This is a genomic window from Erwinia sorbitola, assembly GCF_009738185.1.
Taxonomy (GTDB): Bacteria; Pseudomonadota; Gammaproteobacteria; order Enterobacterales; family Enterobacteriaceae; genus Erwinia; species Erwinia sorbitola.
Genome location: NZ_CP046509.1, coordinates 4182756 through 4240426 on the forward strand (window position 1 = coordinate 4182756; position 57671 = coordinate 4240426).

Genomic DNA, 57671 nt, shown 5'->3' on the forward strand with positions numbered 1-57671 from the left:
AACACCGCGGATTATTTTCCCGTCTTCGGTCTCAATACGATAGGAAATATAAGGTTTAGGCTCACCATCTTCCTTATCCATCACCTGAAAACGACCGTTCATAGCATTATGGAATTCCGGTTCGCGAATAGTTGCAGGTTCAAGCGCTCGCTCTAATGCTGCACCACCTCCCCATTTTATATCCTCACTCTTCAACTCTATCTTTCCCGGCGCGCCGATTTCAATCGCGCCATCTTTAATTTTGATATAAGCACCACCGCTGGTCAGCGTTACTCCCTGAGCGGCATTAAGCACGATATCTTCGCTAACACTATTAATCTGCATACTCTTTTCTGATCGCAGCTGCATCATATCTGTCTGTGACTGAATATCAACCTTGCCGCATGCAGCATAGATTTTCATACCCATTTTTTGCGCAAACAGGCTGATGGCCTCACCGCTAGCTACCGTGAACCTTTGAAAGATTGTCATATCCACGTTTTTACCTGCCGTTACCGTCACCGTCTTTCCGGCAGAAAGCTGGATATTTTTGGGGGTTACAATACCGACTCCTGCCGGGGCAGTAGCCAGCAATCCCGCGCCCTTAAGCTGTTCGAGCATAGCGCTCAACTGCTGCTGCGAGGCTGTATCGGCATCCAGCACACCAGAAACACTGGCACTTTCAGCCAGTGATGCCACCAGCTTAAGGGCACTTTGGAGCTGTGCCACAGCTGCGTTCATTTCCAACATCAGACCCTGCGCTTTTGGCTGACTGTCTGCACTGATAAACACCCCTTTACCACCGCGCAGACTCAGCCAGTCATCCGTTCTCAGCTCCGCCCCTTCCCCCCTCAGCGCCCTGCCCGCATCCACGTTATGTCCCAGGTTAAGCTGCGTCTTGCCGCCGTATTCGGTACTGAGCTTGATATGCTCTTCACCACGCTTATCCTCCATACGCAGCTTGTTCAGCCCGGCTGTACGAATCACATTGCGCGTGTTGTTATCCGAGGTGACATGATCCGGGTGCCGCGAGTTGTGCAGCGCATGGGCAATATAGGGCCGATCCGGATCGCCCTCGTGGAAGGCGATTGCCACCTCAGTACCCTGAATAAGCGGAAAGTGCATCCCGTAGGTGTCGCCCCCGTAGGCCCGGGCCAGGCGTACCGGCATACTTTCATAGCCCTGCTCTTTATCATCACGGTCGGCGTCAAACTTCACCCAGTAGAGTCCGCTCTGATTAAGATGAGCGTAGCTGTCGTGGGCTTTGGCGCTGGTAACGCGCGCCATCAGTGTTCCGCTGATAACCGGCCGTGGTTTCGCCGCCGGCCGCCAGCAGCAGGTTTCACTGTAAGGTACCGCCTGCCAGGCGACCAGCAAGGCATCTTTGCGGCTGGCAGTGTAGTGTGCATGTACGATCACCATCCCGTCCTCCAGTGACGCAGGCAGGCTGCCACCGCTGATGGTCAGCACCTGTGCCGGGCTAAGAGTACTGTCCGAGCTTTTACCCCGGATGGCCGTCTGGGAGGACAGGTAGCGCTCGTGCTCCAGCCGCGCCCAAAAATTACCCGTCTCCGCAGCCGGGGATAATTTATCTCCCGCGCTCAGATGGCGTGCACGGTAGTGGTACACATCACCGTAGGTTGGCAACCCCTGATCGCCGTGGATTATACTGGCGGCAGGAGTCAGCAGAATTTTGTTAGCATCGCGGTGGTTATAGTCACCGGCAGTAACGGATGCAGGCACCACCTTATGTTCGACGTTAATATCCCACACCGAATCAGCGCCGTTATCACTGGTTCCGGACGGCTCCGTCAGCGGCAGGGTTTTATTAAACTGCCAGGCACTCTGTTCATCTGCCATATGCAGCACTTCGGTCTGGGTGTCTGGCTGAAGGGTGAAGAAGTAAAAAATCCCCACTTCGGCGAGCAGGCGCTGGATAAACGCCAGATCGCTTTCCTGGTACTGGTTTATCTGCTCGCGCTTAGGGTATTCCCCTTTCAGGATAAACTCATATTCCCAGTCTTTCAGGCCGTGTTCGCCAAGCACCTGTTTCACCACATCGGGTACCGACTTATTGATAAAGAAGCGATGAGAGCGAAACTGTTTACCGAGCAGTGACAAAAAGGGTTCCAGAGTTATCTGCCAGGTGTACTGGTCTCTTGATTTGCTGACCCGTCTGAAGTTCGTCACCACGCCATGCACCACTTTCAACCCGGTCAGACCGAACAGAGGCCCGGTTCCCATAGTCAGCGTCCCAGGATGGCCGATCATCTGTGCAGGGCTGATATCCTGATCCGGGCTGTTGAAAATAATGTCATAGCGGTACAGAGTGCTCATTCCTTCTGACCCGAAGAAATCCTCAACGTCTAGCGGGGAGCCGCAGGTAGGAATATCCAGGTAATAACGGTTCAGGGTGGTACCCCTGATTTCTGATACGAACTTTTGTAACTTTTCAGACAGGCTCATGTTCTTGCTCCTTAGCAACACTCATCGTTTCCATAACAATGTCGGACGGATATTTAATATGTAAACAAATGGCCTTTACCTCAGCGTCTCATTTTGGCCAGGCTTAAAATTATGAATCTCGTTGTCCGCCAGCTCTATACCTGCCACTACCCTATCGGGCCTGCTCTCATATTTTTTCGACGTGAGCACATAGCCCAAAATAAACAGCCCTTACTCAGGGAATGGATAAAATAGTTTTACACGAGAAATAATATATACCCAGTAAAACATTCCTTTTAAAAAACGGAAATACTAATATTAAAAATAGAATATAGTCATTACACTTCAGATTTAATTTATTCCCCCCCCTTAAGTAAAAATTTAACTTTCAGATTTTTTCGGTTCATAATAGAAAATTAAGCCGATACCAGAGAGAGTATTTACAGCACCATTTTATGCTCATTTCACGCATAACCTCCTGTATGGCGGGATGAACTCCGGCCATCTACCCAACAGCTTTCAACCCGCCGCCTGGGTTATTATGATATCAATCCGGCACACTTAATTTATCATGTTCCTGATCTGCCGCCCGTACCCTGGCCCGCAGCCGTTCAACCGCCCCGGTCTGGCGCAGATACAGGGCGTTATATTCCTCCAGCGGCTGATTGGCCAGCACGTACTGCCAGACATTCGCCGGGTTGTTCGCCGCGCTGACGCTGACCGGATCGTCCGGATCGACCCTGCACGCCTCCTCCACCTCTTCCGGCCAGCGCGGGATTTTGCTGCTGCGCATGGCGATAAAGCGGGCAACGCTGCCCAGCAGAAACAGCGGGAACGCCAGTGCCATAAGAGGCCACTGCAGACGCGACTCCATGCGCACCATATACTGCAGGCCGAACAGGTAGCTCTCCCTTTTCTCCGCCACCGGCGGGCACAGCACGATGATATCGGCCAGGTCATTCAGGCACTCATCCACCTCCATATAGCTGCGCACAAACGCCCAGTTATTCACCAGCTCACGGCGCGTGCAGGAAAAACCCAGGCTGAAGGTATCGGTAACCGTGATGCCGTCATCCGCAAGTATATGGCCGTCAATGCTCCACTCCGGCATTGCTCCCGGCCCGGAGCAGCCCCGGGTAAAGAATACGTCCCGCCAGGGAACGGAGAGAGTGGTTCCGTCCACTTTAAAGACGTGCACCATCCTGGTTTTACGGTTAAAACGTACCGGATAGTGGGTCCAGGTAAACCAGGATTTACGCAAAAATATAAAAGCATAAATAGCCATCGCCATAGACACTGGGATAAACATAAAAACAGATAATAAAATCATGGTTAGCGATGCTGAGTGACTAAAAATATCAATAATAAGCAAAATAATAACACATACTGCTACTGTGAATGGGATAAGCGACATTATAAAAACAAATAAATCAGGCATACCGCGGTCGCTGTAATACTTATCCACCAGTTCCAGATAGGTGGAGTTCATCTTTATAACGATCGTATCATCCAGCGCGAGGGAATCCGCGGTATCCATACCAGAAAAATCCTGCCGCAGCTGGTATTTAATATCATCTTCGCTCAGCGGGCGGTTGAGCTTAAATGGCGTGTAAAGTCCGGTATAGTTCATCTAGTATTCTCCAGATTCTAATGCTGTACTGAGTTCTTCAAGTTCAATTGCACTGGTGGGCCAGATTTCTGGAATCGCTCCGTCTCCAGGGGGTATTTTTCGCCACAGGCAGCTCATTAACCAAAGTTGAATATCATTTTTAATATTCAGAGCCAGATACAGTGCTGAACCGAGCATCAGCACAACTGCGATAATAATCAAAACAGGAACTAACGTTATTTTTAAAATAAAGGCAAAAAAGAGCCCCCCCGCGTAGGGCCGCGCCTGGCGTACCCACAGACTCTCAAAGCCGGAATTCCAGCCGTCGCGGTCAATATGCCCGTAGGGGTCGTTCACCCTGGTACTGGTCACCCGGGCAGGCAGCGTGCCTGACATGGCCGGCGGCGGCGACGGGTGATAAAGGTCAGGTCATCTTCGCCATACTGCATCACCTGTTCGCGGCGCGGGTAGTCGCCGTTCAGCGTAAAGAGGAAGTCCTGCCCGCGCATCCCGTGGCGCTCACGCAGGATTTTTCCACAATCTGCGGCACCGACATATCCTGATAAATGGCGTTCTGATGGCTGCGCCGTGCAGCCGCACACCGCCAGCAGATGGTGGCTGTGGTTAAAAAAAGGCTGAGGGTTGGTACTCATTTTTCACCTTCCTATGTGTTATCGAACTCCAGCACAATTCCTTCTTCCTGATCCCAGCCCAGCGTCAGCCGCTGCGGCTTCTGCCCCGCCGCTATCTGTTGCAGCAGCTGCTGGCTTAACACCGGCAGGATCTGCTGGTTCAGCAGGCTGTCGATATTTCGCGCTCCGCTGTCCGGCAGCAGGCAGGCGGCGGTCAGGGTATCGTAGAGCGCTTCATCAATGATGGTGTCCAGCCCGTAGTGGCGTTGCAGGCGTCTTGCCACCTGCCCCAGCTTCATGCTAACGATCATACGCATGGCCTCTTCTGCCAGCGGGCGGTAGATCACCGTCTGGAAACGCGCCAGCAGCGCGGGCTGGAAGTGATCGCGCAGAAGAGGACGTAGCAGCTCCTGCAAATCCCCTTCCGTGGCTGCCGGGTTCTCCTCCAGCAGCTGCATCAGATGATCGCTGCCAAGGTTGGAGGTCATCAGAATAACCGTGTTGCGGAAGTCGATTTCACGGCCTTCGCCATCGCGCATAAAGCCGCGATCAAATACCTGATAGAACAGGTTCAGCACGTCGCGATGGGCCTTTTCCACTTCATCGAGCAGCACAACACTATACGGACGTCTGCGTACAGCCTCAGTAAGAATGCCACCCTGGCCATAGCCGACGTAGCCGGGCGGTGAGCCTTTCAGCTGGGAAACGGTGTGTGCTTCCTGGTATTCAGAGAGGTTGATGGTGATAAGTGATTTTTCGCCGCCGTACAGCACCTCTGCCAGCGCCAGCGCACTTTCAGTTTTACCGGTACCGCTTGGCCCCACCAGCAGGAAGACGCCCTGTGGCCCGTTATCTGCGGTCAGCCCGGTTTTAGCCGCACGCAGGCGCCGGGCGATGGCATTTAGCGCGGCCGGCTGCCCCACCACGCGTGTTTCCATCTGCTGTTGCAGGGTAAGCAGCCCGGTCTGCTCATCTTTCAGCAGGCTGGAGAGTGGTACGCCTGTCCAGTCAGCCACCACCCCGGCGACCATCCGCACATCAACATCCAGCCCGGTCAGCGGATTACCCTGCTGAACGCTCAGGAGCTGATGGCGCAGATCGCCAATATTCTGCTCATTATCAGGGTTGCTGCGGCAGGCGAGCAGCATCTGCATAATCTCTTTTTCCTGCGCATACTGCGCTTCCAGCCGCTGTAATGCCGCGCCGATCTCAGCGCTCTGCTGTTCAATCTGCGCCAGACGATCGCCATGCGTTATACCCTCAAGGACGGCATCCTCAAGCAGCGCCTGCTGTTCCATCGCCAGCGATGCGGTCTGCGCCCGCAGGGATGTCAGGCTTTCAGGCAGGGTATCCAGACTCATGCGCACGCGGGCGCTGGCGGTATCCAGCAGATCTACTGCCTTATCAGGCAGCTGACGCCCGGTGAGGTAGCGGCGCGACAGAGTGACCGCTGCTTTTACTGCCGCGTCGGTAATATGTACGCCATGATGCAGCGCATAGCGCGACTTCAGGCCGCGCAACATCAGGCAGGCAGCTTCGTCGTCCGGTTCGTCAACTTTCACTATCTGAAAACGGCGCTCCAGCGCAGCATCCTTCTCAAAATACTGTTTGTATTCGCTCCAGGTGGTGGCTGCGATGGTGCGCAGTTCACCGCGTGCCAGTGCCGGTTTGAGCAGGTTGGCGGCATCCGCCCCGCCCGCCTGGTTGCCCGCGCCGATAATGGTGTGGGCTTCATCGATGAACAGCAGTACCGGTTCAGGCGACTGCTGAACCGCCTCAATGACGTTCTTCAGGCGTTGTTCAAACTCGCCTTTGACCCCGGCTCCCGCCTGCAACAGCCCCAGATCCAGGGTACGCACGCTGACGGTTTTCAGGCTATCCGGCACGTTGCCATCCGCAACGCGCAGCGCCAGCCCCTCCACCAGCGCGGTTTTACCCACGCCCGGCTCACCGACCAGAATCGGGTTGTTCTTACGACGGCGCGAGAGGATATCGACCATCTGGCGGATCTCATTATCACGGCCAAATACCGGGTCAATCTGCTGCGCACGCGCCCTGGCGGTGAGGTCGAGGGTGAACCTGTCCAGCGCCGCCAGTAAGCCGTCAGTCAGGTTGCGGCCCGTGGAAGTATCATCACTGGCCGGGGCGGCGGCCGTCGCGGTTTCGCCCGGCGCTGAAGACGTACGGTGCAGGTTCTCCTGCTGCTGTACTTCCGGGCGTTCGTCCGACTGTGCATCCAGCAGCGGGCGCAAGCGTTCAAGCTGTGTACGTCGGAGGCTCAACAGCGGCCACAGCCCATCGCAGACCACCAGAGACGGTTGCGCGATCAGCGCCGCCAGCAGGTGATGGCTGCGGATCTGCGCGTCGTCATCCTCAAGGGAAGCAATCAGCCACGCCTGCCTGATCAGATTCACCAGCGAGTCCGCCAGCGCGGGGCGGGTACGTACCGAGCACGGCAGATTATCGAGCCAGCCCAGCAGATCCTGCCAGATCCCATCCACGTCCCATTCGTAGCGACGCGCCAGCACGGTGATATCACCCTCGCCCTGCTCCAGCAACTTCAGCAGCCAGTGCTCAATGCAGATTTCACTATGAGCGCGGGTCTGGCACAGCGATGCGGCGGCCTCCAGCGCCCCGGCGCAGAACGGGTTAAGACGGCGTAACAGGACGGCTGACTGATGTTCCATATCTCTTTTCTCTATACGTAAGTGACTCAGATTCAGGCACGCTACCGCCCATCGCTGTAAACCAAAGCGCATCAGGTCTGGGTGATTAACGGCGTGTTTTTGTTTTCTCAGCGGCCACGTCAGTAGCGGCTCAGTAAACAAAAACAGCAGGCGGCGAACCGCCCACTGCGGGGTGTTACCCTGAATCATTCGCGCCCCTCATGGGGCCTGGTTTGGTGCAGTCAGGCGGCAGGCGGGCGACTCCCCGGAGCACGGCAAACGCGGTCTCCGGGATAAGCAAACCTCGCGAACCTGACTGCGGCGCGACACTGACGGATAACTTAGGCGGTAGTACGTTCGTTCCAGGAGTCGGAATGAATAATGTTGCCGTCTTTGTAGGTCCAGGTGATTTTTTCGTAGCGCAGTTCAATACGCTCAAGGTGGTTATGTTTCTCTTTCGAAACATCCTTGATGTCGTGCATCAGCGGGGCCACTTTCACCAGCTTGACGTTCTCCAGGGTGGTGTTGAAGTACTCCACCTCCTGGCCCGCGTCATTGATGCGATACCATTTGAACTCGGCGGATTTCAAGGTCTGACCGGTGGTCACCGCTTTGTAGAGGTAGGGGCTGGAGGAGTCGATCTCTTTGGTGAACAGGAACGGCGTATGGACGCGGGTGCCCGTCAGCTTACCGGTGTTGTTATCGGTCGGGATGTACAGGTTATGTTCCTGCGCTACCACTTCGATGCTGCCTTCACGGTCTTTTACGTCTACGGATCCTTTAATGTCCGCGCCGCCGTCATCTTTCAGCCAGAGGTATACTGGAATAGCCATGTTTTAATTCTCCTTACTTGGTGTGATCCCGGCATCAACTCCTGATGCCGGTAGTGTTTCTGCTGCCTGACAGGCGTCCGCCTGTGGCACCAGACTTATTTCGACACGACGGTTGAGCGCACGCCCCGCCGCCGTATCGTTAGTTGCGATGGGCCGCGACGCCCCGTGCCCCTGTACTGCGAAGCAGCTTTCCGAAACATCGCTGGTTGAAAGCATCCAGTCGCGCACCGCAGCGGCTCGCTGTATCGAAAGCGTTTGATTCAGCAAAGCATTCCCGGTGTTGTCGGTATGGCCGCTGACCACAATTAGCCAGCCTGGCTTCGCTTTAATGCCCACCAGGGCGTTTATCAGCACTTTTTCCGAACCTGATTTCAGCGCTGATTTTCCGGAGTCAAACAGCGACAGGCTGTCCAGTCGCAGCGTCGTTGGCCCCTGAACGATCTTATTGATAACCGGCACAGGCTGCGGCGGTGCCCAATCGTTAATTGATGCCCGCAGAGGCGCGATAAGCCGCATTCCCTGATATAAGCCGAGGGAATAACGTATCGGTACGCCATCTCGCTGCCAGCCATCCAGCAGCCCTGCATCACGTTGCAGCTGCTTTTGCGCCTGCACTTTCGGGCCAGCTGGCGTTCCGGTCAGGCGCTGGTAAATGGCAAGATGATCGCTGACGTTCTGAATAAGCCGCTGGTTATTAATCCAGGAAGCTAACATCGCCAGCAGTAAAAAAATTCCAATAAGCAGCCCTGCCAAACGCCAGGATTGCATTGCAACGCTGACACCATGGCGGTGAGGCAGATGGGCCAATAGCGCATCCGGTAAGGGCAGTGTGGGTACATTTTGGCTATCTGGACGCACAGGTAACGTGGTGACTGCGGCAATATGCTGCTGCCAAAGGTTATCTGCTACGGCACTGACTGGCGTGGTACAGATCGCCAGCATGCAGGGCCGCAGCGCAGGGGTATCGTGATTACGGATCGCCAGCACCTCCAGTACCCGGCTATTCAGCCAACTGAACAGCGCCTGCAACCAAAGTGAACTGCTCAGGCGGGGTAACTCTGTTTCTGCACCTCTTTGCTGGCACCAGGAAATATACGCCTGCGCTACTGCGGCGTTATCCTGCACCTGAAGGCTTTCATGGTTATGCGTCAGCGAATACCAACAGCAGCCATTTTCAGTTGGGTCTTGAATGGCATTCAGCCACACGCTGCACCATATCGGCGGTAATCCCGAAAAAGCCTGGCGGCTGTTTGCAATCGCCCGCTGCCATCTCAGGAGCTGCTGGTTAAAAGCATCAGCGTCCTGCCACTGCTCAGGGATCACCGCCAGAAGAATGGAAAGCCGGGCGATCAGCGCCGGGCGCGCGGCGGCAAAAGAATCTGCCAGCCGTTCTAATTCCTCAGGCTGGCTCACAGCGATATACCAACCCTGTCGCGTTTCACGAAAAGCCTGCCCGGCAGGGAACAATCTGTCGCTGGCACCACAAACCAGCACGACTGCGCCAGCAAATTGTTCCGGAGGAAGAGACTTTTCATCAATCGGCTGCTGCTCAGTCCGTGCTTCCCGCCTGTATCTCCAGCCCCAGGCGACGGCCAGTACCAGGCAAAACAGGCTAAGGAAAATGCGACTGTCGTTACCCAGCGGCAAAAATCCCCAAATCAGCCACAGTGCGAGTAATAACGTCAGCAAAACGAGAAACAGCTTAATCACCCGACGCATTTACCCACTCCCCATTATTGAGGAGACCATCTGCTGTAAGGATGTTGAAAGCAGGAACCAGACAACGCCCAGCATGACGATACCGCCCCCCCATGAGAGCCAGTAAAAACGGCGACCGCTGCGCAAACGCGTGGAACGGGTAATGACCGGAGCCTCTTCCGATAGAGAAAAAGGGGCTACCCGCTGGCTCAGTTTACGTACCACATCCTCACGGTGCTCATCCGCCTGCTGGCGATAGCGGCCAACAAAACCCAGCGTCAGAGCACGGGAGAAACAGGTCAGTACCGCAATATCGGGGGCTGGCTCCTGAAGTACCGTGCGGATGCGTTGCCACAGATCCTCACCCGCATTAAGGGTGTTGAAATATTTTGCCTGTAGCGGGTTTGCCAGCCAGGTGGTGTAACCATCATCCTGCTTTACCCGATTCATTACACTTTCATCAAACAGTGCACACAGGGTGTAAAGCATATGGTCTGCGCTGGTATGGCTAATGCCCCTCTCTTCAAGCTGCGTTCGCCAGCTGTCCAGCCATTCACAGGTACGCCGGTACAGTGCCTGGCCGTCAGTTATGCTCTGTCCGGCACGTAACTGACTGACCATCAGCCAGCCCGGATAAAACATCTGGTCGACAAACGCTGTAGGGTTATTTTTCATGTACGTAGCACCGCATAGAGTTCAAGTTTCACTTCACCCAGCGCTTCCGGAATGTAAAAGGCACAATTCCCCGCCTCCAGCATGGCCTGTGCCGCCCGGCCGTTAAGATCAAGAGCAAAGTACTGGTTTTCCAGGCGCAGCGGGATGGCCGCCGGCACATGTGCCAGGGGTTTCAGCCCGATACCATTCAGCGCCACGTTGACGACATCAGAGACATCCTCAAAGCTGCCCGCCTTACACAACAGCGGGAACTGCGTCTGTAACAGGTGATTAGGGATCGACGAGCGTACAGAAAGGTAGAAATCGGCCCCTTCACGCAGGCGCACATCGTGCAGCGCCCCCTTCCAGAACTGCCCGGTGTGGGTGAGATCGATACTGACCACCCGCGACGGCAGACTCGCTTCCAGCAGCGCATCCAGCAAGGTAAACAGCGCCGGGAATACATGTTCCGGTGCATCGTGACGATACTGAGGAATATCATCAGGGCTGTGAGTCAGCGAAAACGTCAGCAAACTGCCAGCCAGGCGAACCAGTTCACGGTAAAACAGTTCGGGATGGCGGGAAGGTGCCTGTAACAACTCGTTGAGAACCGGTTCGGCACTGTTAAACGCATTCAGTAACCAGAACAGTGAGACATCGGCCACTGCAAAATCGGCCATACGCTCATTACTCTCACGACGCATCTGCATCAGGCGCTTACGACGGGCTTGCAGACGGTGCAGTAGATCGCGAAGCCCTTGTATCAGCGGCTGGCTGGCAGAGAAAGCCAGTGCCGGGGGGATAAATGTATTGTCTGATACCCACTGTCCCTGCGCATTCTGTATCAGTCGGATAACCGGGCAGGTTAGCCAGCCGCTGTTTTCCTGATGCGCAAAACGTAACGAGACGGCATGGCGCATCACGGCGAGTTCGGTGCGTTCAGGCCCGGCAAGATCCTGAACCGTCACCCACTCCCGCAGCCAACGCTGCGGGCGCTCAATGCCTTTTCCATCGTCCAGATTCCCGCCGTTGGCCGACAGCAGAGGCAGTGCCAGCAATACCTCAATGCTGTCACGATCCTGAACGTCAGCAAGATCGCAGGCGGGCGGTAGATTATCCGCCAGTTCGGTATCAATCAGCGTACCGTCCTGAAAGCGCACCACCAGACGGGTTGCATTCAGCCGGGAGAGTGCCAGAACCGTAGTATCAAACTCTGCGCAGAGCACACCCCAGGTGTTGGCCAGGGACATGCCGGCTACGTTTTCTGCTGCATAAGCATCCCATCGGGCCTGCTGCTGGAACTGCTGCGGGGCCAGCATGGCCCCATCCGTCCATAACGGACGATAAATTTTCATCCCTGACCCGCCTTACGATTTCGCTTTAGGCATTTGGGAAACCAGAGAGAGGTTGATATCCATGCCCTCTACCTGGAAGTGCGGAATGGCGTAGAGTTTGACGCGGAAAAAGCCCGGGTTATCTTCGATATCTTCCACTACCACCTTCGCATCACGCAGCGGATGGGAAGCCTGGAGGGCATCGCCCGGATCGGTCATTTCCGTTACCAGGCCGCGCACCCAGGTGTTCAGCTCCAGCTCCAGCAGGCGGCGATCTTTAGTGGTGCCGATGTTTTCACGCTGGATCAGCTTCAGGTAGTGCGCAATGCGCGACAGCAGGAAGATATAGGGCAAACGGGCGTTGATGCGGCTATTCGCCGTGGCATCAGCGGTATCATAGAGCGCCGGTTTCTGCGTAGAGTTGGCAGAGAAGAAGCAGGAGTAGTCGCGGTTTTTGTAGTACGACAGCGGAATAAATCCGAGGTTGGCGAACTCAAACTCGCGGGTCTCCGGGATCATCACTTCGGATGGGATCTTCACCTGATTGCCGGTACCCAGATCGTAAAGATGAATAGGCAGATCCTGTACCGCACCGCCCGCCTGTGGACCACGGATTTGCACACACCAGCCGTTATTTATAAAGCTGCGCACCATATTGGCGGCAAAGGCAAATGAGGCATTAGTCCACAGGTATTTATCGTGCTCCGGCCCTTTGACTTCTTCCACGTAGTTAAAACTGCGCACCGGCACGGTGTCCGGGCCGTAAGGCAGGCGGCCGAGTACGCGCGGCATGGTCAGGCCGATATAGCGGGAATCGTCGGTATCGCGGAAGGATTTCCACTTGATGTATTCCGCGCGATCAAAATAGTTGCCAATATCTTTAATGGCAGCCACCTCTTCCATCGTCTCTTTCAGGAAGAATTTTGGCCCGACGGAGCCGATAAATGGCATATGCGCAGATGCCGCCACTTTCGAGATATTGCGCAGCAGCGCCACATCCTGGGCGGACGCATCGAATTCGTAAGAGGAGATCAGCGCGCCAATCGGCTCACCGCCCGGAGTGTCATATTCCGCAATATAGGTGTGCGCATAGAGGCCGCTCTGAATGATTTCCGGAGCATCTTCAAAGTCCTGTCGCAGATCATCCTTCGACAGATCAAGAATTTCAATTCTCACGTTTTGGCGGAAGTCGGTTTTATCCACCAGCGACTTCAGGCCGCGCCACAGTGACTCCACCTGCTGGAACTCTTCGTGATGCATAACCGCATCGAGCTGGCTGCTGATCTGCTCATCCAGGCGGGCGATATGGTGATCCAGCAGGGTTTTATCGAGCTTATCCACCTGGGATCCTGACTGGCTCAGGCACTCGACCAGCACTTTCATCGCGGCGGTCACGCGCTCGTCGATGCTGGCATCTGACATTGCCTGATTGTCCTGCCAGATATTCAGGTCGCTGAGATGAGTGACCGGGCTGAGATTAATTTTTTCAAACAGGGAAGCATATACACCGCCCGCAGCCGGGCGATCCAGCACGGTGGTATTACCGGCAGATGAAGTTTCTTTTTGAACAGACATAAGCATTCTCTCTAAATTATTCCATTAATTTCCCGTCACACTTCGATAATGAAGATGCGTCGGCGACTGACTGACAGCAGATATCCATAAGCACCTCGGGGTGTGCCCTTTTACCGTTATCCGGCAGGCTGAATAGCTCAGGGTTGCTACCGGTAATCAGGCGTTTTCAGGTGCCAGGGCAGACAGCTCACGACGAAGTTCTTCATTCAGTTCGGGGTTTTTCAGAATAGATTCGAGCTCTTTTCTGAAGGTGACGTTATCCAGCAGATTAGATTTGAGATCGCGCAGCAGATTGCGCATGGCAAGCATGGCTTTCAGCTGGGGAATTTGACGAGCAACCTGCTCGGGGGTGAAGTCTTTCATATTGCGGAAGGTCAGCCTGACGTTCTCCTCGCTTCCATCCTCGACCAGGGTATTTTCCACGCACAGGTTCACCGCCGGTGAGAACTCCGCCAGCACGCTGTCGAAGTTATTCTTATTAATGTTTATTTTTTCGCGCTCTGACAGCACACGCTGTTCCTGTCCGTGGCTGAAATCTCCCGTTACCAGTAATTTTAGCGGAAGCTCAACTTTTTTTTGAGCGCCACCGGTGTGAAGATCCAGCTTTATATTTACTCGCGCTTTTGGGATTTCATTCTGATAAGAGTTGCTCATATTTATTCCTGTAAAAATCGGAGCTGAAGACAGTATTACGCACACTTTCCTTATGTGTGCTGGCCGACTATATAGCAGGCTGTTGAGGATGAGCAACATACACAATTCAATCTTGTGAACTGATATTTATAGGAATTTACTTACAAAATCGCTTAAGCCATTGAATAAAACCATTAAATAACCTGAAAAATATCTATATCAACGGCAAGGGTTATGGTTAATTATCAGGCAATAAATCACTTTATTTTAACTGTTATCAGTCAAAATCATCCAATGAAGGATTATCATTATTTCTGTTATCGATAGTTTCCGGGAAATTAACCACTGTGACGTGCCAGCTATAGCAGCCGTGCATTATCTTTATTTTCTGGAATATACTGAATCGGGTGGTTTCAGAAATCAGTAATTAACAGGATAGGTTACCTCAGGCTATCTGCCGGTATATCGACTGACGTCTGCGGGAGCCAGGAGTGATACTGTACAGTACGCTCCCCATCAGATGTTGCTCACTTCTGCGCGCCAGCCCGCAGTTTCCCAGGCACTGCCTTAGCGCAAAATGCCTCAGTATCACCTTTTCCTGTAATAAACCTTCGGAAGTTATTGCATAGTTTTTGGTAATGATAATAATTGTCGTTATCTTAAACATTCTCATTGGCATCTGAAACTATGTTTAGCACCAAACCCCGAGTTCTCGCTATGCTGATCGCCAGCACCTGCGCCGCATTTGCTCACGCGGATACCGCTTCTGGCGAAGAAAAAACCATGGTCGTCAGCGCATCTGACGCCGGAAGCAGCGCCGATCTGCCGGCATATACCAACAGCGCAACCAAATCAGCAGTACCGGAAAGCAAAACGCCTCAGGTCATTAATACCGTCGGCAGCAGAGAGATCGCTGCGCGCCATGCCAACTCACTGAATGAGATCCTGCGCTATGCCCCGGGTGTTTCAACAGAAACCCGTGGTTCAACCTCATATATGAGCGAGTACAAAATTCGCGGTTTCACGGTGGATAACTCGTTTTATGATGGCTTACAGCTGCCGTACAACGTCACCGGTAATACCAAAGCCAGTATCGATCCGATTCTGATCGACCACGTCGATATTCTTAAAGGCCCTGCGTCGGTGCTTTATGGCAACGGTTCACCGGGTGGTCTGGTAAATATTCAGAGCAAAAAACCGCAGAAAGAGCAGAAAACCGGAGTCGGTTTTAACAGCGGCAGCCGTAAATTGCGTGAAGGCTATATCGACAGTACCGGAGCGATTGACGACAGCGACTGGAGCTACCGCTTTATCGGTAAGGCCAGCGCCGGAGACGATCAGCCGCACACCACTAAAACAGAAAACTACCTGGTGGCACCATCCCTGACCTGGCAGCCATCGGACAAAACCCGCCTGACGATTGACGCGCAGTATCAGGATATTCCCAGCCTGACGCCATCCGACACGATGCCGCTGGCCACGCTGAAGTCGTCTGACACCTCACGCCGCAGCTACGCCGGTGACCGCTGGAGCGGATTTAAACAGCGCCAGTGGATGCTGGGCTACAGCTTTGAACATCAGTTTGATAACGGCTGGGGCGTGGCGCAAAAAGCGCGTTACTTTGATGTGGATACTCACCAGCGCAGCATCTATGCAACTAACATCATCAATCCAGCGGTCAGCGACACGCAGCTGAACCGTTTTGCCTACACCACCGATGAAGACCTGAAAAGTTTCAATATCGACAACCAGGTGACTAAAGAGTGGGATCTGGGCGACTGGAAACATCATCTGCTGGCAGGCGTCGACTATCAGCGTCTGGATTCCCATTTCAACTACAAATATGCCAGTAACACCCCTGATATTGACCTGAGCAATCCGGACTATAACCAGGTTAATGAGTCGGCGCTGGGTCTTTATACCGCACAGCTCAACCGTCTGAGCTATAACCAGACCGGTTATTACTTCCAGGATCAGATTGAGTACGGCAACCTGAGCCTGATCGCCGGACTGCGCTATGACGACTACCGCTCCACCAATACCGATTATTTCGCCAATAATACGAAAACCTGGGTCGATCAGGATCGCGTGACGAAACGCCTGGGTGCGCTGTATACCTTCGATAACGGTATTGCACCGTTTATCAGCTATTCCGAAGGCTTTAAGCCGGTTTCACCAACAGGTAACCTGACCTCTGCCAAGCCAACCACCAGCCGTCAGCTGGAAGGCGGGGTAAAATATCTGCTGGCTGACTACGCCACCACCATGACCGCTTCGGTGTTTAATATCCGTCAGAAAAACGTGCTGACCTCCGATCTTAATTACCTGAGCTATCGACAGACCGGAGAAGTGGAGTCAAAAGGGGCAGAGCTGTCGGTGATAAGCCGTCCGACTGAGAATATTAATCTTATTGCCAACTATGCCTACACCCACGCGCTGAATACCGAAGATGATAAATACCAGGGCAAACGCCCGACTCAGGTGGCGGAGAATGCCTTCAATCTGTGGGGTGATTACACCTTCGACAACGGTGCCGTACGCGGGCTGACCATCGGTGCCGGAGCACGCTATATCGGCCCGATGGAGATTGCGCTGGCCAACGATCAGGGGAAACTCGGCGGCACCACGCTGTTTGATATGGCAGTGTCTTACAATATGGCGGCGGTATCTCCGCAGCTGGCCGGGGTCACGCTGAAAGCCAGCGCACAGAACCTGACTAACAAAGAGACCTTTACCTGCTACGACACCAATAACTGCTGGATCGGGCGTGACCGCACCTGGCAGGCAGGTATCAGCTACAGCTTCTGATCCCTGTTTTAATCGGGCACTCTCCCCGTGCGGGTGCCCGCATTTAGAATGTTAACGTGGCGGATGCTGGGTACCTGTCAGTACCGGCATCGCTTCACGCATCATCGCCAGAAACATCCGCAGGCGCGCAGGATAATAGCGGGCATGTGGATAAACCAGATAGACCGGCAGTGCAGCGGCCTGCCACTGCGGTGCCAGATGCAGCAACGCCCCGCGAGCAATATCCTCCTGCACCACCCATGATGACGCAATCCCTGCGCCCATCCCTGCCAGCACGGCATTACGCAGCGCATACAGACTGTCGGTCAGCAGCCGGGGCCGGATATCAAAACGCTGGCTTTCCCCGCTGGGAAGATGGCTCAGTGCAACGCTATGGCGGTAAAAGGTGCTGAGTGCCAGCCACGGCAGATCCTGTAACTGCTGCGGATGCTGCGGCAGCGTGTGCGCAGGCAGCAACGATGGCGCGCCAATCACAATACGCGGTACTTCCGCCACCAGCACCGCCACCACCGACGGTTCGGTAACCGGGCCAACATGCACCGCGCAGTCGATGCCTTCGGCAATAAAATCCGGGTGGCGGTCACTCAGCATCCACTCGACGGTCATCTGCGGATAGCGCTGCAAATAGTTCTGCAACGGCTGAATCATATGATCCTGTCCGAAGGCGTGCGGGGCCAGCACGCGCAGCACGCCCTGCGGCTCCTCGGTCACCCCGCGCAGGTCATCCTCAATTCCCTGCCAGCTCTCCAGCAGGGTTTTGGCGTGGGTATAGCAGCGTTCGCCATCTTCCGTCAGCTTCATAACGTGCGTGGTGCGCTGGAGCAGCTTCAGCCCCAGCAGTTTTTCCAGGGTTTGCAGGCGACGGCTGACGGTGGGCTGACTGGTACCCAGACGTGCGGCAGCGGCCGACAGATTGCCAGCTTCCACGATGCGCACAAATGTCTGCATCAGCTCTATACGGTCTACGCCAGGAAATTGAGAGGTGTTCATACGCCTATCGTATAACAGTTCTACCAGGCAGGCGACTACCGCCAGCTGTGGCGGCGATAAATAATAGCGGCAACTTCACTGACACACAGGTTTCTTACCATGTCGACTCACACTCCCTTTTCACCACAGCCGCTCTCCGGCCCTACCGTGTTGATGCTCGCCAGCGGCGCTGGTTTCAGCGTTGCCTCGATTTACTACAGTCAGCCGATGCTGGAAATTTTATCGCGCCAGCTTCATGCCAGTGTGACCACCAGCGGCCTGGTGCCTACGCTAACGCAGATGGGCTATGCGCTGGGCATTCTGCTGCTGGCACCGCTGGGGGATCGCCACGATCGCCGTACTATTATCACCCTCAAGGGGCTGCTGTTAACGCTGGCGCTTCTGCTTAGTGCTGCGGCCGGAAATATGGTGGTGCTACTGGCCGCCAGCCTGGCAATCGGCATTACCGCTACCATGGCGCAGGATATCGTTCCGGCTTCGGCAAGCCTGTCACCTGAGGCGCAGCGCGGAAAAACCGTCGGTACGGTAATGACCGGGCTGCTGCTGGGCATTCTGCTCTCCAGGGTGGTAAGCGGGCTGGTGGCACAGTATTTCGGCTGGCGGGTAATGTTTGTGCTGGCTGCCATGCTGGTGCTGATGATCACGCTGGTGCTCTGGCGTCGCCTGCCGCATATCGCTCCCAGCACCACGCTGGGCTACCCGGCGCTGCTGGCCTCGATGCGTCATCTGTGGCGCCAGCACGGTGAGCTGCGCCGTGCCGCGCTGGCTCAGGGGCTGCTCTCCGTCGGCTTCAGTGCCTTTTGGTCAACGCTGGCGGTGATGCTGCACAGCCGTTACGGCCTGGGCAGCGCCACGGCGGGAGCATTTGGTCTGGCAGGGGCTGCCGGAGCAATGGCGGCACCGCTGGCGGGTATGATGGCTGACCGTCGCGGCCCGGCGCTGGTGACACAGTTCAGTACCGCCCTGGCGACCCTGTCATTTGCCGCGCTGTTTTTACTGCCGCTGCTGTCCGTACCCGCACAGCTGGCGCTGATTGTGATTTCCGCTATTGGCTTTGATTTTGGCGTTCAGGCAACGCTGGTCTCTCATCAGACGCTGATCTTCGGCCTTGAGCCTGCCGCACGCAGTCGTCTGAATGCGCTGATGTTTACCGGCGTATTTATTGGCATGGCGGCTGGCTCGGCGCTGGGCAGCCTGATACTGGAAAAAGCGGGCTGGCCGGGTGTAGTGGCGCTGCTGACGCTGGCGGGAGCGGGGAGCTTCGCGGTGCGGATGAGTGCCCGCCGCATCCGGCTGGCACAGGCGTAATAAACGGCTGCGTTGTTTATCGTCTCCTGGGTTACAGGGGACGATAAACAGTCTGTCAGGCCAGTTTTTTCACGAAATCCTGCCACTGCTGGCGATACACTTCCAGCTGTTTCAGGGCACCATCAATCGACATTTGCGCTTTATTATCGACATTTGGCGTATTGTTGATCACATCTGCAAAGGCGCTGAATGCTGCCTCCATATTGTTTGCCTGCCTGGTTGCAGCCATCATCGTTGCCAGCTCAACCTGTGGCCGTGCCGTACCGCTTTTCACCTGATCGAGATAGTTACGCGCTTCTGTCTGCATCGCGCTGGTGCCGTACTGTTTAGCAATATCCAGCGTTGCCTGCGCTCCCAGCAGCGTTCTCTCCTCACGGAAGGCAATCTTCCCGGCAATCATATCGTCGACGATCCCGCTGGCCTGCTGCTGATTCTCCGGAGAGACATATTTCTCTACCAGCTTATGCAGTCTGGCCTGGGTCAGGGTCAGCGCCATCGCTTCAGAGGTGTCAGAATTATCGAACTGATTGCGCCCCACTTCCCCGTCTGCCAGTACATCATGCAGAGCGGCAGCAAACTGATCCATGCTGTCCTGAGTGTTGTCAGCCGTCATGCCCAGCAAGGGTCTGAAAGTGCTGGCATCCCGGCTGGTTTGCGCATCGTTAAACAGGTCATAGCCCAGGTTTATGACCGGGGCATGATTGGCAGATTTAAGGCTCAACAGGCCTTTGAGGTTTTCCGCCTGCTGTTCCGCCGGTACGGGTTCAGCGGAGGCCTGCGCCAGCCGCGCCCTCGCTTCCGGTGAGATCGCTACTGTGCTGGAAGGTAAACTTTTTCCGGTAATACTTTCGGTAACGCTGACTGTTGCTGCTTCCACTGCGGTGGTGGCGACGTACCCTCTTGCCACGCTGTCGGTCACTCCACTGATAACGCCCATAATGCCCTCTACGGTTTTTTCATCGGTAGAGCAATTAATCGGCAATATGTAAGGATTCTTTACCAGACCCCGTCAGAATCCTTACATTCCGTGAGGCTTATGACAGCGTCAGATTCCCGTAGGCCGCTGACCAGTCCTGGTCAAAACGCTGCAAGGCGCTGTCTACTGCCGGATCGAGCAGGAACAGCTCCGCCACGTCAGGATCGACAGTGATCGCCTGACACCCAGCCAGCATACAGTCCAGCACCTGGCGCGGGGTACGGAAGCTGGCCGCCAGTACTTTGCTCTGCGGGCAGTGGAGATCGAGCAGCGTTTGCAGCTCCCTGACCAGTGCAATACCGTCGCCGCCCTGGGCATCAACACGGTTCACGTAAGGTGCAATATAACTGGCCCCGGCCAGTGCGGCGTAAAAGCCCTGCCCGGCACCGTAGACCGCCGTGCCCAGCGTGGGGATTTTCTCGCGGGTCAGCGCTTTAATTGCCGTCAGCCCCTGATGGGTAACCGGCACTTTTATCACCAGCGCTGGAACCATTTCGCGCAGCAGCAATGCCTCTTCCACCATCGCTGCGGCATCGCGGGCCATCACCTGGGCAAACAGCGTACTGTTGGCAGGCAGAATCGACACCAGCTCCTGTAAAACGCTACTTAGCGGGCGTTTGCTGCGCGCCACAATGCTGGGATTAGTGGTAACACCTTTGACTGGCAGGACTGCCGCCAGGCGTTTCACCGCCGCCACATCGGCCGTGTCTAAATAGAATTCCATTACATCCTCCGAAAACAACACTGACAGGTTTCAATTGAAACTTTTTTTGCTTACGGAAGAAGATAGATGAAATATTGCTGATGAAATTTGAGCACTGTCACGCTTCTCCAGGGTGGGGAAACACAGCAAATAGTTGAATTATTTCAATGGAATAGCGGCATGACGTTACAAATAGTGAAAGCGGGCTTTCACCCACAGGGAAATATCACAACAAAACCGCGCTGATATGAAAGCCAGGCAGGCCGCGTCAGGCCTTCAGTACGGTCACTCCCTGTTGCAGCAGGGCCGTTTCAAAATTCAGCAGCAGACCGGCATCGGTGATCACCGTATCGATATCGCTGTGCTTCGCCACATTGTATGGAAACAGTTTGCCGAATTTACCCGACTCAGCGATAACAAAATTCTGCACCCGCTTCTCCATCGCCAGACGGATATTTTCAGCACGCATAATGTCGCGCCCGGTAAAGCCATAATCCGGGTTATACCCGTCAATGCCGATAAAGGCTTTATTGAAATTGATATTGTTAATACAGAGATGGGTCAGCGGCCCGACCAGGCACTCACTGCGTTTTTGCAGCACGCCGCCGATCAGCACCACATCCTGATGGCAGTTTTTCAGTTCGTTTGCCACATAAACACAGGGTGTGACCACGGTAACATCCAGGCCGGAGCGGCCAATCTCACGCGCAAAATGCGCATTGGTGCTGCCCGCCTCAATAAATAGCGTATCCCCTTCGGACAGCAGCAGCAGAGCCCGTTTTGCCAGCGTCTCTTTGGTGGAAAAATTGCTGCTGACACGTTCGGATAGATCGTTAAGCGAGATCGCGTAACCATGCGCACGACCAAGATAATGCAGGCTTTCCAGCTCGGTGAGATCTTTGCGGATCGTCACGCCAGAAACGCCGGTAATCTGCGCCAGCTCATGAATACTGACCTTACCTTTCTCTTCTACCCGATCGAGAATGCGCCGGTGTCGCTGTTTCATATTGACCTTATGCAGCCTGTAAACACTTTCATTAGTAAACGATAATTTTCATCTTATGTAAGCCACCCGCCGGGCACAATGTGATGAGGGTCGCAAATCACTGCCTCTTTTCCAGGTAGGTTTTTCCTCACAGACGTTTTTATAGCTCGCCGGGGCCTGCTTTGTTACTTTTTCGCCTCAGCAAGCCTTAAAAATGCCTCTCTGCTGATTTTTTCGCCAGAATAAGCGGAAAAAAGAGGAAGTCGTGGCAAAAATCAGCCTCTTTTTCTGTTCACTATTTCCATCGATGATAGAGAGAAATTTCTTACTTTCTTTTCTCAGGGGACATGATGATTAAAATGATTGCTGTTGATATGGACGGCACCTTCCTCGATGACAATAAAAGCTATAACAAAACGCGATTTTTAGAGCAGTTCCAACAGCTTAAACAAAAAAACATCAAATTTGTGGTCGCCAGCGGTAACCAGTATTACCAGCTCATCAGCTTCTTCCCTGAAATCCGCGATGAGATCGCCTTTGTTTCTGAGAACGGTGCCAATATTGTCGACTGTGGTAAGACGCTGTTCTGCGGTGAACTCAGTGAAGAGCATCTGGCAAAAGTGCTGGAAGTGCTGGCGGAACTGCCTTACGCGCACACCGTTGTTTGCGGGCCGCGCAGCGCCTATATGCTGAACAGCGCCCCCGATTCGCTGGTGGCGCTGATGTCAAAACACTATCACCGGCTGGAAATGCGTGACGATTTCAGCGCGCTAAACGACACTATTTTCAAATTCTCGCTGAATCTGGCGGATGAGAAGATCCCTGAGCTGATGGCGCATATTGGTCATAAGCTGGACGGTATCGTGACCCCGGTTTCCAGCGGCTTTGGCTTTGTGGATCTGATCATCCCCGGGGTACACAAAGCCCACGGGCTGGCGCTGCTGCAACGCCAGTGGCAGATTGCCGATAGCGAGGTGGTGGCCGTTGGCGACAGCGGTAACGATATTGAGATGGTGGCACACGCGGGTTATGGCTTTGCGATGGCAAACGCACAACCTGCGGTGAAGCAGGTGGCACGCTATCACACTGACAGCAACAATGAGGAAGGCGCGCTGAACGTGATCGATCGGGTGCTGACTCAGCGCGACCCTTTTAACCCTCGTTAAGCTTATAAACGGTCGATAGAGTCCTGCTGTAACTGCTGATACAGGGTGAACTCATCGATCACAGCGGCCCCCAGCGCCTGCTCAAATGCAGCCTGGCTGGGGTTTCCACTGCTGACACGCTGCGTATCGTTGCCGAGGTTAGACTGGAAAATTCCCGCCGCGCTGACCGGCAGAAAATCTTCATAGATGATTGGCTCTGCGGTCACTGCACCGCGGGCAATCTGCTGCTCCAGATCTTCCCCCGGCACCGCAGCCATCTGTGGGTTACGGCGGTAGCGATAAAATGCCAGCTGCTGCTGACGGAGCCGATCGGCATCATCCGGGAAAGCGGCAAATACCTCACTGAGGTGGCGCTGGTGGCTGGCGTTATCCGGGTGTTTTTCCGCTGAAGCCTCACGCAGCAGACGATCGTACAGCTCCCTTCCCTTGCGGGTCAGCGCCACGCCACGCTGCTCGATCTCGCCAAAGCGCGCCGTATGGGTGCCCTGTTTCCGATCGGTAAAATCGATCGCCTCATTCAGTGCTTTAAAGCTGGTCTGCCGCAGAAGAATCGGGCAGCGCCGCGCTGGCGGCCCTTCGATGGTCTCTTTTGGCGTAATGCCGTACTCCGGCATCAGCTGCTGTACGCGATCAATATCCAGGGTACGCGGGGTCAGATGGTTGATATGCGGGCCGCGAAAACACGCCACGTCGGCAATCAGGCGATGCTGTGCCAGCAGTGCGTCATAGGTAGCCAGATCGACGGAAGCCTGATGATGCCAGCGGAAGGTCTCCAGCGCCTGCTGCACAAATTCATCCGCCTGTGCACCGTCCAGACCGCCCTGTTGCTGCCAGAGATTCAGCAGTTCACGCAGCCGGGGCGTGAAGATATCGCGCCGCGCCAGAATATCACTCACCTGCTGGCGCAGCGCCGCATCTTCAATCAGCTCCAGGCGCAGCAGCGACGTGAACACGCGGAACGGATTGATCTGTAGTGCGGCCTCCGTCACCGGACGAAACGCAGTCGAGTGCACCGGTACCCCGGCCGCCGAGAGGTCATAATAGCCCACCGCCGACATCCCCATCACCGCAAACAGCTGCCGCAGCGTGGCCAGCTCCTGTGCGCTGCCGACGCGAATAGCCCCGTGGCGCTCCACGCTCAGGCGGTTCAGCTCCTCCGGGCGCTGTGCCACTTCAGGCACATCCGGGTTTTGCGCCATCACCTGCTGATTCACCTCGCGCACCAGCTGTAACAGCGTGCCATATTGAGGAACTTCCTTCTGATACATTCCCGACATCGCCTTTGAGAAGCGATCACGAATATGGTCTTCGCTGATAAATTGGTTGCTCATTGCGGCTCTCCTGAAAATGCCTGTAAACCTTCCCACCAGGAGAATAGCGGTGAGTTTCATGGCTAATTGTTAATTTCATCACAGATTATAAATAGAGAATAAAAATATTATTGCAGCCTGAGACGCAACTGATGGAAAATCTTGTTACCACGTAATTTTTCACCCTGACTTTCGTTAATCTAAACGATGGATTGTTACTGTTATCAAATTACCGGTAACAGGCAAAACCTGAAAGGTTTTTCTTCCTGCTGATAAAGCGGTAAGAAAAGTTTTTCAGGTTTTTTTTGCTTTCATAAAAGTGAATAAAACAGTTAAAGGAGAATGCCATTAACAAAAGAAAACTAATCAACTCTCTGATTTAAGGGTGTTACCTGCACCAGCATCCACTGCAAAAATTTTGGCCTGTAAGCTACGCGGCGGGCAGGGATTCCGCATGCTTTTTATTTATCATGCACCACATGGAAATCTAAAAAGTGAAAACGCACTCATTTAAAATAATAGCAGCTATTATTGCCTCTGCACTGTTTCCACATCATGTTTTAGCCGCCAAATTAACCATGGAACAACGGCTGGATATGCTGGAAAAAGAGTTACAGCAAACCAGAGCAGAATTTCTTGAGTACAAGGCGCAGCATGAACATCCCGCGACTGTAAAACATGTCGCCACGCTGCCTGCCCCGAAAGCCGAGGCTAAAATCGCAGCGAAAGCCGCGCCGAAGGCGGTTCCGGTCAGCGACAGTTCAACGATTGACGTTGCCAGCACCTCAGCCGGGAGCAAAACTCGCCAACCGGTCACGATTAAAGATCTGAGTCGGTATATTAAAGATGATATTGGCTTTACCTACACCGGCTATATACGTAGCGGCTGGGCCACCGGGAATCACGGATCCCCGCAGTCTTATGCCATCGGCTCACTTGGGCGTTTTGGTAACGAACATACCGGCTGGTTCGACTTACTTCTGAAACAACGCATGTATCATCAGAACGGGAAAAGCGCTGAAGCCGTGGTCAGGCTGGATGGTAATGTCACTCAGCAATACGGTAACGGCTGGTTTGGCGATAATGACGGCAATGAAAACCTGCTGCAATTCTCTGATATGTATCTGACTACGAATGGCTTCCTGCCATTTGCACCAGAAGCGGACTTATGGGTAGGTAAACATTACCTGCCGGTGTATGAACTCCAGATGCTCGACTGGAAAAGCATGCGTACCGATGCAGGTGGCGGCGTGGGTATCGAAAACATGATCGCCGGCCCTGGTAAGCTGGATCTGTCGCTCACGCGTGAAGATATGGATGTGTACTCACGGGATCTCGCCCATAAAACGCAGATGAACAGCAATGTTATCGAAGTGCGCTATAAAGACCTGCCACTCTGGGACAGAGCAAAACTGACTCTGGAAGGTAAGTATTCGATCGCCAATAAAACCCACGATCAGAAAAAAAATGAGGACAGTAACAGCTTCTATAAGCTGAAGGACGCCTGGCTGGCTACGGCGCTTGTGCATCAGCAGTTGCAGCACAAAGGCTTTAATGATTTCACCTTACAGGTGGCTAACAACTCCATCGCCAGCGGCTTTGCCAACTACAACAGCGCTAACCCCAACATCAGTAACAACGGCAAATATTATGGCGACCACACGAACGGTAAGGCGTTTCGCCTTATCTCTCAGGGTGAGATGTACCTGAGTGATAAGATTATTATGGCGAATACGCTGGTCTGGTCAGGCGGGCACGATGTATACAGCTACAATAGCGGCGCGCACAGTGATTTCCAGAGCCTGCGCACCGTGGTTCGTCCGGCCTGGATCTGGAGTAAATACAATCAGACAGGCGTGGAGTTGAGCTGGTTTACCCAGACCAATAAGAACAAAGCAGGAGAGCACCTGAAAGAGTCCGGCTATAAAACCACGCTGTATCACGCCTTCAAAGTTGATACCAGTATCCTGACTTCCCGCCCGGAGATCCGCTTCTACGGTACCTATCTGCATATACTGGATAATGAGCTTTCTAAGTTCAGCTTCCATGACGAAAAAAATGATCAGCTGAGTCTCGGCGTTCAGGCGGAAGTCTGGTGGTAATCCGCCCCCGGACGGCCCGGACAATGGGCCGTCCGCCAGGCTTAACGTCTGCGCAAACTCAGCAGTCCGGATATGACCAGCAGCAGGACTATCACCCCGCCTGCAATCAGCCAGTAGAGATAACGAAGCAGGAATGGCGGCTCCCCTCCGCTGCGGAGCATATGCACATCTGCTGCCGTCAGCGGGGTATCGATTCCGGCAAAATGAAGACGAATATAGCCACTGACCGCAGCGATCTGCGCATCGTTCATCTGGCTGGCAAAAGCGGGCATAAAGACCTCTGCATCGCTACCACGACGATGGACACCGTTGACCACCGCCATGACAACATTGCCCGGTGAAGCCGCCGACACGGCGCTGTTGCGGGTAAGAGAGGGATAGAAGCTATCAGCCGTTCCCATGCCTTGACGCCCATGACAGCTGGCACAGGCATTGCTGTATAACGCTGCACCATCGGTGGATGAACTGTCTGCCAGCGAAGCCTGATCGCCCTGGCCTTTGATAATCTGATTAATATCCTCGACCGGTGGCCGGATCCCACTCTTCGCCTGCCTGCCCGGGATCGCGGGTATCTGCCTGATCCAGGCCGCGATCGCGTGCAGATCATCATCCGGCAGATAGCGGAAACTCTGCTCGACGGCTTCGCCCATCGGCCCGGCCGCCTGCCCTTTTCCGGCAACATGACCTGTTTTCAGGTAGGTGACAATATCGCTCTGGCTCCAGTCAGCCAGCCCTGAAGGATCGGGAGTGATATTCGGCGCGTACCAGCCGCCAGGTAAGCCGCCAGAAAGGTAGCGACTCTGATCTTCAGCCATCAAGATATTGCGCGGCGTGTGGCAGGTGCTGCAATGCCCCAGCACATCCACCAGATAGCGACCGCGTTGCAGTTTTCCCGACAGCGCCTCCGGCCTCTGTATACTGCGGTGATGAAGATACAGCAGGTTCCAGCCCCACATCAGCTGACGAATGTTAAATGGAAAACTGAGGTGAGTTTTTGCCGCTGGCGCACGATCAACCGGTTTGACGCCGTACATAAAATAGAGATACAGCGCATGTACATCGTCATCGGTCATCCCCTGGAAAGCGGTATACGGCATTGCGGGATAGAGAAAATGGCCGTCGGCGGCACGCCCTTTGCGCAGTGCATCGGCAAACTGCCGTTCAGTATAGCCGCCAATACCGAACTGCTCTGAAGGGGTAATATTGCTGGCGATAATTGGCCCCATCGGTGAGTTGATCGCATAACCCCCGGCAAAGGGTGCGCCATTTTTAGCCGAGTCTCGGTGGCAGGCACCGCAATCCGCTGCGGTAGCAATCGCCTGACCACGCTGAATCAATGACTGGTCTGGCAGCATGTCCGCCGCAGCAACCTGCCACGATCCAACCAGCAGCAACAGGTACATCAAGGATTTCATGATCAGATCTCCCGCTCGATGATCTCGGCGGCACGGATACTTAATGCCACCCCGGTGAGGGTTGGATTAATGACGCCAGAGGCCGGGATCACCCCGGTTGTGGCGAGGAAGAGATTGCTGTGATCCCAGCAACGACATTCGTAATTGACCACGGAATCGTCGGGGCTGTCGCCCATGATTACCGTGCCCATCAGATGATCGCGATTTTGCCAGCCGGTATTATCCTGCACCACTTCGCCCCCCATCAGACTGACAAAACTGCGGTAATCGGCATCGACAATAGCCTTTGCGGATTTAACGTAATTATCCACTTCGTAATGCACCGTCAGCATCGGGATACCCAGCGCATCTTTACGCGTCGTACTGGGGAACACCCGGTTGGTTGCATGGGGTAAAATCTCAAACACGGTAGAGATATCCACCCAGCGGGCGGCCTGATGGCGAATCTGATCGTCCAGCGCTTTACCAATAACCCCCTGAGAAATCAGGCGCCGGGCAATGGCCATATTGGGTACATTGTTAGAAATGGCATGCTTGATCGCCGCGTGGCTTTTACGGAAATCCCCGTCGCGGTAGTTAAAAATCCCTCCCTGCTGAACGGCACCTCGACCGGGCCACAGCGGTTCATCGGCGAGAAACTGTAGCCCCATTCCGGTGTGATCCATTAAGTTACGCCCGACCTGATCGGAGCTGTTGGCAATATTCGAGATCAGCAGCAGTTTCGGTGTTTCCAGACCATGTGCTGCAACCACAAAATATTTAGCGGTGAGGCGCGTATCTCTGCCTGCCGAACTGCGTACATATACAGCAACTATTTTGCCATCGGCCCCTTTTTCCAGTTTCCAGGCCGTGGCATCCGTCATCAGTGTTGCCCCGGCCTCTTCCGCATGGCGGGCGTGGATATCGCCACTGTACATCGCACCGATCGGGCAGACAGGCATACAGTTGTTATTTCCACTGCATGCCGGGCGGCGATCGTAAGGACGGGTCGCCCGGCCATTCGGTTCATGAATAAAGTTGTAACCCGCCGGGCCCAGCCGGCTTTTCAAGCGCTGAAAAATATAGGTTTCCCCTTCCGGCTCCATCGGATAAGGTCGGGAGCGTGGCGGAAAAGCGTCACCGCCCTGACCGCTCTGATCGTCCGTATCACTGCCGCACACTCCAAGAGCTTCTTCCGCCTTCTGGTAGAAAGGTTCCAGGTCGTCATAATCCAGCGGCCAGTCGCGCCCGACGCCATAGCAGGATTTCAATTTCATATCGTTTGGCAGATAACGCCAGCAGGCAGCGGCCCAGTGCCAGGTGGTGCCGCCGACCAGCTTCAACATCCCGGGACGAAAATCGAAGGTGCCGGTGTTCTCAATATAATGCTCATCGTAAGAGTGTCTGGCCCAGGGTTCGTTGGGATACGGCGAGTTATAGTTGGCTTTTTTTGAAGAGTTTCGGAAGTTTTCAACAACCTTCCAGCGCGGAATTTTCTCACCGGCCTCCAGGATAATCACCGACTTTCCCTTACGGGCGAGGACAGTGGCGGCATTGCTGCCCAGCGCACCGGAACCGATGACAATGACATCGGCGTCATAGTGTTTGCTCATAGGTATGTGCTCACAGATAAGTGAAAGTTAGTCGTTTGCTATCGTGGCTGGCGGCTGAGTCCAGTAATTAGTGTGGCCGCGTGAATAGGTGGGTATGACGGTGGCATCAAGGGTGGGCGCGTACATCAGGGCGTCCGTGTAGGTGACAAAACGGGTGTTATCCACCGCCCGTAAAGAGATGGGCGTGCCGGTAAAACCAAGATACCAGGCAGAGATGATTTTTTTGATGGTTTCGCCGCTGCTGCCCTGCATAACCGGGTGTCCGTTTAGCTGGTCTGCATGAGTGACAGCGCCCGCCTGTAATGCCGCCCACAGCTGCTGCAATTGTGCGGGGAATTGCGCATCTTCTTCGCTCAGGCAGTGCAACGCACGCTGCGCTACCAGTGAACTCAACCGGGTACGACCGGTAAGCAACAGCGAAGTCTGATAAAATAAAACACTGTCACTGCCTGCGGCAGGTACCACAGTCCATGAAAAAGCAGGCCTCAGCACGGCGAACCCTAACAGGGTCGCGCTACTCCCCAAAAAACTCCTTCGCGTTAACATTTTGACTCTCCATTTAAAAATCAGGGTTATCATCACACCATTCAAATGACCCTGTAAACGCGCAGGAATGCTATGCATAGTTAAGTAAAAATGGACAGTCAGGAGATCTGCCATCTGTATATAAACCCACCATTCATCACGTAAAATAAGATCTGTTGAGGAGAGAAAATGGAACAGCCGCGTATAGGTGTCGGAGTTTTAATCTTCCGTGACGGTAAGCTGTTATTGGGGAAACGTAAGGGAAGTCATGGTGCTGGCGACTGGGCAACGCCCGGCGGACATCTTGAATTTGGTGAAACGCCGCAGCAGTGCGCGCAGCGCGAAGCGGCGGAAGAAACCGGGCTGCTGTTAGGAGAGTGTGTTCAGGGGCCCTACACCAATAACATTTTCTGTTCAGAGCAGAAACATTACGTGACGCTTTTTATGCTCGCCTTTGAGGCCAGCGGTACGCCACAGCGTTGCGAACCGGATAAGTGCGAAGGCTGGCAGTGGTTCGATCCAGCGGCACTTCCGCAGCCACTTTTTGCTCCGCTCAACTCACTGCGGGAGAGTGTGGATCTCGCGGCCCTCAGCAAACAACGTTAACTGGCTGCGCTATTTTTTCTGCCAGGTAACGGGGCCGCCTGCCGATTGCAATCCGGCTGAAAATTGCTAAAAATTTGTAGTAGAAGGCAGGACAGCATCGTACAGTGAATAACCTGTTTTTCTGCCGATGAGAACCTGATGAATCCACTTGCTGCCCTGCTTAACCTGAGCGCTCACCCGATCACCGATGCCGACTACACCGCCCGTTGCCAGCAGCAGCTGGCTGCCGGAGGTGCGCTGGTGCTGCGAGGTTTTTTGACCCCCAACGCGCTGGATGCCATCAAGCAGGAAGGGGAAGATAATCAGCATCTGGCTTTTTATGCCAGCAGCCAGCATAACGTCTATTTGCAGAAACCTGATGACGCTTTTGCCGCCGATCATCCGCGCAATCGCCAGGTGGTCTCCTCGAAGGGCTGCATCACCGACGAAGAGATCCCGGCCAGCTCGCCCCTGCGTACCCTGTATGACTCTGAAGCGTTCAAAACCTTCCTCTGCGGCGTGCTGGAAGAGCAGCAGCTGTTTCCCTACGCTGATCGCCTCTCCTCAATCAATCTGCACTACGCGCATACCGGGCAGGAGCTGGGCTGGCACTTTGATAACTCCTCCTTTGCCATCACTCTGCTGATCCAGAAACCGCAGGCGGGTGGCGTGTTTGAATACGTCAGCCATCTGCGCAATGCGGAAGCCGGCGAGATGAACTTTAGCGGGGTTGAAGCCGTGCTGAACGGCAAGCATCCGGTGGAGCAGCTGGCGATTGAGCCGGGTGATCTGGTGCTGTTCAGGGGGCGTAATGCTCTGCACCGCGTGACGCCAACGGAAGGGGAGACGACGCGTATGCTGGTGGTGCTGGCATACAATGCCCGGCCGGATATTGCGCTGTCAGAAAGCGCCCGCATGACCTTCTACGGGCGTCTGTAAAACTACTGCTGTAGAGCTTCCCAGCCGCGCTGAAAAATCTGGCGGGTGCGCAGTGCCACCAGCGCCCGCCAGTCCGGATCCGCCGGGTAGAACCCTTCAAATAACTGCCGTTTTACTGCGCGGCCCTGCTCGCTGTTCACATCACCGTAGAGATGCAGCCAGTGGTCATCGCGTACGCGGCGGTGCATATCTCGTCCATCGTAGGTTCCGCACTCCACCACCAGCTGTAACAGCTCGGTTTCCGGTAGCTGATCCAGCATAAACTGTGACAGATAGCCGGTCGCCGTCGCCGTTACGCCGGTATCGCTCTCCCCGTTTTCTCCGGTAATAATCACCGTCAACCACTCACCAAACAGACGTTTTGCCTCATTGAGCGCCGGGTATGGTCGCTGCGCGATCGCCAGCAGCATCGGGTGACCGTAGGCTCCGGCACCGGTATGCAGGTCGAAACTGATAATTCGGCGCGCCATTTGCAGATGATGAGTAATAATCTGCCGCAGGATCTGCTGTGACCAGCTGGCCTCGCTACCTCCATAGAAAATACCATCGGCATACTGATACTGCCCGGCTTCCACGATGCGCTTCACACCATTCCAGCCCATTTCGGCGCACTTCAACGCCATCTGTGCGTCGGCTGCCGCACGCTCATCCCCGTCCAGGTCGCGACAGGTATAGATGCCGTGTAGCGCGGAATAACCCGTATCAGGCGGAATATCATTCGCGAAGTCGATAAAATTACGGTTGAGGTCGGCGTTATCTTCATTGACTCGCCGCAGCCAGGCGGTGCCCCACGGGTTGATCAAATGCACCAGTACCAATGCCACATCTGGCGGTAGCTGGCTGCCGTCCAGCCCTTCCAGCCAGGCGATCTGACTGTCAGAACCATAGTAACCTTCCACGCCGTGAGTACCGGATATTATCAGCATCACCTGCGGGGCATCGGCACGGCCAATCACCGCAACATCGGTGGAGAGGATCTCGCCCTCAGGCCCGCGTAGCGGATGCGGATAGCGGGTGACAGCGCCCCCCAGCGCCCCCACCGCCATCAGGAAACGGGAGTGCTGCTGGCGAAAATCTGGCAAGCTGGTAACCGTCATGGTTTACTCCGGGCGGTGATAAACATCGAAGCTGAAGTACTGCTTCGCCAGGCGATCGTAGGTACCGTTTTTATGCAGTTCCGCCATCGCGGCGTTAATTTTGGCGATACGCGCACCGTCATCTTTGCGCAGGCCGATACCGACGCCTTCACCAAAGTATTTCGGGTCATACAGCGGTTTACCGGCAATATGATATTCCGCGCCCTGTGGCGTTTTCAGGAAACCGGACTCGGCCGCCGCTGCGCTGGTAAAGGTGGCATCAAGACGGCCTGACGCCAGATCGGGATAGATTTCCGACTGATTGGGATAGCTCACTACCTGAACGCCCTGACTGCCCCAGACGCTTTTAGCAAAACCTTCCTGCGTTGTGCCCTGCGCCACGCCAACGGTTTTGCCTTTCAGCGACGCCAGCTCCGGCAGCAGCTTGCTGTCTTTACGCGTCAGCAGCGCGCTCGGGGTGTTGTAGAGCATATCGGTAAATGCCACCTGCTCGCGACGTTTAGCGGTCATCGCCATTGCCGAGAGAATGGCATCAAATTTACGTGCATGCAGTGCCGGGATAATGCCGTCATAGCCGGTCTGCACCCAGACACATTTCACTTTCATCTGCTGGCAGATGGCGTTCCCCATATCAATATCAAATCCCTGCAACGATCCGTCAGCGGCTTTGGATTCAAATGGGGGGAAGGTTGGATCCACGCCAAAACGCAGCTCATCTGCCGCCAGGGCCGAAGCGCTAAACCCCGCCAGCAGAGCCAGCGTGGTCAGTGTCAATTTTTTCATCTCACATTCTCCGGAATCATCATGCGGGTTAATCTCAAGTAATAGCATGATTTTTCATGAAGAAATAAGGCTTTTGTCTTATGGCAGCCGGGGGATGATAAGCCAGTTTTATACTATGTAACTTACGGTAACTTACGGCAGGCCGTGGGGATTAAACGCGCGGGAAAGAGTGAGGTAAGTATTTATCACGCGCCAGGGGTAGCGCGTGACAAGGGCCGGTTCAGGGGGAACTTACTGCCCTGAACCAGCCTGAGCATGTCGCTGGGGCAAAGTTAGCGCTGCGGATACATCTCCAGCAGGCGGCGTGTTACCCCGTTTGTCCAGCCGAAGCCGTCCTGCAACGGGTATTCGCCGCCGCCGCCCAGCAGCGCGGCATCACCGCTGATATTGTACTTCTCAACCAGCTTGTGGTGCTGCTTCCAGGTACTGTCAACGGTGTTTAACCAGCGGGTGGCTATCTCCTGTGCCAGCTGTTCATCGCCGTAGCTGTTAAAGCCTTTTACCGCCAGCCACTGCATCGGTGCCCAGCCGTTCGGACTGTCCCACTGCTCTCCGGTCACTTCGGTGCTGCACAGCATCCCGCCCGGGGCCAGCAGCTGGTCACGCACCGCCTTCGCCGTGCGCGTTGCCTGCTCAAGGCTCGACATCCCCACATATACCGGCGTTACCGCTGCCGCTGAGAACGCGGCTTTCTCGCCGTCGCGCCAGTTGTAATCACGGTACAGGCCGCTCTCAGCTTCCCACAGATATTTATCCACCGCTTCACGGCGGCGTAAGGCCAGCTGCTGATAGCTGTCTGCGGTCTGCTGGTCGCCTTTACTGGCCGACAGGCGGGCAATCGTGGTTTCCAGCTTGTAGAGGAACGCGTTCAGGTCGATCGGCACAATGCTGGTGGTCTGGATGCTCTCCAGACGGCCAGGTTCAGCCAGCCAGCGCGAGGTGAAGTCCCAGCCGGATGCCGCACCCGCGCGCAGATCGCGGTACACTTCGCTGGACGGGCGTGACGAGTGACGCGCGGTTTCCACATCTTCAAAGTAAGACTCGTCGCGCGGCGTATCACGATCATCCCAGTAGCGGTTAAGCACTGAGCCATCAGGCAGCATCACCGCATGGCGATAGGCCTGATTTGGCAACAGCTGCTCCTGCCCGTCCATCCAGAATGCATACTCACTTTTCAACTGCGGCAGATAGTGCAGCGCTTCATGAATATCATTCTTTTCGAACAGTTCCACCATCATGGCAAACACTGGCGGCTGCGAGCGGCTGAGATAATAGGTACGGTTACCGTTAGGGATATGGCCGTATTTATCAATCATCCACGCAAAATTATCGGCCATATTGCGCATCAGGTCGCAACGTCCGGCGGCAGCAAAACCAAGCATGCTGAAGTAGGAATCCCAGTAGTAAGTCTCACCGAAGCGCCCGCCCGGCACGACATAAGGTTTCGGCAGCGGTAGCAGCGATGAAAACTCGCAGTGTTTTTCCGGCTGGCGGGTTAATACCGGCCACAGCGCATCAATATGTTCTTCTATGCTGTTGTCCGGATCCGCCACATAGCGGCTGTCATGGACGCGTGGCAGGTCGAAATTCTCCAGCACAAAGGCCAGCAGATTAAATTCATCCTGCTCACGTTCCAGATAATAACGGTAAAGAATGCGCTCAGGTTCGAACTTTGGCGCACAGTCAGCAAAGGTTTTACTGTCGGAGAAAATACGCGACATCTGTACGGCTTCAAACAGCTCCTGATAGCGGTCTGAAGGGGTGAGAATATCGGGCGCGGGCAGCCCACGTATCGGCTCCGGCTGCGGCTCGACCACGGATTCCGGGCCAGCCTCATAATCATGATACCAGGCTTCATTTTCAGTATGGTTATTGTCGATCATCGCTTCGTTTTGGTTGAAAGTGATAAAAACCTCCTGATGCCGAAATAATCTGGCAACGTCGTCTGGTGAATAAGATTATTATTATACTACTGCCGTCTCAGTGCGCAACCCGACCCAACCCTTGCCTCCATTACTCCCCATGAACAGATATTTCAAAAAATAAATAACCGGGCTTATAAGCCCATTTTATTGACATAAACAGATGAATATTCATTTTTATAAGAGATAAAGTAAGCTAACTTTCAGATGATTAACAACGGGTCATTACTCGCTAATTTACAGCAAGTTAACTGTCTTAATCAGCAACAACCCCTGATTGGGAATTATCTGGCACCATCAGTACTATTCTCCAGAACTTACAGGTAATTAGCGGTAATTTTGTCTGATTTTTGCCCACAATAAAGCTGCGATAGCCCCTGTCGCCTGGGCGGTGTGATGTTACAGGCTTGTAAAAGTTGATAATTTGGTCATTTTTTAATGAATTCAGACAATGCTCAGTGGTATTCCCGGAAGAAAGCCCCCTTTTCACTCTCTTTTCTCTGCGCCAACCCGTTCACCCGCTGGCTGTCAATGCATGAATATTTCCCCACTGTGATTTACTTCTCATTGCCGGGAAAATAAACTATTGCCCCATCGTCATTCGACGATCAGAACAGACCCGCCCGCCCTCAGGCTGAGGGGGTAACAAGAAAGGACTATGTCATGACGCTTCAACTCTGGCTGGCTTATACCGGTGTGATTGCCGCACTGATCGCCATTCCCGGCCCGTCGGCCCTGATCAGTATGACCCACGGCCTGCGCTACGGGCGTAAACAGGCACTGGCAACAGTAACTGGCGGCGTGCTGGCCGCAATGATGCTGATGACCGCTTCAGCACTCGGCCTGGGCGCAATTCTTGCCGCTTCTACCACCGCATTTACCGTGCTGAAAGTGGTGGGTGCCGCGTATCTGATCTGGCTGGGAATTGCAGCCTGGCGAGATAACAGCGAACCAACAGCGGTGAATGCCACCGAGATGGAAGAAGCTCCGGGCGCATTCCGCCTGTTCCGCAAAGGCTTTATGGTAGGCATCAGCAACCCGAAAGATCTGCTGTTCTTCGCCGCGCTGTTCCCGAACTTTATCGATGCCAGCCAGCCACACGCCATGCAGTTTGCCACGCTGGCTATCACCTGGGCGGTGCTGGATCTCAGTATTATGTTCAGCTATGCCTGTGCCGGACGCCGCCTGTCGGGCGTGTTCTCCAACGCACGACGTCTGCGTATCCTCAACCGTTCTACCGGCAGCCTGTTTGTCTTTGCTGGCGGTGCGCTGGCCATTTCAGCGAAATAATCCTGCCCATCCTACGGGCGAACCTGCTTTCAGGGTTCGCCCGCGGCTCGCAGCCAAATCAGCCTCGCCTCAACTGTCAGCAATAGCCTGCTCACTGCCCATTCGGCCACTGGCACGGGCATAGGCAAACAGACCGCCCGCATTGATAATATTCGCCAGCTCGCCCACCGGATCGATCGCTATCTGCTCACCGCTCTCCAGCCAGGTTACCGTCTGACTGGCGGTATCGATGCTCACCCGGTCGCCGGTTTTCAGCCGCAGATGCAGCGGTTCTGCCGCCGCAACCGGCAGCAGCTCCCCGGTTGCCACGCAGTTACGGAAAAAAATCCGCGCATATGAGCGGGCGATCACCGCCTGCACCCCCGCTGCGCCTAGCGCCATTACTGCGTGTTCGCGGGATGAGCCGCAGCCAAAATTCTTTCCGGCGACAATAATCGTATAAGCTGCGCGCCCACTCTGCGGGTCGATAAACGGCAGCGCCCCTTCCGGCAGCCCGCACATCGCCAGCCCGGCCAGCTGTGCGTAGCCCTCAGCAGTGGAAGGATTCACCTTGAGATATTCAGCCGTCAGGATCTGGTCGGTATCAATATTGTCACCCAGCACGTACACCGTGCCGCTAATTATTGCTGTCATATTTACACCCCAAGGTCTGCCGGATTGGTTATTTCGCCGGTGACCGCCGCCGCAGCTACCGCATAAGGAGATGCCAGATAGATAGTGGCGCGCTTATGCCCCATACGCCCGACAAAGTTACGGTTGGTGGTGGAGATCACTGACAGCGGTTGATTAACGCGGCCAAAAGTATCAGCCGGGCCACCGCAGCAGGCCGCACAGCCCGCTTCTGAAGAAAGCCGGACGCCCGCGTCAGTGAGGATCTGATACACCGACTGCCCGTCAATCTGCGTGGTAATCAGGCGATGAAACACCTCTTTGGTGGCCGGAACTGCAAAAGTGGGAATGATCACCTTACGCCCTTTAATGACCTGCGCGGCGGCCACAAAATCCGCCAGCTTGCCGCCGGTACAGGAACCAATATAGGCCTGGGAAATGGCAATATTTTTCAGCGTATCAATCGATACCACGTTATCCGGTGAGTGCGGTTTTGCCACCAGCGGCTGCATTGCCGTGACATCGAACTCAACCACGCGACTGTATTCAGCATCGCTATCGGCGGTGACTACGCTGAAGGGAATTTCGGTGCGCTGCGCCAGATAGTCGAGGGTCGCCGGGTTAGGCACCATAATGCCGTTCTTGGCACCGCACTCCACCACCATATTGCACATCGTCATACGCTCCTCGACGGACAGGGCATCCACCACGCTGCCGCCAAACTCAATGGCTTCATAGGTCGCCCCGTCCACCGTCAGCTCTGCAAGCAGCGCGAGGATCAGATCTTTAGCCTGCACATGATTTGGCAGCACCCCGTGATAGTTAACCCGCAGGGTCGTCGGCACTTTCAGCGGGATCTCCCCCGTGCCCAGCGCATAGGCCGCATCCGTTATCCCCAACCCGATAGCAAAACAGCCAAACGCCCCGGCGGTAACCGTATGGGAATCGGTGCCCAGTAATACCTCGCCGGGCCGGGTATGCCCGCCCTCTGCCAGACCAATATGGCAAACGCCTTTATACTGCGGGGTACCGACATCGTAGAAATATTTAATCTGCTGCTCTGTGGCAAATTCGCGCATAACGCGGATATTCTGATTCGCCTGCGGATCGGCGGAATAGACGAAGTGATCCGGAATCATAATAAAACGCTCTGCATCCCAGACCTTTGCCTGCACACCGAATTCTTTTTTAAATACGCTGGCAACGCCCGGCGTACAGGGATCGTGCGACATTAATATATCAACCTTCGCCCACACTATTTCTCCAGGCGTAACCGTTTCCCGCCCGCTGGCACGAGCAAGTATTTTCTGACTGATTGTCTGGCCCATTAAATAGATTCTCTGCGTAATAAAGTTACCGGTAGATGAATGAATCTCAATAACCATAGCGCTTTTCACTGCGCGGTAAACGCGGAATATGCTAGTATCCTCGATTGTTTCCCCCTAAAAACAATCCGGGATAATAATGAGCGATTTTGAAAACCTGCACGGAATGATTATTTTTGCCAAGGTGGTGGAGACATTAAGCTATACCGAAGCGGCGAAAGCGCTGGGGCTGGCAAAATCGTCGGTGAGTAAAGAGATTTCAGCGCTGGAAGTTCGCCTCGGGGCCAGGCTGCTGCAACGCACCACCCGGCGTATTCAGGTAACCGAAGTCGGTATGACCTATTACCACTATTGTTACCGGATCCTGCATGAAGTAAAAAGCGCCGATCTGTTTATCCGCCAGTTCCACGAAGAGCCAACCGGCAGTCTGCGCGTGGTGGCTCCGGTAACGTTTGGCTGCCAGTGTATTGTCCCGGCGCTCAATCATTTTGTCGCGAGTAATATTCACGTCAGCGTGGATCTCGACCTGACCGATCGCCCGGTTAATCTGGAAGATGATGGCTTTGATATCGCCATTGCTATCACCCGCGAGCTGCCGGAACATCGCCAGTATCGCCCGTTGATGGATATCGCCTGGGGGCTGTATGCCGCCCCTGACTATCTGAAAAACATCGGTACAATAGCCAGCCCGGACGATCTTCCTCGCCATGATTTCATTCTTTTTCGCGGCCCGGCCCACACCATTTCATTGCCGTTTCGTAAAGAGAAGCAGAAAAAAGATATTGAAGTCCGCAGCCGGTTTCGCGCCAATAACAGTATCGCGCTGCTCAACTCGGCAATGGCACAAACCGGAATTGCCTATCTGCCAAACTATATTACCCAGGAAGCGGTAGCACGCGGCGACCTGGTGCAGATATTACCTGAATGGGAGATGGATATTTATAAATCATATGTACTGGTGAAGAGTGATAACTTTATTTCACCACGCGTAAGATTGTTTATCGAGGATTTGCAGAAGGCGTTAAAATAAACTGGCCGGGCATGCCCGGCCACTACACAGATCGAGAGTGAATTTATCTGATTAATTTTGATTAGAGATAATATAACAAAAATTCACTCTACAGCATTTACCCTAAATAACTGGCGTTACAGCAAGGCGGCAAGTGTATAAATCCCCGGGAGCTTACATCGGTAAGTGACCGGGGTGAATACATGCAGCCAACGCAGCTGTAGCGTCAGGGATGACGGGTAAAGGTTAGTAGTAGTTGCCGTGACGATAATCCCAGGTAGTAAAGATATCTGACATGATCGACATAATCTTATCCACATCCAGGCCTTTACGGATCAGTACCGGGCATGGCGTGATACTGCGTTCGCCTTTCTGCTCTGGGATCAGTTTGCCGTTTTCGTCGACCATTGCGACCATCACACCCTGCTCATAACGGGTCTTTTCTGACTCATTTGGCTGGATTGATTTCACGTAGTCATTGGCGGCGATAATCAGGTCGGCGTGCTGCTCGATGCGGTCACCAATGCCTTCTACCAGGCCACGGTTGCCTTTGCCTGACGGGTTAGCAGAGCTGGCGAAGGAGAATTTACCGTGGTTTTCCCACAGCTCTTTCGCCAGAATTTCCCCTGGTACGCCGAACTTGATAACGAAGCAGCTGGTCTGACGGCGATCCATCATCAGCTCTTTAGAGCCGTCTTCAGGGATACGCGCTACTGCTTCTTCTTTCCACGGCAGGATGCAGCCTAACAAAATGTCTTTGTCCCAGTGCTGCTGATACAGCTCTTCGATTTCCGGGTTCATCTGCGCCAGCTCTTTCAGCTGCTCCAGAGAACCACACAGCACCACGCCCGGCTTATTACGGTTACGTTGCTTGGCGTCAAACTTGCGCTCCAGACCTTTGGCATCCGAAGTCATGATGATATAGCCCACTTTGGTCGGGCAGACGATCATGCCGCCGTTAGCAGACAGGGTCTTCACGGCTTCCGGCTGTAAGCCACCATTCCAGTTAACAACTTTATCGTTCATAGCAGTACCTTTCGTTCGGATTCGGTTCAAATTGAGTGGGTGATTACCCGTTGAAACCATCCTGCCACAGCCAGTTTTTAGCGCAACAATAAACATCAATAAGCCGGGATTGTTTCCCACAGGAAACAACCGTTGATTTTTAGCGCGGGATCAGTTTTGCCGCTTTCAGCCGGTCGAACAGCTCAAAGAACGCTTCCCGGGTGGGCTGGTAGCCGGTAAATCCGGCCTTGCGGCTTTTGCTGACGTCGGTAAAGACTTCCATCGGGCGGCCGAGATCTGCATCCGTGTGCCACCAGGAAGCCAGCTTAGTGATATCGCTCTCTTTCAGGCCGTACTGCTGTGCTATGCCCTGCCACTGCTGTGCAGCATTGTTCATACGCCCTTCCAGCGGCTGCTCTTCATCCGGGAATGGCGCAGCTTCAAGACCAAAGTATGCGGCGATCTCGCCCCACATCCACTGCCAGCGGAACACGTCGCCGTTAACCACATTGTAGTCCTGGTTTTGCGCTGACGGCGTGGTAGCGGCCCAGATCAGCTGATCCGCCAGCAGGCGGGCATCGGTCATATCGCTCACCCCCTGCCACTGTGCTTTTGAGCCAGGAAAAACAAACGGCTGGCCGCTCTCTTTACACAGCGATGCATACACTGCCAGCGTCTGGCCCATATTCATGGCATTCCCTACGGCAAAGCCAATCACCGTGTGCGGGCGATGTACGCTCCAGGTACAGCCGTATTTCTCTGCGGCGGCAAACACTTCATCTTCCTGCGCGTAATAGAAATTTTCCACCGGCTGGCGTCCCTGCTCCTCGCGGAACGGCGTAACGGGCACGCTGCCTTTACCGTAGGCATCAAACGGACCGAGGTAGTGCTTCAACCCGGTGATCAGCGCCACATGGCCGCCTTTAAGGGTGTCACCCAGCGCATCCAGCACGTTACGCACCATCGCGCCGTTAACACGGATATTCTCTTTTTCATTCTCCTGACGCGCCCAGGCGCTGAAGAAGACTTTATCGACTACCACCTCGTTTAGCGCCGCCTGAACGGACTGATCATCGGTCAGGTCTGCCGTCAGCGATATCACGCCGTCAGCCACCGGCGTACGGCCACGTGACAGGCCATAAACCTGCCAACCCTGCGCCAGCAGGCGCTCCGCCAGTGCACTACCGGTGACGCCGCTGACGCCTACAATCAAAGCTCGTTGTTGCATAAATCTCTCCTGTTCAGTGAATACCTTTAGCTTAATAGAGAATTTTATTCTCATCTCAGGTATAAATTCACAGCATTAATGAACAGGAGGAACGAATGTCCGTATCTGAAGATCGTCTTAAAGGGATTACCGGCTTCGTTGCCACGGTGGAGTGCGGTAATTTTACCGCCGCCGCTGAACGGCTGCATCTGACCAGTTCTGCCGTCAGTAAAAGCGTGGCCCGGCTGGAGGCGCGCCTGGGTTCGCGGCTGTTTGAACGCACCACCCGCAGCCTGACGCTGACCGATGCCGGACAGGCCTACTACGATACCTGCACCCGCGTGTTGAGCGAACTGGCGGAGGCCGAGTCAGTGCTGGCCGCCCAGCGTACCATTCCCGTAGGTCGCCTGCGTGTGGCGGTGCCGCATACCTTTGGCCGCCTGCATGTGATGCCGCTGCTTAATCATTTCTGCCAGCAGCACCCGGATATGCAGCTAAACCTGTCGTTCTCTGACCGCTTTGTCGATCTGTTTGAGGAGGGTGTGGATGTGGCCGTACGCATTGGCGGGCCGGGCAATTATCCCCCCTCGCTGGCGGTGCGCTATCTCGGCTGTGAACGGCTGATTTTCTGCGCCTCTCCGGATTACCTGGCGCAGCACGGTACGCCGCAGTCGTTAGAGGAGCTGGAGCAGCACCGGGCGATTGTATACGACCGTATCGATGGCAGCACCAGCCCCTGGCATGTCACCTCGCCGGATGGCCGGGTTACCACACGCACCGTGCCCCATCGAATGGCGCTGGGTGATGGTGAAGCGCAACGTGCAGCGGTTATGGCAGGGCTGGGTGTGGCACAGATGGCGACATGGCTGATGGAAGAACAGCTGACGCGCGGTGAACTGGTGCCATTTTTGCCTGAGCTGACGGTGCCGGGGCTGCCGCTGTATGTGGTGTGGCCGCGCAGAAAGCAGCTGACGCCGAAAGTTGACGCACTGCTGGGTGCACTGGATGCGCTGAGAATTGAATAAGCAGAAGAGATAAAAACAGGAGAGTAACGGGCTGGCGGATGAAAGCGGGCGCGGCACCAGCGATTAAGCCAGCACCACGCCTCTCTTATTACGGCGTCAACTTCTCCACATCAACATTACCCTGCTGATGTACCACCGCTTCATCCTTACGGATTTTGGCCACGTCGCTGGCTGACACCTCAGAGGTTGCCGTATTGCCCCAGCTGGTGCGGATAAAGTTCACCACATCGGCCACCTGCTGGTCATTCAGCCGCCAGCCAAAAGCAGGCATGGTAATGGCAGAAGGCGCGCCTTTCATGCCCGGCAGCTGTGCGCCGCTCAGAACAATATGGATCAGCGATGTCGGATCGGAGGCGAGTACCACCGGGTTGCCGCGCAGTTCCGGGAAGAAACGCTGATAGCCGCTGCCGTCGGTTTTATGACAGGCCGCGCAGCTATCCACATATACCGACGCTCCGGTTTTGCTGTCATCACCTTTCCACAGCGCTTTTGCCACCGTATCATCCGGCGTAAAGCCAACCTGATTCGGATCTTTAGCACCAAGCGACTTGAGATAACGCGCGATGGCCGTAGCATCTTCTGCCGTCAGATGTTGCAGGCTGTGCTGCACCACGTCGGTCATGCCACCGAATACCGCCGTATGATCGTTGCGTCCCATACGCAGGAACTGCACCAGATCATCTTCGCTCCAGCGGCCCAGGCCATCACGCCCGTCGCCACGCAGATTGCTGGCAGTCCAGCCGTCAATCGGCGCACTGCTGCCGGAAAGGAAGTCACTGCCCTCATCGTTATTAAGCGCTTTTTCCTGCATGGTAATGCTGCGAGGGGTATGGCAGGCACCGCAGTGGCCCAGCCCCTCCACCAGATACTGACCGCGTGCCAGCACCGCATCCTGCCCTTTAACCGGCTGGAAGGCTTTGACGTCCGGCGCAAAAATGCCGCGCCAGATTGCCAGCGGCCAGCGCATCGACAGAGGCCAGGGAATATCGCTCTCCTGATTCGCCTGATCGACCGGCTTCACACCGTGCATAAAGTAAGCGTACAGCGCCTGCATATCCTCATCGCTGACGACCGCATAAGAGGGATACGGCATTGCCGGATAGAGCGTATCGCCGTTTTTTGCCACGCCGTGGCGCACCGCTTTCTGGAAGTCGTCATAGCTGTAGCCGCCAATGCCGCTCTGCTTATCCGGAGTGATATTGGTGGAGTAGATAGTGCCAATTGGTGTTGCCATCGGCAGGCCGCCCGCAAACGGCTCACCGCCCGCTTTGGTGTGGCAGGCCACACAGTCACCGGCACGTGCCAGGTACTCACCGCGCTTAACCTGCGGGTCAGCACTCTCTTCTGCGGCAGCGTTAAACGCCACCATGCCCAGTAACAGGGCAGGAAGAATGATCTTGTTCATCTGCTTATCCTTATGCCTGCACCAGTGGACCCGGGTTTTTCAGGTACTGTTCACGAATCGCTTTCGCTGACCAGTAAGTCAGCGCCGCTACCATGCCGGTTGGGTTATAACCCAGCCCCTGCGGGAAAGCAGATGCTCCGGGAACAAACACGTTAGGCACATCCCAGCTCTGCAAATAGCGGTTAATGGCGCTGGTTTTAGGATCTTCGCCCATGATCGCCCCACCGTTCATATGAGTGGTCTGGTACACGGTGGTATCAAAGTGGGTACCCGCAGTTTTTGGCGAACCGCTGATCAGCTTAGGATTCATCGCTTCGGCAATTTTATGCATGCGGCCATGCATAAACTGCGACATCTTGATGTCGTTATCCTGCCAGTCAAAGGTCATACGCAGCAGCGGCTGGCCGTGGATATCCTTGTAGTTCGGATCAAGATCGAGGTAGTTATTGCGATAAGACTGGTGTGCGCCGTGAGCATCCATCGATACATGGTGGGTGTAGTGATCCGCCACCGCCGCCTTCCACTTGCTGCCCCAGTTCGGGGTGCCCGGAGGCGTTGGCAGGCCAGAAATCGGCTTCACGCCCGCCTGGTTAACCCACATCGGCGAACCGCCAACAAAACCATATTTGGCATGGTCGAAATTATCAGCGTTGAAGTCATCGACCCCCACACCGGCCCCACCCGCACCAATAAAGTTGTTGGTGAACACATCCTTATCGAAGAAGGCTTTGATGGTAGAGATATTCTGGTAGGCAAAGTTACGCCCGACGGTACCTTCGTTGGTCACCGGATCGTACGGCTTACCAATGCCGGAAAGCAGCATCAGGTGCACATTATGGAACTGGAAGGCCGAGAGGATCACCAGATCCGCAGGCTGTACGTGCTCACGACCCAGCGCATCCACATAGGTCACACCAGTGGCGCGTTTCTTATCGTCGGTGAGGTTAACGCGCAGCACGCAGGCGTTATTTCGCAGTTCAAACTTCGCTTCCTGGCGCAGCGCAGGCAGAATATTCACGTTCGGCGAGGCTTTGGAGTACATATAGCAGGCATAACCGCTGCAATAACCGCAGAAATTGCACGGCCCCATCTGCGCGCCGTAGGTATTAGTATACGGGCCTGAGGTATTGGCGGATGGCAGATCGTAAGGGTGATAGCCGATACTTTCCGCCGCCTGGGCAAACAGCTGCGCCGAATAAGTACGCTTTTGCGCGGGCAGCGGGAAATCGCCGGAGCGATCCGGGGCAAACGGATTACCTTTACCGCCCTGTCCCACCACTTTGCCTTTGACGCTCCAGGCGGAACCAGAGGTGCCGAACACGCGCTCGGCCTGGTCGAAGAACGGCTCCAGCTCATCGTAGGTGACGCCGAAATCCTGGATGGTCATGCCGTCCGGGATAAAGTTTTTACCGTAGCGCTCTTCGTAGTGGCTGCGCATACGCAGTTCGATCGGGTCTACGCGGAAGTGCACGCCAGACCAGTGCAGGCCAGCGCCGCCGGTACCGGTACCGGGCAGGAATGCCGCCAGCTGACGGTAAGGCTGCGCGGTCTGCGCGGCGTTATGACGGATGGTCACGGTGCTTTTGGAGAGATCCTGGAACAGCTTTTTACGGATGTTATAGGTCAGCTCATCAATTACCTGCGGATAAGCACCGTCCGGGTAAGTATCACGATGCGGCCCGCGCTCCAGCGCCACCACATTCAGACCCGCTTCGGTCAGCTCTTTCGCCATAATCGCTCCGGCCCAGCCGAAACCAACGATTACCGCATCCACTTTTTTCTGTTCGTTTGCCATGGTTATGCTCTTTCCCCGCGAATTGATACCGGCGGCAGCGTGTACTGTTCGCCGCGCTCTACCCAGTCCATAAAGTCGGCGCGTGCGCCAGGGAAGTTGATCAGCTGCCAGCCCACCATCCCCTGATTACCGCCGTGGATGGGGTCGCTGAAGAAGCCTTCGCGGGTATTCTGTAACAGGAAGGAGAAGAATGTTTTCGCCGGGAGCTGAGGCAGTTCGACGCTGCCAGCTTCCAGAGCCTGGAGCAGCGCGTCCTGCTGTTCGCCGCTCAACTGCGCGAACACCTTGCCATGCTGCTGTTTTGCCAGCGCATCGGCATCGGCAAGGCCAAGGCGGTAGATCTCACGCGGGGTGAGCGGCAGCTGATAGCCCAGCGCTTTATCCGCATCCGGATGGAACGGCCCCTGCATATACCAGTTGCTGCCGGTGGCGTACGGGGTGTTCATCTGGCGATCGATATACTCCGGCACACCCGCTTCCAGTGCACCCGGGCCGCGTTCATCAGCGGGGATCAGCCGCGCTGCTGCCGCCTGAAGGAAGGCGTACTCTTCCGGGGTAAACCAGGTGGGCTGATAGTCGCGCGCCTTCTGCGGGCCTGCGGGAGCGGTGTCTTTCGTCGCAGCGGAAGCGGATGCCGTCAACGATCCCAGCCCGGCGGAGCCAAGAGCCATCGCCGGGGCGAGAGTGATAGTTTTCAGCAGAAAATCCCTGCGTGTACTGCCTGTTTTTTGCTCTGACATGACATTGCCTTCTCAAACGTTCGCGAGCGCGATCGTAAAAATGGGGGGTCGGATGAGTTTTTAGTCATATTTATTGTAGGGGTAATTTATTGTTCCGGCGGATGATGGTTATTATTGTTACCGGTAACAGCGATGCATACTGTAACAGTAATACGCACAGCATGTGAGGGGATAGAAACAAAAAGGCACAATTTCATTAACAATTTACGTAACAGGCAGGGATGCGCAGGCGGCAGGGGTCGGGCATACCCGACCCGGTAAGGCTAAAACTGTTGTAAACGGCTCTCCGACGGCTGCGGGCGACCAAAGAAGTAACCCTGGAAAAGAGTACAACCCTCCGCTTTCAGCTGCTCGAACTGCTCGTTGCTCTCGACTCCTTCGGCGGTGATCTGAATATCCAGACTGCGGCTCATCCCGGTGATGGCGCGGATAATCGCCATCGCTTCGCGGCTGTCATGCATATCATTAATGAACGATCTGTCGATTTTGATTTTATCGAAGGGGAATGAGCGCAGGTAACTGAGCGACGAGTAACCCGTACCGAAATCATCCAGCGCGATACGTACGCCTAATGCCTTAAGATTTTTCAGAATATGGATGTTCACCAGCGTGTTATCCAGCAGGACGGATTCGGTGATCTCCACCTCCAGCCGGTGCGGTGCCAGGCCGGAATCCTTCAGCGCAGCTTCCACCACCGATACCAGAGCGCTGTTTTTAAACTGCAAGGGCGACAGGTTGACCGCCACACTCTGATCCCCCGCCCAGGACGCGGCCTCACGGCAGGCTTCATACAGCGCAAAGGCACCAAGGCTGTGGATCAGTCCGGTCTCTTCAGCGATAGGAATAAATTCCAACGGCATAATCAGGCCTTTTTCCGGATGATGCCAGCGCATCAACGCCTCATAGCCGATAATCTCACGGTGCAGATTATTGGTGATTGGCTGGTAATAGAGCTTCAGCTGACGACAGGTGATCGCATCACGCAGATCCCTTTCAATTATGCGGCGCTTCTGTGCCATATCGCCCATCGCATCGGTAAAGTATTCGAAGCGGTTGCGCCCGTTGCGTTTGGCTTCGTACAAAGCCATATCGGCACGACGCAGCAGTTCGTCCGGCGTGGTCATTCCGCTGTCGGCCATCGCAATACCAATACTCAGCCCGACAGAGAGGTTGTGGCCATCCACGCTGAACGGCGGGCGAATGGTCTCAATCAAACGGCTGGCGACCACTTCCGCCTCCTGTTGATGGCTCAGGCCGGGCAGCACAATTGAGAACTCATCGCCACCGCTGCGGGCCAGCGTGTCGTGATCGCGCAGTACGGTACGCAGACGCACCGCCACCGAACGCAGCAGCTCATCCCCCACCTGGTGGCCCAGCGCATCGTTAACGTTTTTGAAATTATCCAGGTCAAGGCCCAGGGTTGCCGTTTTGCGTCGTGCATCGCGATCCTCGCGCAGTGCCTGGGTCAGGCGCTGACTGAACAGCGCCCGGTTTGGCAGGCTGGTGAGATTATCGTGGTGTGCCATATGGTGGATACGCGCATCGGCAGCACGCTGATCGGTAACATCATCGGCAATCAGCAGCACATAGTTGTGGTGTTCGTCATTGCCGCGAATAATCGACGCGCTGGCGTTGATAATGCGCTCACCGCCCGGAGTAACCAGCAGCCGCTCGTTACGCTGCATCCCCTCTTTACGCTGCGCGCTATCTGAGAGCTGCATAAAATACTCGCCCATCTCTGCCGTCATACATTCGGGCGCACGTTTGCCAATAAAATCGCGCTGCGTGCCGCCCAGCAGCTGTTCTGCTTTATTGTTAATCAGCAGGATTTCGCGGGAAACCACGTCTTCAACGATCACGCAGGAAGGGATATTGGCAATAATGGTATCGAGAAATTTCGACAGCGAGGCCATTTTTTCGCTGTTCTGTTCGGCCAGATCTTTAGACAGCAGGATCTGCTGCTCATACTCCCGCAGTTCGGTACAGTCGCGAGTGATCTTGGCAAACCCGATCAGCTCACCGCGATCGTTATGGATCGCATCGATCACCACATGCGCCCAAAAGGCGCTGCCATCTTTGCGATAGCGCCAGCCGTAATCCTCAAAACGCCCGGTAGTGCTGGCAATGGCCAGGTTGGTCTCCGGCAGCTGTACCAGACGATCCTGTGCACTGTAAAAGCAGGAGAAGTGCTTACCGACAATCTCTTCAGCGGTATAGCCTTTGGCACGGCGGGCACCGGTGTTCCAGTTCACCACCTTGCCGTGCGGATCAAGCATATAGATGGCGTAATCTTTTACCCCCTCGACCAGTACGCGGAATGTCTGCTCACGCTCGTGCTTTTCGCGCTGCATACGTCGCTGTTCGGTGCAGTCGCGGGTAATTTTGGCATAGCCGAGCAGCTTACCGTTATCATCATGGACGGCGTCAATCACCACATGCGCCCAGAAAGCGCTGCCGTCTTTACGGTAACGCCAGTTTTGCTCTTCGAAGCGCCCGGTACGACAGGCTGTTTTCAGGTTGTGTTCAGGTCGCTTGTTTAAACGATCCTGTGGACTGTAGAAACAGCCGAAGTGCTTACCCACTATCTCTTCTGGTTGATATCCTTTGGCACGCTGCGCGCCCGGATTCCAGTTAGCGACAGTTCCTTCAGGCGTCAGCATATAGATTGCGTAATCAGCTACGCTTTGTACCAGCAGCCGGTACATAACATCAGAGTTTTCTTTCATTATTATTTTCGCCTGAGCGCCAGCGGTCATTTTCCTATAAAGGCAATGACTGTCAGCGCCGCAAAACGCCAATAGCTGGCGTATAATATACCGCTCCCGGTGTACCGTGGGCAGCGGGATCCTGTCTTTCTGTGTGCTAAAACCACACGGGTATAAACCGAAAACATTAATCAATTCAAGCAATTTAAAACAATCTACTGCTGTTCATTGATCATTATCGGCTTTGGTTAAAAAACATTCATCACTAATTTTTATCAGACCACGCTATATAACATAAATTTAAAGCTAAATTTGTCATTTCACATGCAGAAAATAAAGATTTCAGCCCAATTAACCGCAGCATATACGTTAAAAAATAACCCGGACATTAATAGATACAACCGTAATGAGATTCCTCACAGTCGATCGCGGTATAAACACCAGACATTGACAGCGGAGTACCTATGTTTAAATCTTTCTTCCCCAGGCCCGGGCTGTTCTTCAGCAGCGTGGCGATCTGGAGCCTGTTAGCGGTGGTATTCTGGTTTGGCTATGCCGATAGCAGATTAGCTCATCTGATGATCCATTTATCATGGCTGCCTCCCGGCGCGTTGCCGAACAATGCACTGCGTTTTATTTCACCCGCTGAACTGGGGTTCTACAGCTATTATCTGCTGGCGACGCTGCTGTTTGCCGGGTTTTGGTTTTTCTTAAGCCCGCATCCCTGGCAGCGCTGGTCAATACTTGGCAGTGCGCTGATTATCTTTGTTACCTGGTTTTCGGTGCAGGTGGGCGTGGCGATCAACAGCTGGTATGAGCCGTTCTATGACCTGATACAGAAAGCGATGGCGCACCCGAATACAATTCAGATTTCAGCTTTTTATAGCCAGATAAAGGGGTTTCTCAGCATTGCATTAATTGCCGTGGTGATTGACGTACTGAATCTGTTTTTTATCAGCCACTATGTATTTCGCTGGCGTACGGCGATGAACGGCTACTATATGGCGTACTGGTCGCGTCTGCGCCATATTGAGGGGGCTGCGCAGCGTGTGCAGGAAGACACCATGCGCTTCGCCTCCACGCTGGAGGATATGGGCGTCAGGCTGATTGATGCGGTAATGACGCTAATCGCCTTTTTACCGGTGCTGGTGGCGCTCTCTGTACATGTGAAAACCGTACCAATCCTCGGCGAAATTCCTTATGCGCTGGTGATTGCGGCGGTGGCATGGTCGCTGCTGGGTACCGGTCTGCTGGCGGTGGTCGGCATTAAACTACCTGGATTGTCGTTTCGCAATCAGCGGGTGGAAGCGGCCTATCGTAAAGAGCTGGTCTACGGCGAGGATGATGCGCAGCGTGCCAGTCCGCCGCTGGTGCGTGACCTGTTCAGCCGGGTGCGAAAGAACTATTTCCGCCTCTACTTTCACTATCTCTACTTCAATATTGCGCGCATTTTCTATCTGCAACTGGACGCGGTATTCAGTATTTTTGTGCTGTTCCCCTCGATTATTACCGGGGCGATTACCCTCGGCCTGCTGACCCAGATAACCAATGTCTTCGACCAGGTGCGCGGGGCTTTTCAGTATCTGATCAATGCATGGACCACGCTGGTGGAGCTGATGTCGATCTACAAACGTCTGCGCAGCTTTGAACAGGCGCTGGACGATCACCAGCAGCCAGAAACGGAAGTGATTGTGTAAAGCGGGATGAGCGCGGAGATCCCGCGCTCATTCTGGTATTTAACGCCCGGCGAGTGCGGCAAAGACCTTTTCTACCGCGCAGGCACCGGGATCTTTGACCCCGTCCAGGCTATCCTGGTTGAGATAGGAAGATCGTCCGGCACCGGCGCTGCGCATGGTGCTGGTGCTGTCGGCCCCCTGCCTGGCCGCAGCGGCAACCGCCGTAAGATCGTCACCGTTCAGCAGCGCGGCAAATGCTGGCTGCAAGGCATCAATCATTGTCCGGTCACCCACCTTCGCTCCACCATAATGCTGCATGCGCTCCAGCCCGGCGGTCAGCGCCTGTGCCAGCGAAACTCCCTGCGCCAGCTGCTGCCCGGCGGTGGTGAACATAATCGACATCAGCACCCCGCTGGACCCGCCCATAATAGTTGCCAGCTTATCGCCCACGACCGTCAGCAGCGCCTCTGGCTGATTCAGCGGCAGCTGATGTGCTTCGCTCGCCTCCAGTACGCTACGTGCACCCGCCGCAAAGGTGGAGCCGGTATCGCCATCACCAACCTTAGCATCAAGCTGATTCAGCTCACTCTCCAGTCCGATAAGCGTCTGACAGACGGTAGCAATAATGGCAGCCGCCTGCGCATTGTCAGAAGGGGCGTAAGACTCCAGCTGCTGCGCGGTTTTAGCCGGGATCTCCGTCAAGGTTGCAGGCGCAATGGCCGGACACCAGCCGCTGACCTCCACCGGTGCCAGCAGCGCTGTTTCCAGCTCTGGATCCAGCTGCATAACGGAGAGCGAGAAGCCTTTCATATCCAGCGCGCTGACCAGCGTCGCCGGGCCAACCAGCAGCTTCACCTGCTGACCCAGCGCCGAATGCAGGGTTTCACGCACCAGCACCGCCATCTCCAGCGCTGAGAAGCCGCCCAGGTTATTGACCATCAGCGCCACGGGCTGCTGGTTACCTTTCGCGGTAAGTTGCTTTACCAGCTCTGCCACGCTCTCACGGCTGTTTTGCGTTTTCAGCGTCGATGCGCCCGGCTCACCGTGAATACCCATACCCAATTCGCTGCACCCTTCCGGCACGCGATGATCATCGCGCGTTTCGCCGGGTACATGACAGGTGGTAAAGGCCAGACCAATGGAGGAGGTCGCATCAATGGCCTGCTGGGCCAGTGCGGCTACCTGCGCCAGAGAGTGCCCCTGTTCCGCAGCGTAGCCAGCCACTTTATGCACCAGCGCTGTGCCGGCAATTCCTCGCGGCTGCGGGTTGTCCGGCAGGGCGATATCATCGCGCACCATCACCATTTCCACCTGATAGCCAAGGCCACGGGCTTTTTCTGCCGCCAGGCCGAAGTTCAGACGGTCGCCGGTGTAGTTTTTCACGATCAGCAGGCAGCCCGCTTCTCCGGTGACATTGATAATCGCGTGCAGTACCGCATCTACGCTGGGTGATGCAAAGATATCGCCGCACACTGCTGCGGTGAGCATACCTTTACCAACAAAACCAATATGGGCAGGTTCATGGCCGGAGCCGCCGCCGGAAATCAGCGCAACACGCGATTTATCCCAGTCATTGCGCACCACAACGCGCATCTGCGCTCCCAGCGCCAGACGACCAAGATTATGATGGGGAGTACTGAGAAGGGCGCCTTCTATCGCTTCGTTTACCACATGCTGCTTCTGATTCATAAAAAACTGACTCATTGTGCCTTCCTTGTTATTAACGAATGTAGTTACTCGTTCGAGTAATAAATGATAGCTGACATCAGCGTGCTTACCTGGTGATATTTAAAATTAGTCCTGTTCAGTAGAATCTCAAAAGCTCAGAGAAGTTTAGCTTTATGAGGAAAATCGTAAAAACAATAAAGCAAGCTATTGAAATACAATGATTTTAATATTATGTTAACTTTTATATACTAATTAATACTTTTACCTAAGATTAAAATGAAATTGCCGTATCAATCACGTTTTTTATTAAAAAAGGTGTTTTATGGGCAAAAGCATAAAAAGTACATCGACAATACGCTCAACAATAATATAATCATCAATCTTTGATTTATTAAGCCAAACGAGTTGTTAAAATCCGACTCTCTCATACTATTTTTTTGGCAGAAATTACTGCCTGATTGACACTCAGTTATCACGCCAACACCAGGGCGTCGAAAGGAGCAGTTTTCATCCTCTGCTCCTTTTTTTTCTTCTTTTTTTGTCACTTTTCCAGTGGTTGTTGTCAGTTTTGCGCCAGCCACACGGCGCTTTCGTATCGCAGAATAGGGCTTCATCTTCCAGGGAGCCTGACCCATGTTGCAACAACCAGCTAATAAGTATCACCCCTTTCCCCCCGTTTCACTGAGCGATCGCCAGTGGCCTGCTCGCACGCTGACTTCGGCTCCACGCTGGCTATCTACCGATCTGCGCGACGGTAACCAGTCACTGGCCGAACCGATGGATGCAGCACGTAAAAAAATATTCTGGCAGCTGCTGGTACAGTGTGGCTTTAAAGAAATTGAGGTGGCGTTTCCATCAGCGTCACAGACCGATTTCAATTTTGTGCGTGAACTGATTGAAGAGGGGATGATCCCTGATGATGTGACGATTCAGGTGCTGACTCAGGCAAGGGCCGATCTGATCGATCGCACATTTGCTGCCCTTGAGGGAGCAAAGCAGGCCTGCATACATCTCTATAACGCCACCGCGCCGGTGTTTCGCCGTCTGGTGTTTCGTCAGAGCCGCGAGCAGATCATTGAACTGGCGGTGAACGCCACCAGGCTGATACGCCAGCGCTGCGAAGAGCAGCCGCAAACGCTCTGGACATTTGAATACTCACCAGAAACCTTCTGCTTTACCGAAGCGGACTTTGCGCTGGAAATCTGTGAAGCAGTGGCTGCGGTATGGCAGCCCTGCGCGCAGCGGCCGATGATTATCAACCTGCCTGCTACAGTGGAAGTGAGCACACCTAACGTCTATGCCGACCAGATCGAATACTTCTGCCGTCACTTTTCTCAGCGCCCGCAGGTGTGTATCAGCGTGCATCCGCATAATGATCGTGGCACCGGGATTGCCGCCGCCGAACTGGCACTGCTGGCCGGAGCAGATCGCGTTGAAGGCTGCCTGTTTGGTAACGGCGAACGCACCGGCAATGTCGATCTGGTGACGATGGCGCTCAACTTTTATACCCAGGGCATCCATCCGCAGCTCGATTTCAGCCAGATGAAGCAGGTGGTCGACGTGGTGGAACAGTGCAATCAGCTGCCGGTGCATCCGCGCCATCCCTATGCCGGAGAGCTGGTATTTACCGCTTTTTCCGGCTCCCACCAGGATGCGATTAAAAAAGGTTTTGCCGCGCGTCAGCAGCAGCAGGATCAACGCTGGGAAGTGCCTTATCTGCCTCTCGATCCGGCGGATATTGGCTGTAGCTACGAAGCGGTGATCCGTGTTAACAGTCAGTCAGGCAAGAGCGGTGCCGCCTGGATGATTGAACAGAATCATGGCCTCAGCCTGCCGCGCGCCCTGCAACAGGATTTCAGCCAGCAGGTGCAGCAGGTTGCTGACAGGGAAAACCGTGAGATGACCCAGACCGCCATCTGGCAGCTGTTCCGCCGGGTGTATGGCATTGAAGCCCCGCATCTCCAGCTGGGAGAGTACCGCAGCGAAAGCGACAGCCGGGGAGAGCTGCGCTTTGACGCAGGTATTGAACAGGGCGATAAGCACTACAGCATCAGCGGACGCGGAAATGGCCTGCTGTCGGCGGCGGCAGATGCGCTGCGTAAGACGCTGGATCTCTCTTTTACCATTCAGGATTATCACGAACACACCCTCGGCCAGCGCAGCGACAGCCGTTCTGTCACCTATTTGCGCTGTATTTTCGCCGGTAACCGTAGCGCATGGGGAGTGGGCATCGACAGCGATGTGTCGCGCGCTTCATTGCAGGCATTGTTAAACGCCGTTGCTCAGGGGCGATCGGAGGGAAAATAGTCGCTGGGGGCCACGCCGAGGATGCGGCGGAACATGGCGCTAAAGGCGCTCTGGCTCTCATAACCCAGCTCCAGTGACACCGTCAGCACTGAGTCCCCCCGCGCCAGGCGCGTCAGGGCTTCCATCAGCCTGGCGCGCCGCACCCAGTCGCTGAATTGCAGGCCCGTTTCCTGATAAAAATGACGGGCCAGCGTGCGGCTGCTGACGTTGATACGCCGGGCGCTGTTTTCCAGCGTCCAGCTCTCCCCGGGTGCTGAACGCAGCGCCTGACACAGCCCCACCAGCGCATCACTCTGAGGCTCCGGCAGGCTGAATGGCAGCTCGGCCATCACCCGGATCTCATCCAGGATGAGTTCATAGATACGTTCAGCACGGCTGGCAGGGGCATAGCTTTCCGGCAGGTCGAGGGCGTTAACGATCAGCTCACGCAGCAGCGGTGAAACCTGCACCACCTGACAGCTGGCGGGCAGGTCGGCGCGTGCCAGCGGATCGATAAATAGCGTGCGTGCCGCCACGGCTCCGGTCATCTGCAAAGCATGTTTCACCCCGGCAGGCAGCCAGACACCGCGCCCCGGCGGTACAATCCAGTGTCCCAGCGGCGTCTCTACCCGTACCACCCCGGTCAGCGTATGCACCAGCTGCGCACAGTTGTGGTGATGCAGCGGTTCGACGTCACCATGGCGGTAATCATGGGAAAAAGGCACCAGCGGACGGTGAGCAAAACAGAAGTCGAGGATGGCTGACATAGGATTCTCACAGAGTGAAGAATCCGCAGCATATCAAAGGAGCGAGGGGGAAAACCATCAGCATAAGCGCCCTGCATGAGCGCCCCTGCCGATGGGGGGAAGGACTCAACGAAACACGCTAATCGCCTCAACCAGACGGATAGCCTGGCGCGTCATACGCCCGGAAGCCTGCGCGCCCTCTTCAACCTTCGCAGCGTTCTGATGGGTGATGTTATCCAGATCTTCTACCGCAAGGCTGATTTCGCTGATGGCGATCGCCTGCTCCGCTGTGGCCGCGCTGATCTGCGCGATTAGCGAGGTGACGTTTTGTACCTGAGAGACGATGCTCTCGATAGTTTGACCCGCTTCATTAACGTGCAGCGTACCGGATTTCACCTTGTCGGTACTGCTCTCTACCAGCATTTTAATCTCGCTGGCGGCCTTGGCGCTGCGCTGGGCCAGGCTACGTACTTCCCCTGCCACTACGGCAAATCCTTTCCCCTGCTCTCCGGCGCGGGCCGCTTCCACTGCGGCATTCAGCGCCAGGATATTGGTCTGGAAAGCGATACCGTCAATCACGCTGGTGATATTGGCAATTTTTTTCGAGCTGTCGGTAATCTCCGCCATCATCTTGACCATATCGTTCATCGCTTCGCCGCCCTGCTCTGCTGCACTGCTGGTACTGATCGACAGGCTTTTCACTTCTGCTGCGGACTGCGTATTACTCTTCACCGTGGCCGTCAATTCGTTCATGGTCGCGGCAGTTTGCTGGACGTTAGCAGCGGCCTGTTCAGTGCGGCGGCTCAGTTCACTGTTGCCCTGTGCAATCGAGTCACTGGCGCTGAGAACATTAATTGCCTGGCCGCTGACATCATCCACCAGCCAGCGGAACATCAGCCCCAGCTGACCAATAGCGCGCAGCGTGGTACCGACTTCATCCACACGATCAATCTGCTCAACTTTATGATCGGCCCCGGTCGCCACGCGCAGCGCCTGCTGGCAAACTCGCTCAATCGGCCGTGAAATCTGCATCTCCAGCCAGGCAGAGGCCAGCAGCAGCAGCAGCGCCATCCCCGCAGCAAACATTCCCAGCGCCCCATAACTCAGCCCCAGCGCCCAAACGCCGAGCGTGGCCAGCGGCAGCAGTGCAATCAGAGCGCTGCGGATACGCCAGCGCAGCGGCAGTGTTTTAAACACCGACTTCCAGGCCATCAGTCCGGTGCGCAGAATCAGCCCTTTATGGAATCGTTTACCTTTTGCCCGGCCTTCGCTGAAATCTTTATACAGACGCTCGGCAGCCTGGATCTCCTGCTGATCCGGCTTGGTTCGTACCGACATATAACCCTGCACATTGCCATCACGTATTACCGGAATAGCATTGGCACGCACCCAGTAATGGTCACCATCTTTACGGCGGTTTTTGACCAGTGCCGTCCAGGGTTCTCCTTTTCCCAGCGTCGCCCACATATCAGCAAAAGCTTCGGGCGGCATATCAGGATGGCGCACAATATTATGCGGCTGACCGTTGATTTCATCGGGGGTAAAGCCGCTGACTTCTATAAAAGCATCGTTGGCATAGGTGATATGGCCGATGGTATCGGTGGTAGACATCAGGGTGGCATTATCGTCAAAAACATATTCTTGCTGGGTAACGGGAAAATTGTTGCGCATAGATTCAATCCTTTAATGGATCAACGAGAGTTGCATCAGGAAAACTAGTAACGTTTTTTTATATTTTCGGCGCGAAACAGTGGATCTTTAGCAGGGTTTATGCAAATTACGTGATCGAGGCAACAAAGCTTGTAACACAGGCGGGTAAAGCTTATCAGTGACTAAATGACGCCGAAAAAACGCATAAAGCCCCTTTTCTTTGTAAGTCATTACTCTTTAGAGGAAATTTATGATACTGCCGTTAC

43 protein-coding genes and 1 pseudogene (1 of these 44 only partly in view) are annotated in these 57671 nt (G+C 54.8%); 11 read left to right on the forward strand and 33 right to left on the reverse strand.

Annotated features, from left to right (window positions below; all coding sequences use genetic code 11):
- The 11 genes and pseudogenes from GN242_RS19050 to tssB all read right to left on the reverse strand — a co-directional run.
- Window positions 1–2445, reverse strand: partial view of a type VI secretion system Vgr family protein gene (locus GN242_RS19050; protein ID WP_156288032.1) — the 5' portion only. The gene continues 72 nt to the left of window position 1, outside the view; 2445 of the gene's 2517 nt are visible here — the first part of the coding sequence; the start codon lies at window positions 2443–2445; its stop codon lies beyond the left edge, outside the window.
- Between the two features lie 526 nt (window positions 2446–2971).
- Window positions 2972–4054, reverse strand: a complete 1083-nt coding sequence (locus GN242_RS19055) for a DUF6708 domain-containing protein (RefSeq protein ID WP_156288033.1) — start codon at window positions 4052–4054, stop codon at window positions 2972–2974.
- Window positions 4055–4390, reverse strand: a complete 336-nt coding sequence (locus GN242_RS19060) for a hypothetical protein (RefSeq protein WP_156288034.1) — start codon at window positions 4388–4390, stop codon at window positions 4055–4057.
- 53 nt (window positions 4391–4443) lie between these two features.
- Window positions 4444–4637: pseudogene (locus GN242_RS19065) on the reverse strand (contractile injection system protein, VgrG/Pvc8 family); the annotation flags it as partial.
- 60 nt (window positions 4638–4697) lie between these two features.
- Complete coding sequence (gene tssH / locus GN242_RS19070; RefSeq protein WP_156288344.1) at window positions 4698–7352, reverse strand: type VI secretion system ATPase TssH; 2655 nt, start codon at window positions 7350–7352, stop codon at window positions 4698–4700.
- A 320-nt stretch (window positions 7353–7672) separates the two neighbouring features.
- Entirely contained in the window at window positions 7673–8164 is a 492-nt protein-coding gene (locus tag GN242_RS19075; protein WP_154754303.1) for an Hcp family type VI secretion system effector, read from the reverse strand.
- A 3-nt stretch (window positions 8165–8167) separates the two neighbouring features.
- Window positions 8168–9883: an OmpA family protein gene (locus GN242_RS19080; protein WP_156288035.1), complete on the reverse strand. Its 1716-nt coding sequence runs from the start codon at window positions 9881–9883 to the stop codon at window positions 8168–8170.
- On the reverse strand, window positions 9884–10537 hold the full coding sequence (gene tssL / locus GN242_RS19085) for a type VI secretion system protein TssL, short form (RefSeq protein ID WP_156288036.1): 654 nt from the start codon (window positions 10535–10537) through the stop codon (window positions 9884–9886).
- Window positions 10534–11871, reverse strand: coding sequence for a type VI secretion system baseplate subunit TssK (tssK, locus tag GN242_RS19090; protein WP_156288037.1), 1338 nt, complete (start codon window positions 11869–11871; stop codon window positions 10534–10536). The genes tssL and tssK overlap by 4 nt, the downstream gene beginning before the upstream one ends.
- 12 nt (window positions 11872–11883) lie before the next feature.
- Window positions 11884–13431, reverse strand: coding sequence for a type VI secretion system contractile sheath large subunit (gene tssC / locus GN242_RS19095; RefSeq protein ID WP_156288038.1), 1548 nt, complete (start codon window positions 13429–13431; stop codon window positions 11884–11886).
- A 150-nt stretch (window positions 13432–13581) separates the two neighbouring features.
- Window positions 13582–14079, reverse strand: coding sequence for a type VI secretion system contractile sheath small subunit (gene tssB / locus GN242_RS19100; RefSeq protein WP_154754298.1), 498 nt, complete (start codon window positions 14077–14079; stop codon window positions 13582–13584).
- A 696-nt stretch (window positions 14080–14775) separates the two neighbouring features.
- On the opposite strand from tssB, the gene GN242_RS19105 reads away from it, so the two are divergent.
- Window positions 14776–16866 (forward strand): TonB-dependent siderophore receptor, encoded by a 2091-nt coding sequence (locus GN242_RS19105; RefSeq protein WP_156288039.1) that lies wholly within the window; start codon window positions 14776–14778, stop codon window positions 16864–16866.
- Between the two features lie 51 nt (window positions 16867–16917).
- Here the strand turns inward: GN242_RS19105 and GN242_RS19110 are convergent, their stop codons facing one another.
- The gene (locus GN242_RS19110) at window positions 16918–17856 is read right to left on the reverse strand and encodes a LysR family transcriptional regulator (protein WP_197094744.1); all 939 of its coding nucleotides are present in this window, start codon (window positions 17854–17856) and stop codon (window positions 16918–16920) included.
- 99 nt (window positions 17857–17955) lie between these two features.
- Here GN242_RS19110 and GN242_RS19115 point away from each other — a divergent pair, with 99 nt between their 5' ends.
- Window positions 17956–19164, forward strand: a complete 1209-nt coding sequence (locus tag GN242_RS19115; RefSeq protein WP_231617114.1) for an MFS transporter — start codon at window positions 17956–17958, stop codon at window positions 19162–19164.
- 55 nt (window positions 19165–19219) lie between these two features.
- Here the strand turns inward: GN242_RS19115 and GN242_RS19120 are convergent, their stop codons facing one another.
- The 3 genes from GN242_RS19120 to GN242_RS19130 form a co-directional block, all read right to left on the reverse strand.
- Entirely contained in the window at window positions 19220–20146 is a 927-nt protein-coding gene (locus GN242_RS19120; RefSeq protein ID WP_231617115.1) for a hypothetical protein, read from the reverse strand.
- Window positions 20147–20198: 52 nt separating this feature from the next.
- The gene (fsa, locus tag GN242_RS19125) at window positions 20199–20864 is read right to left on the reverse strand and encodes a fructose-6-phosphate aldolase (protein ID WP_154754297.1); all 666 of its coding nucleotides are present in this window, start codon (window positions 20862–20864) and stop codon (window positions 20199–20201) included.
- A 247-nt stretch (window positions 20865–21111) separates the two neighbouring features.
- Entirely contained in the window at window positions 21112–21849 is a 738-nt protein-coding gene (locus GN242_RS19130; RefSeq protein WP_154754296.1) for a DeoR/GlpR family DNA-binding transcription regulator, read from the reverse strand.
- A gap of 329 nt (window positions 21850–22178) precedes the next feature.
- On the opposite strand from GN242_RS19130, the gene GN242_RS19135 reads away from it, so the two are divergent.
- Entirely contained in the window at window positions 22179–22994 is an 816-nt protein-coding gene (locus GN242_RS19135) for a Cof-type HAD-IIB family hydrolase (RefSeq protein WP_156288351.1), read from the forward strand.
- 2 nt (window positions 22995–22996) lie between these two features.
- Here GN242_RS19135 and hglS read toward each other — a convergent pair whose 3' ends face one another.
- Window positions 22997–24325, reverse strand: coding sequence for a 2-oxoadipate dioxygenase/decarboxylase HglS (hglS, locus tag GN242_RS19140; protein ID WP_156288040.1), 1329 nt, complete (start codon window positions 24323–24325; stop codon window positions 22997–22999).
- Window positions 24326–24798: 473 nt separating this feature from the next.
- Here hglS and GN242_RS19145 point away from each other — a divergent pair, with 473 nt between their 5' ends.
- Entirely contained in the window at window positions 24799–26406 is a 1608-nt protein-coding gene (locus GN242_RS19145) for a carbohydrate porin (RefSeq protein WP_156288041.1), read from the forward strand.
- A gap of 41 nt (window positions 26407–26447) precedes the next feature.
- On the opposite strand, the gene GN242_RS19150 is transcribed toward GN242_RS19145, so the two are convergent.
- The 3 genes from GN242_RS19150 to GN242_RS19160 are packed head-to-tail and all read right to left on the reverse strand — an operon-like array spanning window position 26448 to window position 29959.
- Entirely contained in the window at window positions 26448–27821 is a 1374-nt protein-coding gene (locus tag GN242_RS19150; RefSeq protein ID WP_156288042.1) for a c-type cytochrome, read from the reverse strand.
- Window positions 27822–27823: 2 nt separating this feature from the next.
- On the reverse strand, window positions 27824–29413 hold the full coding sequence (locus GN242_RS19155; RefSeq protein ID WP_156288043.1) for a GMC family oxidoreductase: 1590 nt from the start codon (window positions 29411–29413) through the stop codon (window positions 27824–27826).
- 27 nt (window positions 29414–29440) lie between these two features.
- Window positions 29441–29959, reverse strand: a complete 519-nt coding sequence (locus tag GN242_RS19160) for a sugar dehydrogenase complex small subunit (RefSeq protein WP_154754292.1) — start codon at window positions 29957–29959, stop codon at window positions 29441–29443.
- 168 nt (window positions 29960–30127) lie between these two features.
- Between GN242_RS19160 and GN242_RS19165 the strand changes: the two genes are divergently transcribed.
- Together GN242_RS19165 and GN242_RS19170 are read left to right on the forward strand one after the other, a co-directional pair.
- Entirely contained in the window at window positions 30128–30544 is a 417-nt protein-coding gene (locus GN242_RS19165; RefSeq protein ID WP_154754291.1) for a nucleotide triphosphate diphosphatase NUDT15, read from the forward strand.
- 138 nt (window positions 30545–30682) lie between these two features.
- On the forward strand, window positions 30683–31462 hold the full coding sequence (locus tag GN242_RS19170; protein WP_156288044.1) for a HalD/BesD family halogenase: 780 nt from the start codon (window positions 30683–30685) through the stop codon (window positions 31460–31462).
- A gap of 2 nt (window positions 31463–31464) precedes the next feature.
- On the opposite strand, the gene GN242_RS19175 is transcribed toward GN242_RS19170, so the two are convergent.
- The 3 genes from GN242_RS19175 to treF form a co-directional block, all read right to left on the reverse strand.
- Window positions 31465–32559, reverse strand: coding sequence for a DUF2817 domain-containing protein (locus tag GN242_RS19175; protein WP_156288045.1), 1095 nt, complete (start codon window positions 32557–32559; stop codon window positions 31465–31467).
- A 3-nt stretch (window positions 32560–32562) separates the two neighbouring features.
- Complete coding sequence (locus GN242_RS19180; protein WP_154754288.1) at window positions 32563–33342, reverse strand: ABC transporter substrate-binding protein; 780 nt, start codon at window positions 33340–33342, stop codon at window positions 32563–32565.
- 272 nt (window positions 33343–33614) lie between these two features.
- Window positions 33615–35249 (reverse strand): alpha,alpha-trehalase TreF, encoded by a 1635-nt coding sequence (gene treF / locus GN242_RS19185; RefSeq protein ID WP_255476757.1) that lies wholly within the window; start codon window positions 35247–35249, stop codon window positions 33615–33617.
- Between the two features lie 678 nt (window positions 35250–35927).
- On the opposite strand from treF, the gene GN242_RS19190 reads away from it, so the two are divergent.
- Window positions 35928–36554: a LysE family translocator gene (locus tag GN242_RS19190; RefSeq protein WP_154754286.1), complete on the forward strand. Its 627-nt coding sequence runs from the start codon at window positions 35928–35930 to the stop codon at window positions 36552–36554.
- 69 nt (window positions 36555–36623) lie between these two features.
- On the opposite strand, the gene GN242_RS19195 is transcribed toward GN242_RS19190, so the two are convergent.
- Together GN242_RS19195 and GN242_RS19200 are read right to left on the reverse strand one after the other, a co-directional pair.
- Window positions 36624–37187, reverse strand: a complete 564-nt coding sequence (locus GN242_RS19195; RefSeq protein ID WP_154754285.1) for a LeuD/DmdB family oxidoreductase small subunit — start codon at window positions 37185–37187, stop codon at window positions 36624–36626.
- A gap of 2 nt (window positions 37188–37189) precedes the next feature.
- A complete protein-coding gene (locus GN242_RS19200; protein ID WP_154754315.1) occupies window positions 37190–38491 on the reverse strand; it encodes a 3-isopropylmalate dehydratase large subunit in 1302 nt (433 codons plus the stop codon).
- A 136-nt stretch (window positions 38492–38627) separates the two neighbouring features.
- On the opposite strand from GN242_RS19200, the gene GN242_RS19205 reads away from it, so the two are divergent.
- Window positions 38628–39518, forward strand: coding sequence for a LysR family transcriptional regulator (locus GN242_RS19205; protein ID WP_154754284.1), 891 nt, complete (start codon window positions 38628–38630; stop codon window positions 39516–39518).
- 225 nt (window positions 39519–39743) lie between these two features.
- Here the strand turns inward: GN242_RS19205 and GN242_RS19210 are convergent, their stop codons facing one another.
- The gene (locus tag GN242_RS19210; RefSeq protein WP_154754283.1) at window positions 39744–40523 is read right to left on the reverse strand and encodes an L-threonylcarbamoyladenylate synthase; all 780 of its coding nucleotides are present in this window, start codon (window positions 40521–40523) and stop codon (window positions 39744–39746) included.
- Window positions 40524–40662: 139 nt separating this feature from the next.
- The gene (locus tag GN242_RS19215; RefSeq protein WP_154754282.1) at window positions 40663–41730 is read right to left on the reverse strand and encodes an SDR family oxidoreductase; all 1068 of its coding nucleotides are present in this window, start codon (window positions 41728–41730) and stop codon (window positions 40663–40665) included.
- A gap of 95 nt (window positions 41731–41825) precedes the next feature.
- Here GN242_RS19215 and GN242_RS19220 point away from each other — a divergent pair, with 95 nt between their 5' ends.
- On the forward strand, window positions 41826–42734 hold the full coding sequence (locus GN242_RS19220) for a LysR family transcriptional regulator (RefSeq protein WP_154754281.1): 909 nt from the start codon (window positions 41826–41828) through the stop codon (window positions 42732–42734).
- An 88-nt stretch (window positions 42735–42822) separates the two neighbouring features.
- Here the strand turns inward: GN242_RS19220 and GN242_RS19225 are convergent, their stop codons facing one another.
- The 4 genes from GN242_RS19225 to GN242_RS19240 form a co-directional block, all read right to left on the reverse strand.
- Window positions 42823–44139: a cytochrome c gene (locus GN242_RS19225; RefSeq protein WP_156288047.1), complete on the reverse strand. Its 1317-nt coding sequence runs from the start codon at window positions 44137–44139 to the stop codon at window positions 42823–42825.
- A gap of 10 nt (window positions 44140–44149) precedes the next feature.
- Window positions 44150–45934: a GMC family oxidoreductase gene (locus GN242_RS19230; protein ID WP_154754279.1), complete on the reverse strand. Its 1785-nt coding sequence runs from the start codon at window positions 45932–45934 to the stop codon at window positions 44150–44152.
- 2 nt (window positions 45935–45936) lie between these two features.
- The gene (locus GN242_RS19235) at window positions 45937–46674 is read right to left on the reverse strand and encodes a gluconate 2-dehydrogenase subunit 3 family protein (RefSeq protein WP_154754278.1); all 738 of its coding nucleotides are present in this window, start codon (window positions 46672–46674) and stop codon (window positions 45937–45939) included.
- A gap of 263 nt (window positions 46675–46937) precedes the next feature.
- Entirely contained in the window at window positions 46938–49400 is a 2463-nt protein-coding gene (locus GN242_RS19240) for a sensor domain-containing protein (RefSeq protein WP_154754277.1), read from the reverse strand.
- 443 nt (window positions 49401–49843) lie between these two features.
- Here GN242_RS19240 and sbmA point away from each other — a divergent pair, with 443 nt between their 5' ends.
- Window positions 49844–51076: a peptide antibiotic transporter SbmA gene (gene sbmA, locus GN242_RS19245; RefSeq protein ID WP_154754276.1), complete on the forward strand. Its 1233-nt coding sequence runs from the start codon at window positions 49844–49846 to the stop codon at window positions 51074–51076.
- A gap of 39 nt (window positions 51077–51115) precedes the next feature.
- Here the strand turns inward: sbmA and GN242_RS19250 are convergent, their stop codons facing one another.
- Complete coding sequence (locus tag GN242_RS19250) at window positions 51116–52759, reverse strand: dihydroxyacetone kinase subunit DhaK (RefSeq protein WP_156288048.1); 1644 nt, start codon at window positions 52757–52759, stop codon at window positions 51116–51118.
- Between the two features lie 597 nt (window positions 52760–53356).
- Here GN242_RS19250 and leuA point away from each other — a divergent pair.
- On the forward strand, window positions 53357–55030 hold the full coding sequence (gene leuA / locus GN242_RS19255; protein WP_154754274.1) for a 2-isopropylmalate synthase: 1674 nt from the start codon (window positions 53357–53359) through the stop codon (window positions 55028–55030).
- Here leuA and GN242_RS19260 read toward each other — a convergent pair.
- Window positions 55006–55776 (reverse strand): AraC family transcriptional regulator, encoded by a 771-nt coding sequence (locus GN242_RS19260; RefSeq protein WP_154754273.1) that lies wholly within the window; start codon window positions 55774–55776, stop codon window positions 55006–55008. The two genes, leuA and GN242_RS19260, sit on opposite strands and share 25 nt — an antisense overlap.
- Window positions 55777–55881: 105 nt before the next feature.
- Entirely contained in the window at window positions 55882–57426 is a 1545-nt protein-coding gene (locus tag GN242_RS19265) for a methyl-accepting chemotaxis protein (protein ID WP_154754272.1), read from the reverse strand.
- Between the last annotated feature and the right edge of the window lie 245 nt (window positions 57427–57671).

Bases quoted from the DNA above. Each gene is read 5' to 3' on its own strand.
- GN242_RS19240 (WP_154754277.1), bottom strand. From the start codon at position 49,400: ATGAAAGAAAACTCTGATGTTATGTACCGGCTGCTGGTACAAAGCGTA.
- GN242_RS19250 (WP_156288048.1), bottom strand. From the start codon at position 52,759: ATGAGTCAGTTTTTTATGAATCAGAAGCAGCATGTGGTAAACGAAGCG.
- hglS (WP_156288040.1), bottom strand. From the start codon at position 24,325: ATGAGCAACCAATTTATCAGCGAAGACCATATTCGTGATCGCTTCTCA.
- GN242_RS19165 (WP_154754291.1), top strand. From the start codon at position 30,128: ATGGAACAGCCGCGTATAGGTGTCGGAGTTTTAATCTTCCGTGACGGT.
- GN242_RS19180 (WP_154754288.1), bottom strand. From the start codon at position 33,342: ATGAAAAAATTGACACTGACCACGCTGGCTCTGCTGGCGGGGTTTAGC.
- GN242_RS19265 (WP_154754272.1), bottom strand. From the start codon at position 57,426: ATGCGCAACAATTTTCCCGTTACCCAGCAAGAATATGTTTTTGACGAT.
- GN242_RS19225 (WP_156288047.1), bottom strand. From the start codon at position 44,139: ATGAACAAGATCATTCTTCCTGCCCTGTTACTGGGCATGGTGGCGTTT.
- GN242_RS19160 (WP_154754292.1), bottom strand. From the start codon at position 29,959: ATGTTAACGCGAAGGAGTTTTTTGGGGAGTAGCGCGACCCTGTTAGGG.
- GN242_RS19115 (WP_231617114.1), top strand. From the start codon at position 17,956: ATGTCGACTCACACTCCCTTTTCACCACAGCCGCTCTCCGGCCCTACC.
- GN242_RS19155 (WP_156288043.1), bottom strand. From the start codon at position 29,413: ATGAGCAAACACTATGACGCCGATGTCATTGTCATCGGTTCCGGTGCG.
- GN242_RS19220 (WP_154754281.1), top strand. From the start codon at position 41,826: ATGTCCGTATCTGAAGATCGTCTTAAAGGGATTACCGGCTTCGTTGCC.
- leuA (WP_154754274.1), top strand. From the start codon at position 53,357: ATGTTGCAACAACCAGCTAATAAGTATCACCCCTTTCCCCCCGTTTCA.
- GN242_RS19230 (WP_154754279.1), bottom strand. From the start codon at position 45,934: ATGGCAAACGAACAGAAAAAAGTGGATGCGGTAATCGTTGGTTTCGGC.
- GN242_RS19210 (WP_154754283.1), bottom strand. From the start codon at position 40,523: ATGAACGATAAAGTTGTTAACTGGAATGGTGGCTTACAGCCGGAAGCC.
- GN242_RS19260 (WP_154754273.1), bottom strand. From the start codon at position 55,776: ATGTCAGCCATCCTCGACTTCTGTTTTGCTCACCGTCCGCTGGTGCCT.
- GN242_RS19080 (WP_156288035.1), bottom strand. From the start codon at position 9,883: ATGCGTCGGGTGATTAAGCTGTTTCTCGTTTTGCTGACGTTATTACTC.
- tssC (WP_156288038.1), bottom strand. From the start codon at position 13,431: ATGCTTATGTCTGTTCAAAAAGAAACTTCATCTGCCGGTAATACCACC.
- GN242_RS19190 (WP_154754286.1), top strand. From the start codon at position 35,928: ATGACGCTTCAACTCTGGCTGGCTTATACCGGTGTGATTGCCGCACTG.
- GN242_RS19170 (WP_156288044.1), top strand. From the start codon at position 30,683: ATGAATCCACTTGCTGCCCTGCTTAACCTGAGCGCTCACCCGATCACC.
- tssL (WP_156288036.1), bottom strand. From the start codon at position 10,537: ATGAAAAATAACCCTACAGCGTTTGTCGACCAGATGTTTTATCCGGGC.
- GN242_RS19075 (WP_154754303.1), bottom strand. From the start codon at position 8,164: ATGGCTATTCCAGTATACCTCTGGCTGAAAGATGACGGCGGCGCGGAC.
- GN242_RS19215 (WP_154754282.1), bottom strand. From the start codon at position 41,730: ATGCAACAACGAGCTTTGATTGTAGGCGTCAGCGGCGTCACCGGTAGT.
- GN242_RS19175 (WP_156288045.1), bottom strand. From the start codon at position 32,559: ATGACGGTTACCAGCTTGCCAGATTTTCGCCAGCAGCACTCCCGTTTC.
- GN242_RS19110 (WP_197094744.1), bottom strand. From the start codon at position 17,856: ATGAACACCTCTCAATTTCCTGGCGTAGACCGTATAGAGCTGATGCAG.
- tssH (WP_156288344.1), bottom strand. From the start codon at position 7,352: ATGGAACATCAGTCAGCCGTCCTGTTACGCCGTCTTAACCCGTTCTGC.
- GN242_RS19135 (WP_156288351.1), top strand. From the start codon at position 22,179: ATGATTAAAATGATTGCTGTTGATATGGACGGCACCTTCCTCGATGAC.
- tssK (WP_156288037.1), bottom strand. From the start codon at position 11,871: ATGAAAATTTATCGTCCGTTATGGACGGATGGGGCCATGCTGGCCCCG.
- GN242_RS19195 (WP_154754285.1), bottom strand. From the start codon at position 37,187: ATGACAGCAATAATTAGCGGCACGGTGTACGTGCTGGGTGACAATATT.
- GN242_RS19235 (WP_154754278.1), bottom strand. From the start codon at position 46,674: ATGTCAGAGCAAAAAACAGGCAGTACACGCAGGGATTTTCTGCTGAAA.
- GN242_RS19055 (WP_156288033.1), bottom strand. From the start codon at position 4,054: ATGAACTATACCGGACTTTACACGCCATTTAAGCTCAACCGCCCGCTG.
- GN242_RS19205 (WP_154754284.1), top strand. From the start codon at position 38,628: ATGAGCGATTTTGAAAACCTGCACGGAATGATTATTTTTGCCAAGGTG.
- tssB (WP_154754298.1), bottom strand. From the start codon at position 14,079: ATGAGCAACTCTTATCAGAATGAAATCCCAAAAGCGCGAGTAAATATA.
- sbmA (WP_154754276.1), top strand. From the start codon at position 49,844: ATGTTTAAATCTTTCTTCCCCAGGCCCGGGCTGTTCTTCAGCAGCGTG.
- GN242_RS19200 (WP_154754315.1), bottom strand. From the start codon at position 38,491: ATGGGCCAGACAATCAGTCAGAAAATACTTGCTCGTGCCAGCGGGCGG.
- fsa (WP_154754297.1), bottom strand. From the start codon at position 20,864: ATGGAATTCTATTTAGACACGGCCGATGTGGCGGCGGTGAAACGCCTG.
- GN242_RS19105 (WP_156288039.1), top strand. From the start codon at position 14,776: ATGCTGATCGCCAGCACCTGCGCCGCATTTGCTCACGCGGATACCGCT.
- GN242_RS19150 (WP_156288042.1), bottom strand. From the start codon at position 27,821: ATGAAATCCTTGATGTACCTGTTGCTGCTGGTTGGATCGTGGCAGGTT.
- GN242_RS19130 (WP_154754296.1), bottom strand. From the start codon at position 21,849: ATGAAACAGCGACACCGGCGCATTCTCGATCGGGTAGAAGAGAAAGGT.